The sequence below is a fragment of the Micromonospora sp. CPCC 206061 genome, assembly GCF_036906915.1.
Classification (GTDB): domain Bacteria; phylum Actinomycetota; class Actinomycetes; order Mycobacteriales; family Micromonosporaceae; genus Phytohabitans.
Window position 1 is genome coordinate 1 of the sequence record NZ_JBAKHX010000026.1, and the last position, 57486, is coordinate 57486.

The 57486-nt window shown below is 71.2% G+C and carries 49 protein-coding genes and 1 pseudogene (1 of these 50 only partly in view); 38 read left to right on the forward strand and 12 right to left on the reverse strand.

Annotation, left to right across the window (positions count from 1 at the left end; translation table 11 throughout):
• Positions 1-107: 107 nt before the first annotated feature.
• The 3 genes and pseudogenes from V6V89_RS19050 to V6V89_RS19060 all read left to right on the forward strand — a co-directional run.
• The gene (locus tag V6V89_RS19050) at positions 108-3119 is read left to right on the forward strand and encodes an FtsX-like permease family protein (RefSeq protein ID WP_334620507.1); all 3012 of its coding nucleotides are present in this window, start codon (positions 108-110) and stop codon (positions 3117-3119) included.
• Positions 3120-3125: 6 nt separating this feature from the next.
• Positions 3126-4037, forward strand: coding sequence for a tetratricopeptide repeat protein (locus V6V89_RS19055; protein WP_334620508.1), 912 nt, complete (start codon positions 3126-3128; stop codon positions 4035-4037).
• Positions 4038-4046: 9 nt separating this feature from the next.
• A pseudogene (locus V6V89_RS19060) lies at positions 4047-5059 on the forward strand (arginase family protein); the annotation flags it as partial.
• 563 nt (positions 5060-5622) lie between these two features.
• Here the strand turns inward: V6V89_RS19060 and V6V89_RS19065 are convergent.
• Complete coding sequence (locus V6V89_RS19065) at positions 5623-7530, reverse strand: penicillin-binding transpeptidase domain-containing protein (RefSeq protein WP_334620509.1); 1908 nt, start codon at positions 7528-7530, stop codon at positions 5623-5625.
• A gap of 134 nt (positions 7531-7664) precedes the next feature.
• On the opposite strand from V6V89_RS19065, the gene V6V89_RS19070 reads away from it, so the two are divergent.
• Positions 7665-12545: an NAD-glutamate dehydrogenase gene (locus tag V6V89_RS19070; RefSeq protein WP_334620510.1), complete on the forward strand. Its 4881-nt coding sequence runs from the start codon at positions 7665-7667 to the stop codon at positions 12543-12545.
• A gap of 62 nt (positions 12546-12607) precedes the next feature.
• Complete coding sequence (locus V6V89_RS19075; RefSeq protein ID WP_334620511.1) at positions 12608-13264, forward strand: GNAT family N-acetyltransferase; 657 nt, start codon at positions 12608-12610, stop codon at positions 13262-13264.
• Between the two features lie 562 nt (positions 13265-13826).
• Here V6V89_RS19075 and V6V89_RS19080 read toward each other — a convergent pair.
• Entirely contained in the window at positions 13827-15287 is a 1461-nt protein-coding gene (locus tag V6V89_RS19080; RefSeq protein WP_334620512.1) for a glycoside hydrolase family 3 N-terminal domain-containing protein, read from the reverse strand.
• 141 nt (positions 15288-15428) lie between these two features.
• On the opposite strand from V6V89_RS19080, the gene V6V89_RS19085 reads away from it, so the two are divergent.
• Positions 15429-16601: an ROK family transcriptional regulator gene (locus V6V89_RS19085; RefSeq protein ID WP_334620513.1), complete on the forward strand. Its 1173-nt coding sequence runs from the start codon at positions 15429-15431 to the stop codon at positions 16599-16601.
• Here the strand turns inward: V6V89_RS19085 and V6V89_RS19090 are convergent, their stop codons facing one another.
• A complete protein-coding gene (locus tag V6V89_RS19090; RefSeq protein WP_334620514.1) occupies positions 16602-17558 on the reverse strand; it encodes an ABC transporter permease subunit in 957 nt (318 codons plus the stop codon). It lies immediately after the preceding gene.
• Positions 17555-18556: an ABC transporter ATP-binding protein gene (locus V6V89_RS19095; protein WP_334620515.1), complete on the reverse strand. Its 1002-nt coding sequence runs from the start codon at positions 18554-18556 to the stop codon at positions 17555-17557. Before V6V89_RS19095 ends, V6V89_RS19090 begins: the two co-directional genes overlap by 4 nt.
• Before the next feature lie 107 nt (positions 18557-18663).
• Here V6V89_RS19095 and V6V89_RS19100 point away from each other — a divergent pair, with 107 nt between their 5' ends.
• The 14 genes from V6V89_RS19100 (at position 18664) to V6V89_RS19165 (ending at position 32601) form a co-directional block, all read left to right on the forward strand.
• Positions 18664-19470 (forward strand): ABC transporter ATP-binding protein, encoded by an 807-nt coding sequence (locus V6V89_RS19100; RefSeq protein ID WP_334620516.1) that lies wholly within the window; start codon positions 18664-18666, stop codon positions 19468-19470.
• A gap of 18 nt (positions 19471-19488) precedes the next feature.
• On the forward strand, positions 19489-20385 hold the full coding sequence (locus tag V6V89_RS19105) for a ribokinase (RefSeq protein ID WP_334620517.1): 897 nt from the start codon (positions 19489-19491) through the stop codon (positions 20383-20385).
• A 22-nt stretch (positions 20386-20407) separates the two neighbouring features.
• A complete protein-coding gene (locus V6V89_RS19110) occupies positions 20408-20812 on the forward strand; it encodes a YccF domain-containing protein (protein WP_334620518.1) in 405 nt (134 codons plus the stop codon).
• A gap of 16 nt (positions 20813-20828) precedes the next feature.
• A complete protein-coding gene (locus V6V89_RS19115; RefSeq protein ID WP_334620519.1) occupies positions 20829-21026 on the forward strand; it encodes a hypothetical protein in 198 nt (65 codons plus the stop codon).
• A 112-nt stretch (positions 21027-21138) separates the two neighbouring features.
• The gene (locus tag V6V89_RS19120; protein ID WP_334620520.1) at positions 21139-22164 is read left to right on the forward strand and encodes a LacI family DNA-binding transcriptional regulator; all 1026 of its coding nucleotides are present in this window, start codon (positions 21139-21141) and stop codon (positions 22162-22164) included.
• Complete coding sequence (locus V6V89_RS19125) at positions 22161-23090, forward strand: carbohydrate ABC transporter permease (protein WP_334620521.1); 930 nt, start codon at positions 22161-22163, stop codon at positions 23088-23090. The genes V6V89_RS19120 and V6V89_RS19125 overlap by 4 nt, the downstream gene beginning before the upstream one ends.
• The gene (locus V6V89_RS19130) at positions 23087-23920 is read left to right on the forward strand and encodes a carbohydrate ABC transporter permease (protein WP_334620522.1); all 834 of its coding nucleotides are present in this window, start codon (positions 23087-23089) and stop codon (positions 23918-23920) included. The genes V6V89_RS19125 and V6V89_RS19130 overlap by 4 nt, the downstream gene beginning before the upstream one ends.
• A gap of 9 nt (positions 23921-23929) precedes the next feature.
• On the forward strand, positions 23930-25204 hold the full coding sequence (locus tag V6V89_RS19135; protein ID WP_334620523.1) for an ABC transporter substrate-binding protein: 1275 nt from the start codon (positions 23930-23932) through the stop codon (positions 25202-25204).
• Positions 25205-25206: 2 nt separating this feature from the next.
• Positions 25207-26340, forward strand: a complete 1134-nt coding sequence (locus V6V89_RS19140) for an ADP-ribosylglycohydrolase family protein (RefSeq protein WP_334620524.1) — start codon at positions 25207-25209, stop codon at positions 26338-26340.
• The gene (locus tag V6V89_RS19145) at positions 26337-27650 is read left to right on the forward strand and encodes an ADP-ribosylglycohydrolase family protein (protein WP_334620525.1); all 1314 of its coding nucleotides are present in this window, start codon (positions 26337-26339) and stop codon (positions 27648-27650) included. Before V6V89_RS19140 ends, V6V89_RS19145 begins: the two co-directional genes overlap by 4 nt.
• A complete protein-coding gene (locus V6V89_RS19150) occupies positions 27647-28555 on the forward strand; it encodes a ribokinase (RefSeq protein WP_334620526.1) in 909 nt (302 codons plus the stop codon). The genes V6V89_RS19145 and V6V89_RS19150 overlap by 4 nt, the downstream gene beginning before the upstream one ends.
• Positions 28556-28673: 118 nt before the next feature.
• The gene (locus V6V89_RS41740; protein ID WP_442935174.1) at positions 28674-30608 is read left to right on the forward strand and encodes an SUMF1/EgtB/PvdO family nonheme iron enzyme; all 1935 of its coding nucleotides are present in this window, start codon (positions 28674-28676) and stop codon (positions 30606-30608) included.
• On the forward strand, positions 30605-31792 hold the full coding sequence (locus tag V6V89_RS19160) for a CaiB/BaiF CoA transferase family protein (RefSeq protein ID WP_334620527.1): 1188 nt from the start codon (positions 30605-30607) through the stop codon (positions 31790-31792). Before V6V89_RS41740 ends, V6V89_RS19160 begins: the two co-directional genes overlap by 4 nt.
• Positions 31792-32601, forward strand: coding sequence for an HpcH/HpaI aldolase/citrate lyase family protein (locus V6V89_RS19165; protein WP_334620528.1), 810 nt, complete (start codon positions 31792-31794; stop codon positions 32599-32601). The genes V6V89_RS19160 and V6V89_RS19165 overlap by 1 nt, the downstream gene beginning before the upstream one ends.
• On the opposite strand, the gene ddaH is transcribed toward V6V89_RS19165, so the two are convergent.
• From ddaH to V6V89_RS19180, 3 genes are read right to left on the reverse strand one after another with little or no spacing between them, the layout of a single operon-like run.
• A complete protein-coding gene (gene ddaH / locus V6V89_RS19170) occupies positions 32589-33356 on the reverse strand; it encodes a dimethylargininase (protein WP_334620529.1) in 768 nt (255 codons plus the stop codon). The two genes, V6V89_RS19165 and ddaH, sit on opposite strands and share 13 nt — an antisense overlap.
• A 27-nt stretch (positions 33357-33383) precedes the next feature.
• The gene (locus tag V6V89_RS19175; RefSeq protein ID WP_334620530.1) at positions 33384-33854 is read right to left on the reverse strand and encodes a DUF6232 family protein; all 471 of its coding nucleotides are present in this window, start codon (positions 33852-33854) and stop codon (positions 33384-33386) included.
• 10 nt (positions 33855-33864) lie between these two features.
• On the reverse strand, positions 33865-34326 hold the full coding sequence (locus V6V89_RS19180; protein ID WP_334620531.1) for a DUF6232 family protein: 462 nt from the start codon (positions 34324-34326) through the stop codon (positions 33865-33867).
• A gap of 20 nt (positions 34327-34346) precedes the next feature.
• Between V6V89_RS19180 and V6V89_RS19185 the strand changes: the two genes are divergently transcribed.
• From V6V89_RS19185 to V6V89_RS19195, 3 genes are read left to right on the forward strand one after another with little or no spacing between them, the layout of a single operon-like run.
• Positions 34347-35120 carry an enoyl-CoA hydratase/isomerase family protein gene (locus V6V89_RS19185; RefSeq protein ID WP_334620532.1) on the forward strand — a complete coding sequence of 258 codons (774 nt, stop codon included), beginning with the start codon at positions 34347-34349 and terminating at the stop codon, positions 35118-35120.
• A gap of 16 nt (positions 35121-35136) precedes the next feature.
• Complete coding sequence (locus V6V89_RS19190) at positions 35137-36681, forward strand: Hsp70 family protein (protein ID WP_334620533.1); 1545 nt, start codon at positions 35137-35139, stop codon at positions 36679-36681.
• Positions 36682-36695: 14 nt separating this feature from the next.
• Complete coding sequence (locus tag V6V89_RS19195; protein WP_334620534.1) at positions 36696-38324, forward strand: acetolactate synthase; 1629 nt, start codon at positions 36696-36698, stop codon at positions 38322-38324.
• A 118-nt stretch (positions 38325-38442) separates the two neighbouring features.
• On the opposite strand, the gene V6V89_RS19200 is transcribed toward V6V89_RS19195, so the two are convergent.
• The 3 genes from V6V89_RS19200 to V6V89_RS19210 are packed head-to-tail and all read right to left on the reverse strand — an operon-like array spanning position 38443 to position 39488.
• Positions 38443-38811: a PLD nuclease N-terminal domain-containing protein gene (locus V6V89_RS19200; RefSeq protein ID WP_334620535.1), complete on the reverse strand. Its 369-nt coding sequence runs from the start codon at positions 38809-38811 to the stop codon at positions 38443-38445.
• A gap of 16 nt (positions 38812-38827) precedes the next feature.
• Positions 38828-39106: a DUF202 domain-containing protein gene (locus V6V89_RS19205; RefSeq protein ID WP_334620536.1), complete on the reverse strand. Its 279-nt coding sequence runs from the start codon at positions 39104-39106 to the stop codon at positions 38828-38830.
• Positions 39096-39488 carry a YidH family protein gene (locus tag V6V89_RS19210; protein WP_334620537.1) on the reverse strand — a complete coding sequence of 131 codons (393 nt, stop codon included), beginning with the start codon at positions 39486-39488 and terminating at the stop codon, positions 39096-39098. The genes V6V89_RS19205 and V6V89_RS19210 overlap by 11 nt, the downstream gene beginning before the upstream one ends.
• A gap of 34 nt (positions 39489-39522) precedes the next feature.
• Between V6V89_RS19210 and V6V89_RS19215 the strand changes: the two genes are divergently transcribed.
• The 13 genes from V6V89_RS19215 to gatB all read left to right on the forward strand — a co-directional run bounded on the left by V6V89_RS19215 (position 39523) and on the right by gatB (position 53908).
• Entirely contained in the window at positions 39523-40344 is an 822-nt protein-coding gene (locus tag V6V89_RS19215) for a GNAT family N-acetyltransferase (protein WP_334620538.1), read from the forward strand.
• Positions 40341-40754, forward strand: a complete 414-nt coding sequence (locus tag V6V89_RS19220) for a hypothetical protein (RefSeq protein ID WP_334620539.1) — start codon at positions 40341-40343, stop codon at positions 40752-40754. The genes V6V89_RS19215 and V6V89_RS19220 overlap by 4 nt, the downstream gene beginning before the upstream one ends.
• Positions 40755-40799: 45 nt before the next feature.
• Entirely contained in the window at positions 40800-41579 is a 780-nt protein-coding gene (locus tag V6V89_RS19225) for an electron transfer flavoprotein subunit beta/FixA family protein (RefSeq protein ID WP_334620540.1), read from the forward strand.
• Positions 41580-41593: 14 nt separating this feature from the next.
• Positions 41594-42550, forward strand: a complete 957-nt coding sequence (locus tag V6V89_RS19230; protein WP_334620541.1) for an electron transfer flavoprotein subunit alpha/FixB family protein — start codon at positions 41594-41596, stop codon at positions 42548-42550.
• Positions 42551-42622: 72 nt separating this feature from the next.
• Positions 42623-43780: a cysteine desulfurase family protein gene (locus tag V6V89_RS19235; RefSeq protein ID WP_334620542.1), complete on the forward strand. Its 1158-nt coding sequence runs from the start codon at positions 42623-42625 to the stop codon at positions 43778-43780.
• A 122-nt stretch (positions 43781-43902) separates the two neighbouring features.
• Entirely contained in the window at positions 43903-44976 is a 1074-nt protein-coding gene (mnmA, locus tag V6V89_RS19240; protein ID WP_334620543.1) for a tRNA 2-thiouridine(34) synthase MnmA, read from the forward strand.
• A complete protein-coding gene (locus V6V89_RS19245) occupies positions 44973-45974 on the forward strand; it encodes a methionine synthase (RefSeq protein ID WP_334620544.1) in 1002 nt (333 codons plus the stop codon). The genes mnmA and V6V89_RS19245 overlap by 4 nt, the downstream gene beginning before the upstream one ends.
• Before the next feature lie 73 nt (positions 45975-46047).
• Positions 46048-46191, forward strand: coding sequence for a hypothetical protein (locus V6V89_RS19250; RefSeq protein WP_334620545.1), 144 nt, complete (start codon positions 46048-46050; stop codon positions 46189-46191).
• Between the two features lie 96 nt (positions 46192-46287).
• On the forward strand, positions 46288-48408 hold the full coding sequence (ligA, locus tag V6V89_RS19255) for an NAD-dependent DNA ligase LigA (RefSeq protein WP_334620579.1): 2121 nt from the start codon (positions 46288-46290) through the stop codon (positions 48406-48408).
• 87 nt (positions 48409-48495) lie between these two features.
• Positions 48496-50535, forward strand: a complete 2040-nt coding sequence (locus V6V89_RS19260; RefSeq protein WP_334620546.1) for a putative bifunctional diguanylate cyclase/phosphodiesterase — start codon at positions 48496-48498, stop codon at positions 50533-50535.
• A gap of 79 nt (positions 50536-50614) precedes the next feature.
• Entirely contained in the window at positions 50615-50911 is a 297-nt protein-coding gene (gene gatC, locus V6V89_RS19265; RefSeq protein WP_334620547.1) for an Asp-tRNA(Asn)/Glu-tRNA(Gln) amidotransferase subunit GatC, read from the forward strand.
• Positions 50912-50942: 31 nt separating this feature from the next.
• Positions 50943-52421: an Asp-tRNA(Asn)/Glu-tRNA(Gln) amidotransferase subunit GatA gene (gene gatA / locus V6V89_RS19270; protein ID WP_334620548.1), complete on the forward strand. Its 1479-nt coding sequence runs from the start codon at positions 50943-50945 to the stop codon at positions 52419-52421.
• Positions 52418-53908: an Asp-tRNA(Asn)/Glu-tRNA(Gln) amidotransferase subunit GatB gene (gatB, locus tag V6V89_RS19275; protein ID WP_334620549.1), complete on the forward strand. Its 1491-nt coding sequence runs from the start codon at positions 52418-52420 to the stop codon at positions 53906-53908. The genes gatA and gatB overlap by 4 nt, the downstream gene beginning before the upstream one ends.
• Positions 53909-54118: 210 nt before the next feature.
• On the opposite strand, the gene V6V89_RS19280 is transcribed toward gatB, so the two are convergent.
• Positions 54119-55645 (reverse strand): metallophosphoesterase family protein, encoded by a 1527-nt coding sequence (locus V6V89_RS19280; protein ID WP_334620550.1) that lies wholly within the window; start codon positions 55643-55645, stop codon positions 54119-54121.
• Positions 55646-55667: 22 nt separating this feature from the next.
• Positions 55668-55832: a helix-turn-helix domain-containing protein gene (locus tag V6V89_RS41745; RefSeq protein WP_442935175.1), complete on the reverse strand. Its 165-nt coding sequence runs from the start codon at positions 55830-55832 to the stop codon at positions 55668-55670.
• 193 nt (positions 55833-56025) lie between these two features.
• On the opposite strand from V6V89_RS41745, the gene V6V89_RS19290 reads away from it, so the two are divergent.
• Positions 56026-57315: a M16 family metallopeptidase gene (locus V6V89_RS19290; RefSeq protein WP_334620551.1), complete on the forward strand. Its 1290-nt coding sequence runs from the start codon at positions 56026-56028 to the stop codon at positions 57313-57315.
• A protein-coding gene (locus V6V89_RS19295) for a M16 family metallopeptidase (RefSeq protein WP_334620552.1) crosses the window boundary here: on the forward strand, positions 57312-57486 show its start. The gene runs 1208 nt beyond the window's last position; 175 of the gene's 1383 nt are visible here — the first part of the coding sequence; the start codon lies at positions 57312-57314; its stop codon lies beyond the right edge, outside the window. Before V6V89_RS19290 ends, V6V89_RS19295 begins: the two co-directional genes overlap by 4 nt.

Consider the following 57486-nt stretch of genomic DNA (forward strand, 5'->3'; position numbering starts at 1 on the left):
CCCGCAGACCGCACAAAGCGGAGGGAGCGCAGCGACCGGAGCGACTGCGGTCTACAGGGCGGCATCCAAGGCGCGCCGGCCCCCGAGCCGGAGGCGGGAGCACAGCCGTGATCGCGCTGCTCTTGTCGATGCTGGCCGCCCGGCGGGCGCAGGCACTGGCTGTGCTGCTGCTCAGCGTGTTCGCCACCGGTGCCGCGGTTGCCGGCCCGGTCTACCTGCGGGCCGTGGACCGGGCGGTGGTGCAGACCGAGGTGGCCGAGTCCGACCGGCGGGAGCAGACGCTGGCGTTGTCCACGTTCGTGGGGGAGGAGAGCGGGCTCGACGCGGAGCGGTTCGACTCGATCGGCCCGAACATGGTCGAGGTCGACGGGTTCGACCAGGTGTACTCGACGCAGTACGCGGTGCTGGGGCTGGAGCCGAAGGTCGGTGAGATCTCCTGGCTGGTGTTTCGCGGCGAGGTCTGCCCACACCTGCGGATGGTGGCCGGCCGGTGCGTCGCCTCGGCGGGTGAGACGGTGCTCGGCGAGCACACCGCGCGCCGCCTCGGTCTGGCCCCGGGTGCCGCGATCACCGTGCAGGCCGCGCGATACGACGAGCAGGCCAAGCGATACGTGCCGGATGGCGAGCCGGCCCGGCTGACCGTGGCGGGCGTCTACCAGCCCATCGACGTCGACGAGATCTACTGGGGACGGTCGGCGTTCTTCGCCCTTGGGGCGCCCGACGCGACGCGGGAGCCCATCTTCGTCGGCCGGCAGACCGCCGACCGGGTCGACCACCGCACCGACTACCGCACCGTCGAGGCGATCCCGCAGCCGGGCACGCTCACCGTCGACCGGGTCGACGAGGTCCGCGCCGACCTCGAGGACATGAGCGAAGACCTGGTGGGCGACGGTTCGATGTTCGCCAGCGTCAACAGCGACCTCGAAGGGTTGCTCGACCGGATCGACCAGGCACAGACGCTCGCCCGCCGGGTGGTGCCCGTCGCGGCGGTGCCGCTCGTGGCGCTGTGCTGGTTCGTCATCTTCCTCGCGGTGGCGTACGGGGCGACCGGGCGCCGGCACGAGCTGGGACTGGTGGCGCTGCGCGGGTCGAGCCGGCCGGTGCGCTGGTGGCTGACCGCAGGCGAGAGCGTGCTCGCGATCCTGCTCGGCGCGCCGATCGGCTACCTGGCCGGCACGGCGGCGGTGTGGCTGGTGACCGAGGCGCGGTTCGGCATCGGGGCCGAGCTCGACACCGTTGCCCTGCCGTACGCCGGTGTGGCCCTCGCCGGCGCGCTGGCCGCCGCCCTGCTCGCCCAGCGCCCGCAGCTCGCCAGCCCGGTCGCCGACCTGCTGCGCCGGGTGCCGGCCCGGCAGGGGGTGTGGCGGTCGATGGCGGTGGAGGCCACCGTCGTCGTGCTCGCGGCCGTGGCAGTCTTCCAGCTGCGCGGCTTCTCCGGCGAGCTGGTCGGGCTGTCGCTGCTCGTGCCATCGCTGGTGGCCGTCGCCATCGCGCTGGTGGCGGCCCGTTTGCTGATGCCGCTCGCAAGCCGGCTCGGTGCACGTGCGCTGCGGCGCGGCAGGCTCGGCCCGGCCCTCGGCGCCCTCCAACTCGCCCGGCGCCCCGGCAGTCACCGGCTCTTCGTGCTGCTGACGGTCGCGGTGGCGCTGCTCGGATTCGCCGCCGTGGCGGTCGACGTGGCGGGCACGGCGCGCTCGGAGCGGGCCGTGGTGCAGACGGGTGCGCACCGGGTGCTTACCGTGCTGCCCGTCGACGCGGGCATCCTGCTGCACGCCGTGCGCGAGGTCGACCCGGACGGCCGGTACGCGATGGCGGCGGCCGTGATCACCCTCGACGACGGCGAACCGTCGCTGATCGTCGCCGACACCAGCCGGCTTGCCCAGGTAGCGGTGTGGCGGCCCGAGTTCGGACCGACGGCCGGCGAGGCGGCCGCACTGCTGCGGCCGGACACCCCGGAGCCGTACGAGGTGCGCACCGGGAGCCTCGCGGTCGACATCGACTACACCGGTGCCAACAGCGCGGTCGGGCTCAACGCGGTGCTGCGGCCACTGTCCGGTGGAGCTTCGATCCGGGCCGGCTTCGGGATGATGACGCCGGGCGCGCGCACGTACACCGCCTCGGCGGGGGCGTGCGCCGAGGGCTGCCGGCTGCTCGCGTTGGAGTTGGCGGTGTTCGCGCGGTCCGCCTCCGAGCGGCCCGAGATCCTGGTCCGCGAGATGCGCGACGGCGCCTCCGGCCAGCCGATCCTGTCCACGGCCGACCTGACCGGCGCCGACCGGTGGCGGGGCGCCGACGATGACACCATGCGGGTCGAGCCGGGTGGTCTCGTCCTCGCCACCAGCAGCACGCCCCAGCTTTACAGTTGGGCGCTGCCCGCCGACCTGCCATACCCGCTGCCCGTGCTGCCCGCCGGTGAGCTGCCGAACTCCGGCGAACTGCCCGGCCTCGACGCCGAACGCGCCGAGGTGCGCGTGGTAGGCGAGGCGACAATCCTGCCCAAGGTGGGTGGCCACGGCGTGCTGGCCGACCTGGAGTACGCCGAACGCGCGGCGCTGGGCGGCACCCGCCTGGAGCAGCCACAGGTGTGGTTGACGGCCGAGGCGCCAGCCGACCTGGTCGACCGGCTTGCCACAAAGGGCCTGGTGGTGGCCGGTGACACCACCGCTGACGATGCCCGCGCCTCGCTCGACCGGCGGTCGCCTGCCCTCGCGATCTGGTTCCACCTGCTGGCAGCGGCGTTCGCGGTGCTGCTGGCGGTGGGCGGCCTGGCCCTGATGGCGGCGGTCGACCGGCGCCGGCGCGCCGAAGACATGCTCGTTCTGCACCGGCAGGGCATGCCGATCGGCATCGTCGGCCGCGCCGCACTCTGGAGCTACCTGCCCGTCGTCATGGTCGCGCTCGTGACCGGAGCGCTGGCCGCCGGCGTGGCCTGGTGGCTGGCCGGCGACTACCTGCCGGTGTTCGTCGACGACTCGATCCAGCTGCCGCTGCCCAGATGGCCGGCGCCGCTGGCCGTCGGTGTGCCGGCCGCACTCGCGGCTGTGGGGTTCGTCGCGGCCGCCATCGCGGTGGCCGTCGCGCTACGGCGGTCCGTCGTTACGTCCCGCGTGCGAGACTAGGGAACCATGAGCGACCCACGTACCACACCGTCGATCTTCACCCGCGGCGCGGTCGACCTGAGCGCGTTGCGCACTCCCGCGCCGGCCTCGTCCACCCCGGCCCCGGCCACATCGCCGCCCGCGTCGCCCCCCGCGGGCCCCGGCGGCACGGCTGTGATCGACGTCACCGAAGCCACGTTCCAGTCCGAAGTCCTGGAGCGGTCGCTCACCACACCGGTCGTCATCGACTTCTGGGCCGACTGGTGCCAGCCGTGCAAGCAGCTCTCGCCGATCCTGGAGCGGCTGGCTGTCGAGGGCGCCGGCTCCTGGATCCTCGCCAAGATCGACGTAGACGCCAACCCGCGGCTCGCGCAGGCGTTCCGCATCCAGAGCATCCCGCACGTGTTCGCGGTCATCGGCGGGCAGCCGGCCGAGCTGTTCGCCGGGGTGCTGCCCGAGGCGCACATCCGCCAGGCCATCGACGCGGTCCTCAAGGCCGCTGGGGTGCAGGGGACGGCCGCGCCGGAAGACCCGCGCCTCACCGAGGCCGACGACGCCCTGATGGCCGGCGACCTCGACCGGGCCGAGCAGGCGTACAGGAAGATCCTCGCCGAGTCGCCCGCCGACCAGTCGGCCGAGGCCGGTCTCGCCCAGGTCGGGCTCGCCCGCCGGATCGAAGGCATCAACCCGACCGAGGTGCTGGCGACGGCGCAGGCCAACCCCGACGACGTGCGGGCACAGCTGCTCGCCGCCGACGTCGAGGTGCTCAGCGGGCAGGCCGACCGCGCATACACCCGCCTGGTCGACCTCGTAAAGCGCACCGCCGGTGATGAGCGGGAGGAGATCCGCAAGCACCTGCTGTCGCTCTTCGCCGTGGCCGGTCCCGACGACCCAGCGGTGGCGAGCGCCCGGCGGGCGCTCGCGAGCGCACTATTTTAGGCGCCGCCCATGCGCCGAATCGCTGTCCTCGACGCACCGTCGAACCTCGGTCTGCGCCCGCCGACCGAGACGTCGGTGCCGGGCTGCGCCAAGGCGCCAGGCGCGCTCCGCGACCACGACCTCATCCAGCGACTCGACGCGCGCGACGCGGGCTGCCTCACCCCGCCCCGGTACGACCCGGGCGACTGGCGGCCGGGCGACGGCGTATGCCACGCCCGTGAGATCGCGAACTACTCGGCGCAGCTCGCCGGCCGCATCGGTGCCATCATCGAGGCCGGCGAGTTCCCGCTGATCCTCGGCGGCGACTGCTCGATACTGCTCGGCTCAGCCCTGGCGATGAACCGGCTCGGCGACACCCTCGGCGGTCGCGTCGGGCTGGTCTTCGTCGACGGTCACTCCGACTTCCGGCACCCCGGCAACGCCTCGTACGTCGGGGCGGCAGCCGGCGAAGACCTCGCCTTGGCCACCGGCCGGGGCCAGGCCGACCTCGCCGCCATCGAGGGCCGCCGGCCGTACTTCCGCGACATCGACGTGGTGGTGCTCGGCATCCGGGCGCAGGATGAGTACCGCCTAGACCTGCAAGCCGCCGGCATCATCACCCGGCCCGTGCCGGCCCTGCGCGCCGAAGGGGCCGCGCGCACCGCCCAATGGGCCCGCGAGCAGCTCACCGACTGCGTCGGATACTGGGTGCACATCGACGTCGACGTGCTCGACCCATCCGTCATGCCCGCCGTCGACGCACCGGATCCGGGCGGGATCGCGTTTCCGGAGCTGGAGTTGCTGCTGGGCGGGCTGGTATCGACACCCGACTGCCTGGGAGTCGAGATCACCGTCTTCGACCCCGACTACGACCCCGACGGCGAGTACGCCTCCGACATCACGGCAACCCTGGTGGCCGGCTTGGCCCGAGTAACCACACCCGAACCAATAGCCGAAATCGCCTAACCCGCCCACGTCCCGCAGGCCCGCGCCCCGCGCGCTCCCGCGTGCTCCGGGCCGCGCGTGCCGCGCGTGCTCCGGGCCGCGCGTGCCGCGCGCTCTCTCCTCGTCGATCAAGGACAAACGCACGTGGTTCGATCTCCAAACCACGTGCATTCGCCCTTGATCGATGCGAATGGCCTTGATCGGCGCACCGTGCGGTGCGAGGCCTGCGCGGGGCTGCCGCTCGATCCGATCATGGCGGGTGATCTTGCCGCTTGCGTGCCGGGACGGGTTGGCGACCCGCCTTTGGCTGGTGTCGGGGGGCCGAGGCGCGGGTGGTGAGCAGGCGGCATGAGGCCGCGATCAAGGGAATTTCGGTCGATCAAGGGCGAATGCACGCGGTTTTGAGATCGAACCGCGTGCATTCGCCCTTGATCGACGAAGGGGGCGCGCGGGCGCGGCGCGGCGCGCGGCGCGCTTGGGGGAGCTTGGCCGCGATCAAGGAGATGTCCGTCGATCAAGGGCGAATGCACGTGGTTTGGAGATCGAAGCACGTGCGTTTGCCCTTGATCGACGGGGAGAGGCGGGCGCGCGGCGCGCGCCCGGGGCGCGGGGCGGGGTGCGCCCGGGGCGGCGCGAGGCGGGATCGGCGGGGTGGGCGGGGTTAGAGGGCGCGGAGGAACTTTTCGGCTAGGGGGACGCTGCTGGCTGTACTGTCGCCGCCGTTTTCGACGAAGACGGCGAACGCCATGTCGCCCTGCCAGCCCACGAACCACGCATGCGTGTGTGCGGGGTTGTTGTCGAACTCGGCGGTGCCGGTCTTGCCGTGCACCGCGCCGCCGGGCACGTCCTTGAGCGCGGAGGCCGTGCCCGCGGTGACCACCTCGCGCATCATCTGGCGCAGCGGATCGACGGAGGATGCCTTGAGCTGCGGGCCGGCGGGTGCGGTCGACGCGGGTGCCGGGTCGAGGAGCAGTTTGGGCTGCTGCCACTGACCGCGGGCGACGGCCGCGGTGGCGGAGGCCATGGCGAGTGGGCTGACCACGGTGGTGCCTTGCCCGAAGGCGGCCGCCGCGCGCTCGCCGGCGGAGCCGCCGGTGGAGACCTTGCCGGTGAAGGCGTCGATGCCCAGGTCCCACTTTCCTTCGAGGCCGAGTGACCGGCCGGCGTTGCCGAGCCCGTCATCGCCGAGCTTCGGGGCCAGCGACGCGAACGCCGTGTTGCACGATTTGGCGAAGTCGACCCGGAACGGCACCTTGCCGAGGGCCATGTCGTGGGAGTTCTTGATCGCCGGCCGGCCGGGCACGTTGAGGGTCTTGGGGCAGTCGACGGCGCCGTTCAGGCTGACCGCTCCGGCGTCGAGCAGGCCGAGGGCGGACACCATCTTGAACGTCGAGCCGGGCGGCACGGAGGCGTTGAAGGCGAGGTTGTTGCCGCTGGCGCCGGGGCCGTTGGCGACCGCGAGGATCGAGCCGTCGCTGATCTTCAGCGCCACGATGGCGGTGTTGCGCGGGTTGCCCTTCAGCGCGGTGTCGGCGGCGTTCTGTACCTTGCGGTCGAGGGTGACCTTGAGTGGCGTGCCGGCTTTGGGTTCGCTGCGGAACACCTCGGCCACGGTCTCCGCCGGGGCGTCGGCAGACGGGCCCTTGCGGGTGATCACGACGGCCTGCCCGGTGGTGCCGCGCAGCTTCTCGTCGTACCTGCCCTGGAGCCCACCGTGACCGATGAGGTCGCCGATGACGAATTTGCCGGGGTTCTTGTCCATGTCCTCTTTGAGCACCGGGTCGACGGTGCCGAGCAGAGCGCGTGCGAATTCGCGGCTGGGCGCCAGATAACGCTGCTCCTGCCGGAACACAGTGCCGGGCAGATCTCGCAGCGACTGCTCGATTTGTGCGAATACCTCCTGGCGCAGCGACACCACGTCGACGAAGGCGTTTGGTTGAGCCTTGGCCACGGTGTCGGGGAGGTCCGCCATGCCGACCTCGGTGTTCACCGACTTGAACAGCCGGTCGAGGTCCTTGATCAGCACGTCGATCTGCGTGATGCGCTGCGGCTCGACGCCGACGACCATGACGGGTTTCTTCTGGACGATCGGCTGCCCGGCGGCATCGACGATCGCGCCCCGGTCAGCGGCGAGGCGGCGGGTCGTGAGCACGTCGCCGGCGCTGAGCTTCTCCTGGATGATCTTTGGTTCCCAGATCACCTGCCAGGCGTCGTCTTTGGCCTGGCGCAGCCGGACGGTCGTCGGGTACGTCCAGTGGGCGCCGCCGGGAAGCGTCCAGTCGACGGTGACCGCGCTGGTGGCGATGTCTTTGGTGACCTTTGGATCACCCTCACGCTTGAGCGCCGGAGGGGTCTTGCCCAACTCGCCGGTGAGTGACTTGACCTGGTCGGCGACGTCGGTGGCGGGCACTTTCTGGCCGGTCGGGTCGACGAAGCCGACCTCGTTGAGCTGGCCGCTTTTCCATCCGGCCAGAAAGGCATCGACCGTCTTGTCGGGTCCGTCCCCGCCTGAGCAGGCGGTCAGTGTGCCGGCCGCCAGCAGTACGCACGCAATCCCCGTGACACGCATGTCCTCGACCGTAATACGTGTGACGCGATCGCCGATGCCCCGGTGATGCCTACTACTTCTGGGCCCGGGTACTCAGACTAGGCTGACAGAAGAACCGGCCCACAACGGTGTGGGCGAGGGGGGAGTGTGCACCCATGGTCGGGCGTCCGGTCAAGGCCGCGAGTCTTCTCGAAGACGCGTTGCCACCTGACGAGGTCGAGGACGCTGAGATCGAGGAGCCGGTACCCAGTACCGAGCGACTGGTCGAGCAAGCCGTCGCGCTCGCCGGTGACGACCTTGAGTCGGCCGCTCTCGTCGACCGGTTCTGGCGGTTCGCGCCCGATGAGGAGCTGGTCGGCTACACCGCCGAGGAGATGCTGGCCGCCGCGCGCAGCCATCGCGAGCTGGCTGAGCAGCGGGTGCCCGGCGAGCTGAAGCTGCGGATCAGCGAGCCCCGCCCAGACGATCATCACACTGTCGTCAAGACCATCACCGATGACATGCCATTCCTGGTCGACTCGGTGACCGCCCTGCTCAGCGCCCACCACCTCGACCTGCACCTGCTCGTGCACCCGCTGATCGTGGTGCGCCGCGAGCCGCTCGGCAAGCTCGCCGAGGTGGCCGCCGACGTCGAGGCCGACGATGCGATCGCCGGCGACCTGGTCGAGAGCTGGATGCACATCGAGATCGACCCGGTGCGTGACCCGGTCGCTCGAGAGCAGTTGCGCCGCGAGTTGCAGCGGGTGCTCACCGACGTGCGCGAGGCCGTCGAAGACTGGCCGAAGATGCGCCGCCGGGCGCTCAGCATCGCCGACGAGCTCGCCGCCGCGCGCAACACCCCGGACCGCCCGCCGGTGCCGGACAAGGACATCACCGACTCGGTCGACCTGCTGCGCTGGCTCGCCGACGACCACTTCACTTTCCTGGGGTACCGGGAGTACCGGCTGATCGACGGCGGCGTCGAGGGCGAGAAGGTGCTCCAGGCCGTGATGGGCACCGGGCTCGGCATCCTCCGTCAGGACCAGACGGCGCCCCGCGTGCTGTCGTCGATGACGCCGGAGGCGTACGAGAAGGTGCTGGAGAAGCGCCTGCTGATCATCACGAAGGCCAACTCCAGGGCGACAGTGCACCGGTCGGCATACCTGGACTACGTCGGCATCAAGCTATTCGACGCCGCCGGTGACGTGATCGGCGAGCGGCGGTTCCTCGGCCTGTTCTCCGGTGCGGCGTACCGGACGAGCGTGCGCGAGCTGCCGGTGGTCCGGCGTAAGGTCGCCGAGATACTCGACCGCTCCGGCCTGTCGCAGCGCAGCCACTCCGGCAAGGACCTGCTCAAGATTCTGGAGACGTACCCGCGCGACGAGCTCTTCCAGATCAAAACCGACGACCTGTACCACGCGGTGATCGGCGTCTTGCGCATGGCGGGCCGCCGCCAGCTCCGCCTCTTCCTGCGGCGCGACGGGTACGGCCGGTTCATCTCCTGCTTGATCTACCTGCCTCGCGACCGTTTCACGACGCAGAACAGGCTGCGCATGCAGGAGATCCTGCTGCGCGAGCTGAATGGCGTCGGCGTCGACTACACCACCCGGGTGACCGAGTCGACGCTGGCGCGGGTGCACTTCATCGTCCGCACCGATCCGGCCAGCCCGCCGGGCGCGGTCGACGCCGACGCGCTGGCCGAGCAGCTCGCCGACGCGACTCGGCTGTGGGAGGACGACTTCCGCCTGGTGCTGGAGCGCAAGCTCGGCGACGAGCAGGCGAAGACCCTCTTCCTCCGGTACGCGGACGCGTATCCCGAGGGGTACAAGGACGAGCACGTGCCGCACGAGGCGGTCAAGGACCTCGCGAAGCTGGAGCTTCTCGACGAGCGCGGCCAGCTGGAGATGCACCTGTTCCGTAAGCGGGAGGACGAGGCCGACGTCCGGTTCAAGATCTACCGGTACGGCGAGCCGATGATGCTGTCGGCTGTACTGCCGGTGCTGCACTCGCTCGGCGTGGAGGCGACTGACGAGCGGCCGTACGAGATGCACCGCGCCGACGGCACGATCTACCTGTACGACTTCGGGTTGCGGCTGCCCGAGGCGCACCGCGCCCTGGCCGAGGTGCGCCCGCACGTGGAGAACGCGTTCGCGGCGGCGTGGCGGCGCGAGGCGGAGGTCGACCGGTTCAACGAGCTGGTGCTGCGCGCTGGGCTGACCTGGCGGCAGGTGGTCGTCCTCCGCGCCTACGCCAAGTACCTGCGCCAGGCCGGCACGGTCTACTCGCAGGACTACATGGAGTCGACGTTCATCGCGTACCCGGCGATCGCAGCGCTGCTGGTGCGGCTCTTCGAGACGCGCTTCTCGCCCGGCCAGCCGCCGGCCGACCGGGAGCGGCTCAGCCAGGAGCTGATCGACGAGATCCGGGTGCGCCTCGACGACGTGGCCAGCCTCGACCAGGACCGCATCCTGCGGGCGTATCTGACGCTCATCCAGGCGACCCTGCGCACCAGCTTCTTCCAGCGCGGCAGTGACGGCCGCCCGAAGTCGTACATCGCGTTCAAGCTCGACCCGCAGGCGATTCCGGACCTGCCCGCGCCACGCCCAAAGTACGAGATCTACGTGTACTCGCCGCGCTTCGAGGGCGTGCACCTGCGCTTCGGCGCGGTGGCGCGCGGCGGCCTGCGCTGGTCCGACCGGCGGGAAGACTTCCGCACCGAGGTGCTTGGCCTGGTCAAGGCACAGATGGTGAAGAACGCCGTGATCGTGCCGGTGGGTGCCAAGGGCGGCTTCGTCCTGAAGCAGAAGCCGGGCGACCGCGACGAGGCGGTCGCGTGTTACCGCAGGTTTATCGGGGCATTGCTCGACGTCACCGACAACATCGTCGGCGGCAAGGTCGCGCCGCCGCGTGACGTGGTGCGGCACGACGGCGACGACACGTACCTCGTGGTGGCCGCAGACAAGGGCACCGCCACGTTCTCCGACTACGCCAACGAGATCTCGGTGGCGCGGGGCTTCTGGATGGGCGACGCCTTCGCCTCTGGCGGCTCGGCGGGGTACGACCACAAGAAGATGGGCATCACCGCGCGCGGCGCGTGGGAGTCCGTCAAGCGCCACTTCCGTGACCTCGGTGTCGACACGCAGTCCGAGGACTTCACGGTGGTCGGTGTCGGTGACATGTCCGGCGACGTGTTCGGCAACGGGATGCTGCTGTCGGAGCACATCCGGCTGGTGGCCGCGTTCGACCACCGGCACATCTTCGTCGACCCGACGCCCGACGCGGCGACGTCCTATGTGGAGCGGCGGCGCATCTTCGACCTGCCGCGCTCGTCGTGGGCGGACTACGATGCCACGCTCATCTCCGAGGGCGGCGGCGTGTTTCCGCGTACCGCCAAATCCATCGCGATAACGCCGCAGATGCGCGCCGCGCTCGGCCTCGACGGCGATGTCACCGCGTTGTCGCCGGCCGAGCTGATGCGGGCGATCCTGATGGCGCCGGTAGATCTACTGTGGAACGGCGGCATCGGTACCTACGTCAGGGCGAGCGACGAGTCCAATGCGGAGGTCGGCGACAAGGCGAACGACGCGATCCGGGTCACCGGCGCATACCTGCGCTGCAAGGTGGTGGGCGAGGGCGGCAACCTGGGTCTGACCCAGCGCGGGCGGACCGAGTTCGCGGCAAAGGGTGGCCGCATCTACACCGACTTCATCGACAACTCGGCCGGTGTCGACTGCTCCGACCATGAGGTCAACATCAAGATCCTGCTTGGTGGGACGGTGGCCGACGGCGAGCTGACCACGCCCGAGCGCGACGCCCTGCTGGTCGAGATGACCGACGAGGTCGCCGATCTGGTGCTGCGCGACAATTACCAGCAGGCGCTGGCGCTCGCCAACGCCCGTGCGCAGGCGGCGTCGCTGCTACCGGTGCACCGCAGGATGCTGGCCGAGCTGGAGCGCTCCGGTGGGCTGCACCGTGGGCTCGAAGCGCTGCCCAGCGACGAGGAGCTGGAGGCGCGGGGCAGCGGGCTCACCACGCCGGAGTTCGCGGTGCTGCTGGCATACGTGAAGATCGTGCTGGAGCGCGAGATCCTCGCGGATGTCCTGCCGGACGAAGACTGGACGACCGAGGTCCTGGTGGACTACTTCCCAACCCCGCTGCGCGACCAGTACGCCGACCGCATGACCGGCCACCGTCTGCGTCGCGAGATCGTGACCACCCAACTCGTCAACGAGGTGGTCAACCGCGGCGGCACGTCGTTCGTCTTCCGGGCGATGGAGGAGACCGGCGCGTCACCCGCCGACGTGCTGCGCGCGTACGTGGTGGTGCGCGAGATCTTCGGCCTGCGAGACATCTGGGCCGCCGTGGAGACGCTCGACAACAAGGTGCCGACGGCGGTGCAGACGATCGTCCACCTGGAGAGCCGGCGGCTGCTCGACCGGGCGGTGCGGTGGCTTGTGACCTCGCGCCGTTCGCCACTCGACGTGCCGGGCGAGATCCGGCGCCTGCGGCCCGGGGTGTCGGAGCTGTTGCCGCGCCTGGAGGTGCTTTTCCGCGGCGCGGAGCAGGAGACGCTGCGGGCGCACGCCGAAGGCCTTGTCTCGCAGGGGCTGCCGGAGGAGCTCGCCGTCCACACGACCCGCATGGTGTACGGCTTCGGGCTGCTCGACGTCGTCGAGACGGCGACGACGATCAGCCGCGACGTCTCCGAGGTGGCGTCGGTCTACTTCGTACTGTCCGAAGAGTTCCGTGTGGACGAGCTGCTGTCGAAGATCTCGCTGCTGCCCCGTGAAGACCGGTGGCAGACGCTGGCCCGGATGGCGTTGCGCTACGACCTGTACGCCGCGCTGGCCGCGCTCACCGCCGAGGTGCTGACATCGACGCCGTCCGAGCTGCCGGCCGATGAGCGTGTGCGGGTATGGGAACGGGCCAATGTCGCCACCATCAACCGGACCCGCAACGCGATCGGGGAGTTCGGTGACTCCCGGGCCGACCTGGCCGCGCTGTCCGTGCTGCTGCGCCAGATCCGCACGCTGGTCCGTACCTCTGCCGCGGCATGAGGCGCCCCCGCGATCACGGTCACTGCCGACCCGGGTCCAGGCGACAGGTAGGGTTCTGATCGATGCTCGACAAGCGCCTGTACCACCACCTGGTGACGTGGCTCGGCCAGTGGCCGCCCGGCCGGGAGGTCACCGTGGTCGGCTCCGAGCGGCGCACGTTGCCGGGCTGGGACGGCACGGTGTATCCGTTGGTTGGCGTCGGCACGCCCACGGGCACGGTGCTGTCCGTGCCTCCGTCCCGCGCGGCGGCCGCTCGGGCGTTGGCCGACCTTCCGATCGACGACCTGCTGGCGAAGCTGCCGGAGGCGGTGGGGCTGGACGCAGACCGCCGCGTGTATCGGGGCGTGTTCCGATACAGCCTGGGGCCGGAAAACCTGCCCGACGCCGGGGAGTGGCTGCCGGTCGACGACCCGGTGGTGCCGGAGTGGTTGCGCCCGTTCGGCGGGGAGGTGCTGGTCGCTCGTTCTCCGTCGGGCGGCTACCTGGCGGGGGTCGGCATCAAGCGGCACGACCAGTACGGCAACGAGATCGCGGTCGGCACCGAGAAGGAGGCCCGGGGGCAGGGCCTGGCCCGGCGGCTGGTCACGCAGGCGGCTCGCCGCATCCTCGACGAGGGCGCGGTGCCGACATACCTGCACGCCCCCGACAACACCGCCTCCGCCCGCGTGGCCGAGGCGGCCGGCTTTGCCGACCGAGGCTGGTCCGTCTACGGGGCGTAGGGCCCGCCTTGCCGGACGCCGCCTGGGCCTCGCCTCGCTCCGGCCGTCACCTCGACACAGGGCCTAGCTGCGTGCTGTCCAAGGCGGACAGTCCAGGTAGGAACCGCCCAGCGAGCAGAATCAGGGCGGTGAGCGAGATGAGCGCGCCGGCGGGCAGTTTCAGCAGCGCGAGCGCGACGGGTACCCGTACGGCGTGGACGTGCCTCGCATCCCGCGGATCGACGCCATGGCGCTGAGCACACCACCCACCAGGCCGAGGAACTCCACGAGCGCGATGTCGCCGCCGCTTGGCTGGCCGTCGCGACCGGTGGGGCACCGGGCGCCGTCGAAGCACAGGTTGATGGTGGAGGGCTGCCAGAAGCCGAGCGCGGCCAGCCCGGCGGCCAGGATTACGAGGCGAGTCCCTGAGCGCAGAACCGCGGGCCCGGTCGGGGGGTGTCCGGGCCCGCGGCCCGCTGGTTTCCCCAGGCCGTGGCTTACTGAGTCGTAACGCTACGTGGTGCTAAATCGCGTTTCAAGAGGAGAAAGGGCGAAATGATCCGTTCGGCGGAGTACGACTCAACTACTCTGCGTGACTGTTGGTCAATCCGAGCGCTTCCGCGGCGGCGCGACCGTTGGCGTGGCTCGCGCCGAACGTGGTGACGAACGCCCGTGTTCCCGCCGGTCGCCAGCTCGACGGCCAGCCCATCTCGACGACCGCGACGGGGTGCCTGGCGGCCAGCGCCTCGATCAGCGCGCGGGCGGCCGGCGCTCGGTGGACGTGCCGGGCGACGACCACGATCGGGCGGTCGCCGGCCTGGGCCAGCAGGGCGGCCGCGTCGGTTTCGACGGCTACCACGCGGACGTGCTCGGTGCCGTCGAGGTGCGGGCCGAGCCCCCACGGCACCCGTCCTTCGGCGATGGTGGAGTCCGATACCAGTTGCGCCACGAGCGGTGTACGAAGGTCGTCCAAGGAGCCCTCGACCCGGACCGCCAGACGGGCGGCCCGGTATCCGAGACCCGGCGCGGCGAGCGCCGGCGCGGGCCGTGAGGCCCACGCGGCGAGCGCGGCCACCCGCTGCGCGGCCTCCTCGACCCGCGCCGCCGGCAGGCGGTCGTCGGCGATGGCCGCCGCGATCTGCGCGGCGACATCCTCCACGAGCGCCGCGTCGACCTTCGCGCCGATGCAGAGCAGGTCGGCACCGGCAAGCAGAGCGGGTACCGCGGCCCGCGCGGTACCGCCGGCGGCCAGCGCGGCGCCCCTCATCTCCAGCGCGTCGGTAACCACCGCCCCCGTGAAGCCCAACTCGCCGCGGAGCAGATCGACCAGCGCCGCCCGGCTGAACGTCGCCGGAGCGCTGCCGGTCAGCTCCGGCACCCGGATGTGCGCGCTCATGACCGCGCGCGTGCCGGCTTCGACGACCGCCCGGAACGGCGGCAGGTCGCGAGCGCACAGGAGGTCGAGCGGTGCGTCCACGGTGGGCAGTTCGAGATGCGAGTCGGCGACGGTCGCGCCGTGGCCCGGGAAGTGCTTGGCGCACGCGGCCACGCCCGCCTCCTGAAGCCCTGCGACGGCGGCTGCGGCGTGCGCGGCCACCCGTTCTGGTGTGGCGCCGAACGACCGGGTGCCGATGATCGGGTTGTCGTCGGCCGTGTTGACGTCGACGGTTGGCGCGAGGTTCAGGTTGACTCCGGTGGCGGCCAGATCGCCTCCGATCGCCTGGTAGATCCGCCGGGTCAGCTCCGGATCGTCGACCACGCCCAGTGCGGCGTTGCCGGGGTACGGGCTGCCGGTCGCGTGCGCGAGCCGGGTGACGTCGCCGCCCTCCTCGTCGATCGCGACCAGGACGTCGGATCGCACGCCGCGCAGGGCACCCGCGAGCGCCGCAACTTGCGTAGCCTTGTTGATGTTGAATCCGAAGAGCGTGTATCCCGCCAGTCCTTCACCGACAAGGTCGAGGGCCCATGGCGGCGCGGTCGTGCCGGGAAAGGCGGCCAGCAGTGTGCGTAGCGCGAGCCGGCGTAGCCCTGGATCGGTCGACACCTGTGTGCTCCCCTTTCGAGCGAGTAGCCCCCCGGCCGGCCGGATGACCGCACCCATGCTTCCGCACGATTACGCTACGGCTTACTCGGTTAAGTCGTTAAGGTCAAAATGTAAGGTTTCTTTAGTACTAGAGGACGGTACATGGCCTCCCCGCGCCTGCCCGGCACACCGCGTCTGCTCCGCGCGCTCAACGACCGCGCCGCGCTGGAGCTGTTGCTTTCTCGCGGCCCCCTCACCCGGGCACAGCTCGGTGAACTGACCGGTCTCAGCAAGGTAACCGCATCGCAGCTCGTCGAGCGACTGGAAGAGCGCGGGCTCGTGACGCGCGTGGGCGAGCAGGCCGGCGGTCGCGGCCCCAACGCCCAGCTGTACGCCGTGACGCCGAGCAGCGCCCACGTCATCGGCGTCGTCGTCGACGCCGACAGCGTCGTGGCCGCCTGCGCCGACATCACCGGCGCCGTGGTCGGCCGGGTCGAGCAGTCCACTAAGGACAACGACGACCCGGTGGGCGTGGTGCACAACGCGGTCGTACGCGCGGCCAGTAGCGCCAAGGCAGACCTCGGCACCGTCAAGCGGGTCGTGCTCGGCACGCCCGGCCTCGTCGACCCGGGCACCGGCGACATCACCTTCGCGTGGAACCTGCCGCGCTGGCACCGCGGCCTGCTCGCCGCGCTGCGCGAAGACCTGCACACGCCCGTCGTGTTCGGCAATGACGTCAACCTCGCCGCCGTCGCCGAGGCGCACGACGGGGCGGCAAAGGGCGTCGAAGACTTCGTGCTCATCTGGATCGGCGGCGGCGTCGGCCTCGCGATCATGCTGGGCGGTCGGCTGCACCAGGGCAGCACCGGCGCCGCCGGCGAGATCGGATACCTGCCGGTGCCGGGCGCGCCCATCCCGCGCGACGCGTACCGCCGCTCCAAGGGCGCCTTCCAGCAGGTGGCCGCCGCCGACGCGGTGCGTGCGGTCGCTCGCGAGCACGGCTTCCGGGGCGGAAGCGCGGGCGAGGCGGTACGCGCCGCCATCGCCGCCGGCACCAAGGGCGGCCCGATGCTCGACGAGGTGGCCCGGCGACTGGCGCTCGGCGTCGCCAGCACGTGCGTGGTGCTCGACCCGCCGCTCGTCGTGCTCTCCGGCGAGGTCGGCCAGGCGGGCGGCAGCGCGCTGGCGGAGCGGGTACAGCACGAGGTGGCCGCGATCACGCTGGTGGCGCCGCGGGTCGTCGTCAGCGAGGTGGCCGAAGAGCCGGTGCTCAAGGGCGCCTTGCTCACCGGGCTCCACGCGGCGCGCGACGAAGTCTTCGGCTCTACCGTCTGACTACGCGAGGTCGCGCTGGCGGAAGGACGCGAACGCGCCGACCGCAACGACGGCCACCAGCGCGCTCAGCACGATCATGCCGTGTGCCCAGGTCAACGAGTAGGAGCACTCTGCGAAGGAACCCATGCAGGGCCCGTCGTAGAACGTGACGCGGCCATCCATCCACGCACCCAGGTAGGTGGACAGCATGAACGTCTCGGCGCGGTCGGTCTCCACGACCTCCATCACGATGCGCGCGCCGACCTCCCAGACGATCGCGTACCCCGCCACGACACCCATCGCCGCGGCAGTGTGCCGGCCCAGCGTCGCCAGGCAGAAGCCGAGCGCTGCGGCACCCAGCACCAGCAGCAGGCCGCGCACCACGACCATCGTCAGATCGCCCCAGAACTCCGCGTCGACGTCACCCGGCAGGCCGTTGGCCTGGGCGATCACCCAGAAGGACGCGATGTAGCCGATCGTGGCGACCAAGGCGACCGCGAGTACTCCGCCCAGCATCGTGCCGAGCTTGGTCCCCAGCACGGTCAGCCGCTGCGGTCGCCACAGCAACAGGTTCGTCATGCCGCCTGAGTTCAGCTCCGCGCCGATGAACGAGGCCGCCACCAGAAAGCCGAAGAGCGCGAGGAAGGCCGCCATGAAGTAGACGAGGGCGCGGATCTCGCGCTCGAATACGAAGACGCCGAACAGGTAGTCCTCCAGGCGGGGCTTCCGCTCGCTCAGGGCCTGGCAGAAATCCGTGGTCCCTCGGCCCGACTCGCAGTGCTCCCGCATCTCCTCGTGGCGCGACTCTTCCTGCACGACCTGGAACTCGGCCCGCTCCCACTCGGCGGCGGTGGGCCGGTGCGAACTCGCCAAGGTGGTCGCGATCGTGACCACGAAGGCACCGACCAGCAAAACCAGCATCAGCTGCGTGAACCGGCGGGCCAGTAGCCGGCTCACCTCGGCGCGTACCAGGTTCATTTCGGGTCCTCCGCGGCCACCGACACGGTCAGTTCAGTCTCGGAGCCGGGCCGCACCGCGTCGTCGACCTGCTTGTGCGCGCCCGGCTCGGGCTCGGTGCCGGTGAGCTGGAGGAAGACGCTCTCCAGGTCGGGAGTGAGGGGGGTCAGCTCGCGCACCCACAAGCCCTGCCCGCCCAGCGTCTGGCTGACCCACGCCGGATCGGCCAGGTCACCCACCACGAAGTGGTCATCGTGGACGGTCACCGGCAGCCCAGCGGCACGGACCACCTCGGCCGCCCGCTCGTGGTCGGCGACGCGCACCCGGTACTCGCCCTTGTCGAACCCCGACACCACGTCGGCGACCGGACCGCTCGCCACACGCCGGCCGCGCGAGATGATCGTCACGTGATCGCAGATCAGCTGGATCTCGGCCAGGATGTGGCTGGACACCAGCACGGTCACGCCGGCGGCAGCCAGGTCGCGCATCAGGTCGCGCATCTCCCGGATACCGGCCGGGTCCAGCCCGTTGGCCGGCTCGTCGAGTATCAGCAACTCCGGCTGCTTCAGCAGAGCCGACGCGACCGCGAGCCGCTGCTTCATGCCCAGCGAGTACCCCTTGACCCGCTCGTCGCCACGGTCACGCAGCCCGACCTGGTCGAGCACCTCCTCGACCCGCTCGTGCGGCACACCGCCGGCCGTGGCGAGCAGGCGTAGCGTGCGGCGGCCGGTGAAGTTGCCGAAGAACTGGGGGCTTTCCACGATCGCCCCGACCCTGCCCGCGACGGCCGGCAGTTCGACTGGCGTCTGGTGACCCAGCACCGCCATCCGGCCGTCGTCGGCATGTACCAGGCCGAGCAGCGCGCGCAGTGTCGTGGTCTTGCCCGAACCGTTCGGGCCGAGGAACCCGTGCACCTGTCCGGCCTCGACGGTCATGTCGAAGCCGTCCAGCGCGACCCGGGCGCCGCCTCGCAGGGTGCGGAAGGTCTTGCGCAGCCCCTCGATCTGGATGACGGTCATGCGCCGCATGGCCCGCGTGAGCGGAGGCGAACGCCAGCTAGCTCGGTCATGCGGATGAACCTTACGGTGAGCGTCACATCCGTGGGGGGTAGGCCGGTCGGCCGTGGTTGGATGGTCCAGTGCCCGCGGCGAACGACGATCTGGTGATTGACCTCGACGGAGTCGGTGTAACGCGCTCCGGCGCGCATCTGTTGCGCGACCTCACGTGGCGGGTCGAGTTGGACGAACGGTGGGTGGTGCTCGGCCCTAATGGCGCCGGCAAGACCACGCTGCTCAACATCGCCGGTGCCCGGCTCTATCCCAGTACGGGCACCGCGCGCGTACTCGGCGAACGGCTCGGTCGCACCGACGTCAACGAGCTGCGCACCAGGATCGGCCTGTCCAGCGCCGCGCTCGCCGAGCGGATCCCCGGCGAGGAGCTCGTGCACAACGTCGTGGTGACCGCCTCATGGGGCGTCGTGGGTCGCTGGCGCGAGCGGTACGAGTCGATCGACGAGGTGCGCGCGAGGGCGCTGCTCGACCAGTTCGGCGTGGCTGGGATGGCCGATCGCGCGTACGGGACCCTGTCGGAGGGGGAGCGCAAGCGCGTGCAGATCGCCCGCGCCCTCATGACCGATCCCGAGCTGCTGATGCTCGACGAGCCCGCCGCCGGCCTCGACCTTGGTGCCCGCGAAGACCTGGTGAACCGGCTGGCCGAGCTGGCGTACGACCCGGACGCCCCGGCGATGGTGCTGGTCACTCACCACGTCGAGGAGATACCGCCAGGCTTCACCCACGCGCTGTTGCTGCGCGAGGGCGGCGTGGTCGCGCAAGGACTGATCGGCACGGTACTGACCAGCGACAACCTGTCGAAGACGTTCGGGGTACCGCTGAAGCTGGAACGGTCGGGAGAACGATTCACCGCGTTCTCCTGAGCGGTCTAGACTCCGTTGATGCGTCAGCCCCGTGTCGTTGTGGCCGGCAGCGCCAACATGGACCTGGTCGCGACCGCTCCGGCGCTGCCCCGGCCGGGTGAGACCGTGCTCGGTAACGACTTCACGATGGTGCCCGGTGGCAAGGGCGCCAACCAGGCGATCGCCGCGTCCCGGGCCGGCGCCTCCTGCTCGTTCCTCGGTGCGATCGGTTCTGACGCGTTCGGTGTGACCCTCAAGGCCCGGCTCGCCGCGTCCGGGGTCGACAGCGCGCATGCCCGAGTCGTTTACGGCTCGTCGGGCGTGGCCCTCGTCGTGGTGAACGCCAAAGGTGAGAACACCATCGTGGTCACCCCGGGAGCCAACCGCGCGTTCGGTGCGCTGACCGAGGCCGAGCTCGCCACCATCAAGGGCGCCGACGTTCTGGTGTGCCAGCTCGAAATCCCGGTCGAGACGGTGACGCAGGCGGCCGTCGCCGCCCGCGCAGCCGGTGTTCGGGTACTGCTGAACGCCGCCCCCGCGCGCGACCTGCCCGACGAGTTGCTGGCGGCCGTCGACCTGCTCGTCGTCAACGAAGGCGAGGCCCAGGCCATCCTCGGTAGCGGCAGCGAGGACCCGGCGGCGCTGCTCTCGGTCGTGCCGCGCGCGGTCGTCACCCTCGGCGACGAGGGCGCCTGGTACGTCTCCCGCGACGGCGAGGGTACCCGCGTGCCGGCCTTCAAGGTCGACACGGTCGACTCGACGGCGGCGGGCGACGCCTTTACCGGCGCGCTGGCCGTGGCGTGGGGCGAGGGACGCGATCTGGTCGACGCCGTGCGCTGGGCGTGCGCGGCCGGCGCCGTCTGCGCTCGCCGCCTCGGCGCGTCCGTGTCCCTGCCCACACGCGACGAGATCGACACGCTGTACGCCTCGGCTTGATTCTGGGAGTCATGCTGGAAGCATGATCCGGACCCTTCTCAACCTGCTCTGGCTTATCTTCGGCGGCGGGATCGTACTGGCCATCGGGTACGGCATCGCGGCCCTCATCTGCTTCGTACTGGTGATCACGATCCCGTTCGGGGTGGCGTCGCTGCGGCTCGCGTACTACTCCTTGTGGCCCTTCGGCCGGACGCTGGTGCCCAAGCCGGGCGCCGGGGTCGGCTCGGGCCTCGCCAACGTGCTCTGGGTGGTGCTGGCCGGCTGGTGGCTGGCGCTCGCCCACATCCTCGCCGGCATCGGGCTGTGCCTGACGATCATCGGCATACCGTTCGGCATCGCGAACTTCAAGCTCGTGCCGGCCGCGTTCTGGCCGTTGGGCCGCGAGGTCGTCGAGGTGGATGACCTGCGGGTTTCCGCCTCAGCGTGACGGGTACTCCGTCCGCATGGACGCGATTCTCGTGGGCGGCCCGCGCGACGGCACCTTCTTCGACCCCGAGGACGCTTCGCTGGTCGAACTCGACATCAACGGCGTCCGCCACAGGTACGTGGTGACGACAGAGCAACGCCACGGCCACCAGCTCTACACGTATGCCGGCACCACCCCCACCCACCGCATCCCTTCGGTTCCTCCCGTCCCTTGATCGGCGGAAAGGGCGCGGCGGGGAAACGAAGTTGTAACAAGGGTTGACCTTCGGGGCGGTGGGGCGCAGACTTCCGGAAACGTTTACAAAGGGAGCTGCGGAGGTCAGGCGCGTGGGGCGTAAACGTTTACACGACGCGACGGACGGGCGGCCGACAGTGCATACCGTCGCGGCTCGGGCCGGGGTGTCGATCGCCTCCGCATCCCGGGTGCTCAACGGGGTGGGCGGGAGCGCGGAGACCGTCCGCCGGGTGCGTGAGGCGGCCGCCGAGGTCGGGTACGTGCCCAACGCGATCGCACGCTCGCTCCAGTCGCAGCGCACGGGTCTGATCGCGTTCGCCGTCGAAGACATCGGCAACCCGGTGTACGTCGCCATGATGCGAGCCATCGAGGCGGTGGTCGCCGAGTCCGGGCGGCAGTTGCTGGTGCACGCCACCAGCGGCCAGGTGGCCAGCGAGACCGCGTTACTGCGCCGCCTCGCCCACCGTTACGTCGATGGCATGATCATTTCTCCGATCCGGGTCACCGACTCGCACGTCGAGGCCATGACGGCCAGTCCGGTGCCGGTGGTGGTGATCGGCCAACTCCCGGACGACGTCCCAGTAGACAACGTCCGCACCGACTCGCGTACCGGTGTCGCGCTCGCCGTCGATCACCTGGCCGCCGCTGGGCGTACCAGGATCGCTTTTCTCAATGGCCCCCTGGACACGGTGCCGGGCGTCGCCCGCGATGCCGGCTATCGCGCGGCCATGGCGCGTCACGGAATGAGCGCCGACATGATCGAGGTGGGTGACTTCCAGTACGCGGCCGGCCGCGCCGCCGCCGAGCGGCTGCTCGCCCGCGCGCGTCCGGACGCGATCGTCTGCGCCAACGATCTGATCGCGGTCGGGGCGCTGCACGCGCTGCTGGTCTCCGGCCTTCGGGTACCACAGGACGTGGCCCTGGTCGGCATGGACGACACCGAGCTGGCCCAGATGTCGTACCCGCAGATCTCCAGCGTGTCGCTGGGCTCCGAGATCCGTGGCCGGCTGGCCGCCCAGCTGCTGCTGGACCGGATCGCGGACGCCGACCTGCCGCCCCGCCGCGAGCAGGTCCCGCCCAGCCTGGTGATCCGCGCGTCAAGCGGAGGTGCCTCATGACGACTGTGGTGGAGGCGCCTCCGACGCGGAAGCCGGACTACAAGGCGAGGGCGCGGTCCGACCGCACCACGATCTACCTGCTGCTCCTGCCGGCGCTGCTGCCGGTCGTGGTGCTGTCGGTGATCCCGCTGCTGCGCGGCATCTACCTGGGTTTCACCGACGCCCGCGCGGGTCGCAACGTCGACACCAACTTCACGGGCGTCGAGAACTACCGCGAGCTGATGAACGACGACCTTTTCTGGAGCGCCTTCCGGATCGGGTTGGTGTGGGCCTTCGCGGTGACGATCCTGCAGTTCGTGCTGGCCTTCGGGCTGGCGCTGCTGCTGAACCAGCCGCTGAAGTTTCGCGGGTTCGGGCGGGTGATGGCGCTGGTGCCGTGGGCGATGCCGCCGGTCATCGTCGGCATCATGTGGCGGCTGGTCTACCACCCGGACGCCGGCCTGCTCAACGAGGTGCTGTACCGCGGCGGTGCCGAGGGGCTTCAGCACAACTGGCTCGGCGACTTCGGCACCGCCCTGCCCGCCGTGATCATGGTGGGCGTCTGGTCGGGGATGCCGCAGACCACGATCGTGCTGCTGGCAGGGTTGTCAGGGGTGCCGCGCGAGCTGCACGAGGCGGCGGCGGTGGATGGCGCGACGGCGTGGCAGCGCTTTCGCAGCGTCACCGTGCCATCCCTGATGCCGGTGATCGTGGCGATCACCTCCCTTGACTTCATCTGGAACTTCAACTCGTTCGGCCTGGTGTATGTGCTGACCGCGGGCGGGCCGGGCGGCCGCACGATGCTGCCGATGCTCTTCGCGTACGAGGAGGCGTTCCGGTACGGCAACTACGGGTACGCGGCGGCGCTCGGCAACGTGATGGTCGTGATCATCGTGGCGCTGCTGGCGGTGTACCTGCGCCGCAGGCTGAGGGAGGCGAACGCATGAAAGCGAGCCGGACCACGCGCGCCTTCCAGTACGTCGCGCTGCTGGGGTACATGGTCTTTCTGGGCTTCCCGCTCGTGTGGATGCTTTCCACGTCGTTCAAGCCGCCGCGCGAGATGGTGGAGATCCACCCCACCCTGATCCCGCACAACCCGACGCTCGACAACTACGTGCAGGCGTTCACGGAGCAGGAGCTGGGGCGGGCGGCGCTCAACAGCCTCCAGGTGTCGCTCGCGTCGGCGGTGCTGACGGTCCTCGTCGCGCTGCCGGCGGCCTACGCACTCGCGCGCTTCAAGACCAAGCTGGGCACGGCGGCGCTGGGCTGGGTGCTGCTCTCCCAGCTCTTCCCGTTCGTGCTGCTGGTGATCCCGCTGTTTCTCATCCTCCGGCAGGTCGACCTCGTCAACACTCATGCCGGCCTGATCCTGGTCTACGTCGTGTGGGCACTCCCGTTCGCGCTGTGGATGCTGCAGGGCTTCGTCCGCAACATTCCGCGCGAGCTGGAGGAGGCCGCCGCCGTCGACGGCGCCACCCGGTTGCAGGTACTGCGCCGGGTTGTCGCCCCGCTGCTCGCGCCCGGCGTGGTGGCCACCTCGCTGTTCGCGTTCATCTCCGCCTGGAACGAGTTCTTCTTCGCACTGGTGCTGCTCAAGAGCCCCGACCTCGCGACCCTGCCGGTGACGCTGGCGCGGTTCGTGGGCGTCGAAGGCATCGCAAGGCTCGGACCCCTCGCCGCCGGCTCACTCATGGCGACGATCCCGAGCCTGATCTTCTTCGCATTCCTGCAACGCCGGTTGACCTCCGGGTCGCTCGCGGGTGCTGTCAAGGGTTAAGGAGGCCCCATGCTTCGTAAACTGGTCGCCGTCTCCGCGGCGCTCCTCATAGGACTGTCCGGGTGCGGCAGTGGCGACGATGACTCGTCCTCCTCCGAAGGCCCTGTCAAGCTGCGGTTCCTCAGCCTGGCGTGGCAGAAGGACTCGCTGGCCGCGAACAGGGAACTGGTCGACAAGTGGAACGCCGAGCACCCCGACATCCAGGTCGAGTACGTGCAGGGCGACTGGAACTCGGTGCACGACCAGCTGCTGACCTCGTTCGAGGGCGGCGACGCGCCGGACATCTTCCAGTACGAGAGCGCGGCGATCGGCGAGTTCGCCAAGCAGGGCTACCTGGCCGACCTGTCCAGCCTGGTTTCCAGTGACCTGAAGGGCGAGATCAGCGACGGCATCTGGGAGACCGTCACATTCGACGGCAAGGTCGCGGGCGTGCCGTTCCTGCTGGAGTCGCAGGTGGTGCTGGCCAACAAGAAGCTGCTCGACGCCGCGGCCATCACGGTGCCGGCGGCCGGCCAGTCGTGGACGTGGGACGAGTTCCAGACCAACGCGCAGGCGCTCACCAAGAGCGGCACGTACGGCGTGGCGTGGGCGCTGAAGTCGCCGACGAACCGGGTGATGAACCTGTCGCTCAACTTCGACGGCAAGTTCTTCTACACCGACGGCGGCAAGACCGAGGTGAAGGTGGGCGATCCGGAGAAGGAGATCCCGCGCCGCATCCACGACATGATTTACGTGGCCAAGTCGGCCTCGCCGGACGCGGTCGGCATGGGCGGCACCGACCCGCTGCCCGGATTCTTCGCCGGCAAGTACGCGATGCTGCCGGGTGGCGTGTTCCTGCGGCAGCAGATGGTCGAGCAGGCGCCGGCCGGGTTCGAGTGGGTGACGCTGCCGCCCATCAAGGGCCCGAGCGCCAGTCAGGCGGCCAACCCGCAAACACTGTCCATTTCGGAGGACTCGAAGGGCAAGAAGCAGGCGATGCAGTTCGTCGAGTACTTCCTGAACCCGGCGAACATGGCCCGCCTCGCGCAGGGCGACTGGCTCGTGCCCACCGGCAAGAAGGCCGGCGAGGAGCTGGTCACCTCGACGGGCGGCAAGCAGGGCTGGGACGTCGCGGTGGCCAGCGCCGGCAACCTGACGATCGCTCCATTCCAGACGGTCGACGGGTACCCGGAGTGGAAGACCAAGTACGCCACACCGGCGCTTCAGCAGTACTTCGCAAACAAGATCACGTTGGACCAGCTCGGCACGCAGCTGGTCGATGGTGGAAAGCAGGTCCTGAGGTAACCATGCGCCTTCTGCTCGACAAATCGGTCGGCTGCCTCGTGGGCGCCGCCGTCGGTGACGCCCTCGGCGGGGCCACCGAGACGGCGCTCCCCGAGGAGATCCGGAACCGGTACGGCGGCTGGGTCGACGGCATCGTGCCCCCGTTCCACGAGAACTGGGCCACGAACCGTCCACTCGCCCCGTACCACAAGGGCGACGGGCACATCACCGATGACACGTTGATGACCCACGCACTGGTCCGGGCGTACGCGAAGAAGCGCGACCACCTCGACGCGTACGACGTCATCGAGTTGCTCGTGCCCGACCTGATCGAGCGGGAGGTCTACATCCCCGACCTGGAGCGCGAGGCGGTGGCCTTCCACCGCCTCGCGGCCGCCGAGCGCTGGCTCGTGACGCGCCTGCACCACGCGCACGCCGATCCCCGCGAGGCCGGCGTGGGAAACATCGTCAACTGTGGAGCGGCGATGTACATGGCCCCGGTCGGGGTCGTCAACGCGGGCGACCCGGCCGGCGCGTACGCGGAGGCCATCGAGGTGGCGGGCGCGCACCAGTACAGCTACGGCCGCGAGGCCGCCGCCGTTTTCGCCGCGGCGGTCGCGGCGGCGATGGCACCCGGCGCCGTCGTGGGCGAGGTCGTGGAAGCGGCGTTGGACGTGGCCCGGGACGGCACCGGGGAGGCCATCTCCGCCGTCGTCCACGTCGCCAATGGGTACACGGATTGGCGTGACGCCATCGCGCCACTGCGGGCCGCGGTGGCGGCATACGACACCGTGGGCGAGGACTACCGCAACCCGGGGCTCGGGGCCCGGCGGCCCAGCCGGCTGCACTCCATCGAGGAGCTGCCGGTCGCGCTGGGCATGCTCGTCGTGGCGAACGGAGGGTATCGGGAAGCGGTGCTGGGGGCGGTCAACTACGGTCGGGACTCCGATTCGACCGCCACCATGGCGGGGGCGATCGCCGGCGCGCTCGGGGGCTCACCGGCGGTTCCCGCCGAGTGGGCGTCCACAGTGGCGTCCGCCTCTCGCACCGACCTGGCCGAGCCGGGGCGGGTACTCGCCGACGTGGCCGCCGAGGTGTACGCGGCCGACAAGGCGCGCTTCGCTCGCCGGGCCGAGCGGTACGAGGGGCTGCGATGAGACTCACGTGGGTGCAGCCGGAGGACCTGCTGCCACACGAGCTGGCCGCGAGCCGCGACGAGGGCCGCGACGTGTCCGCCGTGGAGGCTCGATGGGTCGCCGCCGGCGGCTCGCTCGACGCCCCGGTGGGCGGGGCGTCACCGGTGCCGGCCAGCCCCGAACTGCGCGCCCTCGCAATGGAGCTGCTGGACGAGTGCGGTCGGCTGCCAGCACCGTCCAGCGACGCGGAAGGACCCCCGGTCATCGGGAGCAACATCGTCGGGGGTCCTTCCGCGAACCCTGATCGGGTACGCGGCGCGTGGCTGGGGCGGGCGGTCGGCTGCGTGCTCGGCAAGCCGGTCGAGAAGATCCCGCGCCGGGGGATCCGGGAGATCCTGGAGGCGACCGGCCGGTGGCCGCTGTCGGGATACTTCACCGCTTCTGGTTTGCCTGAGGATGTCGCCGCACGCTGGCCGTGGAACCGCCGCAGCGCGGTCAACAGCCTGGCCGAGAACATCGACGGCACGCCCGAAGACGACGACCTGAACTTCGCGCTGCTCGCCCTGCGGGTACTGGAGACGCACGGCCGCGATTTCACAAGTGGTGACGTGGCGCAGGCGTGGCTCGACTGGCTCCCCGGTAGGCGCGTCTTCACCGCCGAGCGGGTGGCGTACCGGAACCTGCTGCTCGGCCTGACCCCGCCGGATACCGCACGCCGGCACAACCCGTTCCGGGAGTGGATCGGCGCGCAGATCCGCACGGACGTGTACGGCTGGGCGTCGCCGGGCCGGCCGGACGTGGCCGCCGCACTGGCATACCGTGACGCGGTGGTCAGCCACGTCCGCGACGGCGTTTCCGGTGCGAGGTGGGTGGCGGCTATGGCCGCGACCGCCGTGGTGGCCTCCAGCGTGGACGAGGTGCTGGACGCCGGCGAGTCCGTGCTGCCACCGGGCTCCTTCGCCAGCGCGGTACGCGAGGCGCGTTCGCTCGGTGCGGACGGTGAATGGGAATCCGTCGTCGACGCGTTGGAGAAGCGCCACGGGCACCTGCACTGGGTACACGTGCGCAACAACGCGGCCCTCGTGGCCGCCGCGCTCGCCTTCAGCGGCGGAGACTTCGACCGGGGGGTCTGCGCCGCCGTCAGCGGCGGCTGGGACACCGACTCGAACGGCGCCACGGTCGGCGGTGTGCTGGGCGCGCTGACCGGCGCCGCCGGCATCCGTCTAGAGTGGACCGGCCCGCTCCGTGGCCGGCTGTCGAGCAGCATCGGAGGTTTCGACGGGGTGACGTTCGACGAGCTGACCCGGCGCACGATGGAGGTTTCCCCATGACAGCGCGCGTCGTGGTCGTGGGCAGCGCCAACATGGACCTGGTGGTCACCGCGCCCACGCTGCCCGCCCCCGGTGAGACGGTGCTGGGTGACGCGTTCACCACCGTGGCCGGCGGCAAGGGCGCCAACCAGGCGGTCGCCGTCGCTCGCGCGGGCGGCCGGTGCTCCTTCATCGGTGCCGTGGGCGACGACGGCTTCGCGACCGCCCTGCGCGACAACATGGTGGCGGCGGGCGTCGACGTGAGTCGCCTTCGTTCGGTGCCCGGGCCGTCGGGCGTCGCGCTCATCGCCGTCGACCGGGCCGCGGAGAACCTCATCGTCGTGGCGCCCGGCGCCAACGCCGCGCTGACCACACTGGACAAGGCCGACCGCACCGCGATCGGGGCGGCCAGTGTGCTCCTGTGCCAGCTGGAGATCCCGGTCGGCACGGTGATCCAGGCCGCCGCCGCGGCGCGTGCGGCCGGCACCACGGTGATGCTCAACGCCGCGCCGGCCCGACCGCTGCCGGCCGAACTGCTCCAGGTGCTCGACGTGCTCGTGGTCAACCAGGGTGAGGCCGAGGTGCTCGCCGGGCGGCCGGCGTCGCCGCACGACCTGCTCGACCTGGTGCCGCGGGTGGTGATGACGCTCGGCGCCCGTGGCGTCGCGTACGCCGACCGCGACGGCACCCGGTTGCACATCGACGCGCCGCGCGTCACGGCGGTCGACACCACGGCGGCCGGTGACGCGTTCACCGGCGCGCTCGCGGTCGGCTGGGCCGAGGGGCGGCCGGTCGATGAGGCGCTGGCCTGGGCGTGCGCCGCCGGTGCCGTCTGCGCCCAGCGCTTCGGTGCGTCCAGCTCGCTCCCCACCCGCGCCGAGATCGACCAGCTCCTGGCCGCCGCCGCGCACGGGGGGCCGGCATGAGTGCGTGGCGACTTTGCTCTGCTTCCATAGAGGAAACACCTCGCGTCCGCTATGCGGACGGCGGCCGTTGCCTATGGGGAAGCAGAGCAAAGCAGCGCGGTGCGCAGGGGTGGGCCCGGTGAGCGCGCCCGGTTTCAACCCATACATACCCCGCCCCATCGACCTCCCGACCGAGGTGCCGCTGGATCCGGGGAGGGATCTGTCGCTCCTGGACGAGGCGAAGATCTTCGCGGCGCCGGCCGACCCGGCGTTGTGGCCGGCGTGGCGCAGCAGGCTCGGGCAGTGGCGGGTGGACGCGCGGCGGCGGCTGGCGTACGACGGCTCGCACTACGACGAGATCCGGCGGGACTGCTTCAGCGTCTGCCTCGCCTGGCTGTGGGACGAGGCCCTGTACGACCACGAGCGCGGCGAGTTCACGGTCGACGCCTTCCTCGACACCGCCGAGCGGGACTTCGGCGGCTACGACGGTGTGGTGCTGTGGCACGCGTACCCGGTCATCGGGCTGGACGAGCGCAACCAGTTCGACTTCTACCGCGACGTGCCCGAGCTCCCGCGCGTCGTGCGTGCCTTCCAGGCCCGGGGAGTGCGGGTCTTCGTCGACTACAACCCGTGGGACACCGGCACGCGGCGTGAGCCGGTCACCGACGAGGAAGCCGTGGCCGACATCGTGTCGTGGCTGGGCGCCGACGGCGTCTTCCTCGACACCCTCAAGGAGGGCGCCGGCAAGCTGCGGGCCGCGCTGCCGCCGAGTGTGGTGCTCGAAGGGGAGTCCCGGGTGCCGTTGGCCCGGATCGAAGACCACGCGATGTCGTGGGCGCAGTGGTTCGCCGACTCGGAGGTGCCGGGCGTGCTGCGCGCCAAGTGGTTCGAGCGGCGGCACATGCTGCACCACACGAGGCGCTGGCACCGCAGCCACCTCGACGAGCTGCACTCGGCCTGGCTCAACGGGGTGGGCGTGCTCGTGTGGGAGAACGTCTTCGGCGTGTGGGTGGGCTGGAGCGAGCGCGATCGGGCGGTGCTGCGCGCCATGCGGCGGGTGCAGAGCAGCCACGCGGCGTGGCTGCGCTCCGAAGACTGGACACCGCTCGCCGACCACGCCGGCTGGCAGGTGTACGCCTCCCGTTGGGTGCACGACGGCACGCCACTGTGGACGGTGGTGAACCGCGGTGCGGACCACGACGGCCCGTGGCTGATCGCCGACTCGGTGGAGAGCTACGTCGACCTGGTGACGGGCCGCGCCTTGGAGGTGACCCCCCTGCCGGACGGCCGCGTTGCGGTCGGCGGCGCGCTACCCGGCGGGGCGATCGCGGCGGTGACGCCGGGGACTGCCGCCGAGCCAGGTGAGCCAGCAGCCGGTGACCCGTCCTTCCCGCAGCGGTCGGCGGTGCGGCTGCGGACCCCTGGCAGCGTGGCCGGTAGCCCGCCGCCAGGCATGGCCACCATGCCCCGAGGGCGGCACGAGCTCACCGTCCGGTACCGGGTGCGGGAGACCGGACTGTACGGGGAGGCGCCGTACGTCGACGAGTGGAAGCCGCTGCCGCCCCGGCTGCATCACACGGGCACCCTGCACCGCACCGTCCACCTGGGACGCTTCGCGATCGCCGTACGCGAGGTGACGAACAGTGAGTACGCGGAGTTCCGCCGCATCACCGGATACCGGCCGGTGCGCTCCGAGCGCTTTCTGGCTGGCGAAGGGCCCGCCGGTGCGCCCGTCACGCACGTCGAACTGGCGGACGCGCGGGCCTATGCGGCATGGGCAGGCCTGCGGCTGCCGACCGAGGACGAGTGGCAGGTGGCCGCCGAGGCGGGCCTGCTCGACCTCGGCGGCCCCCGGGTCTGGAACCTCACCGAGAGCGAGCACACCGACGGTCGCACCCGGTTCTGCGTGCTCAAGGGCGGCACCGACCATCGCGCCGAAGGCTCCGACTGGTACTTCGACGGCGGCCCGCAACCGCCCGAGGCGTCCGTCAAACTGCTGCTGATGGGTGCCGGCCTCACCCGCTCGCCGTCGATCGGCTTTCGCTGCGCCGTGGACCTGGAGGCCCCCGCATGAGTGCGCCGCTGGATGGGGTACGGGTAGTCGAGTTGGCGACCCTCTTCGCCGGGCCGCTCGCCACCGCGTTCCTCGGTGACTTCGGCGCCGACGTGGTCAAGGTCGAACACCCCGCCAAGCCCGACCCGGCGCGCGGGCACGGTCCCGCGAAGGACGGCATCGGCCTGTGGTGGAAGGTGCTGGGGCGTAACAAGAAGACGGTGACCCTTAACCTGTCCACACACGAGGGCGCCGATGTGCTCGCCGCCCTCGTCAAGAGCGCGGACGTTCTCGTGGAGAACTTCCGCCCGGGAACCCTGGAGCGCTGGGGGATCGGGCCGGACGTGCTCCACGCCGCCAACCCGGGCCTCGTCATCGCGCGGATCTCCGGCTTCGGCCAGATCGGCCCGTACGCCAGGCGCCCCGGCTTCGGCACCCTCGCCGAGGCGATGAGCGGCTTCGCCGCCGCCACCGGCGAACCCGACGGCCCGCCCACCCTGCCGCCGTTCGGGCTGGCCGACTCGATCACGGCGCTCGCCACCGCGTACGCGGTCATGCTCGCCCTGCGCACCCGCGAGCACACCGGCACCGGGCAGGTGGTCGACCTCGCCATCATCGAGCCCATCATGGCGATGCTCGGACCGCAGATCACCTGGTACGACCAGATCGGGTACGTGCAGCCGCGGCTCGGAAACCGGACGAGCAACAACGCCCCCCGCAACACCTACCGGTGCGCGGACGGCCGGTGGGTGGCCGTGTCGACGAGCGCGCAGAGCATCGCCGATCGGGTCATGCGGCTGGTCGGTCGGGACGATCTCGTCGACGAGCCGTGGTTCGCGACCGGCACCGGCCGGGCCGCGCATGCCGAGGAGCTGGACGGTGCCGTGACCGCGTGGGTGGCCGCGCGGGGCCGCGACGAGGTGGTGGCCGCGTTCGAGGCGGCACAGGCCGCCGCGGCCCCGGTGTACGACGTTCGGGACATCCTGGCCGATCCGCAGTACAAGGCGCTCGGCACCGCGGTCACCGTGCCCGACGAGGAGTTGGGCGAGGTGCGGATGCAGAACGTGCCGTTCCGGATGTCGGAGACGCCGGGAGCGATCAGGCACGCCGGGCGCCGCCACGGGCAGGACACCGACGAGGTGCTCGGCGAGTTGGGGTATTCGGCGGCCGAGTTGGGCGGGCTCCGGGAGCGCGGGGTGATCTGATGCTGCTGACCTGGCTGTACGTGCCCGGTGACCGGCCCGACCGGTTCGACAAGGCGGTGGGCTCGGAGGCCGACGCGGTGATCGTCGACCTGGAGGACGCGGTCGTGGCCGGGCGCAAGGAGTACGCCCGGTCGGCGGTGGCCGAGTTTCTGGCTGAGCGGCACCCGGTGCCGGTGTACGTGCGGGTGGGCCCGGACCTCGACGCGGATCTCGCGGCGGTCGACGGCCGTCCGGGACTGGCCGGGCTGCGACTGCCCAAAGTGGAGTCCGCGGAGCGGGTTCGGGCGGTGGCGGCGCGGACCGAGGCCGAACTCCATCCGATCATCGAGTCGGCGGTCGGTGTGGAATTCGCGTACCAGATAGCGAGCGCACACCCGGCGGTGGCCAGCGTCGCGCTCGGAGAGGCCGACCTGAGGTCCGATCTGGGTATCGACGACGAGGCCGCGCTGGCGTGGCCGCGCGGCCGCATCGTGGTGGCGGCCCGCGCGGCCGGCCTGCCGCCGCCGGCCATGTCCGTGCATGCCAACGTGTCCGATATGGACGGCCTGGCGGCGTCGTGTCGTGCCGGCCGCCGCATGGGCTTCGTCGGTCGTGCGGCGATCCATCCTCGGCAGCTTCCGGTGATCGTGGCGGCGTTCCGGCCGGCTCCCGAGGAGGTGGCGCGAGCCCTGGCGTTGCTGGCCGGAGTGGACGCCGCGGCGGCGCTGGAGTCCGGGACGGTGGTCCTGCCGGACGGCCGTTTCGCCGACGCGGCGATGATCGGCGCCGCGCGCCGCACCCTGGAGCTGTCCGCCCGCTACGACGCCTGACCGGGGATCAGCACGCTCAGGCACGTGACGCAGCCTTCGAGCTTTTCGAACTCGCTGACGTCGACCACCACCGGCGTGAAGCCGAGGTCGTCGAGCATGTGCGCGGTCTTCGGCGCTGAGGCGGCGATCAGCACGCGCTCGCCGCCGAGCGGCACCACGTGGCACCCGGACTCCTCGTCGGGCGTGCGTACGGCCGGGAACACGGCGGTGTCGACCAGGTCACGGCGTGCCAGGACCGTGCCGTCGGGCAGGGCGGTGGCCGCCGACTTGAGGTGCAGCACGGCCCCCAGCGGCACGGCGACGACGTTGCGGTCGGGCAGCAGCCGGCGCAGCTGCCGGACGGCGTCTACGTTGGTGCGACCGCCACGTCCAACGTAGACGGTGTCGCCGACCTGGAGCACGTCGCCGCCGTCGAGCGTGCCGGGCGACTCGATGCGCGTCACGTCTAGCCCGAGCGCCCGTACCGCCGACTCGGTGCCCGCCACCTCCAAGCGGCGCTGCGGTGCGCCGGGCCGGGTGAGGATCGCGCGCGAACCGCACACCACGACGGTGTCCTCGACGAACACCGAGTCCGGGGAGCCGTCGGCCGGCACCACGTCACGGACGGACCAGCCGGCCTCGTCGAGCGCGGCACAGTACGCGTCGTGCTGCCGCCGGGCCAGGTCTGCGTCGACCTGCGTGCGGGGGATGTGCGTGACGATGCCCTGCGCGAGCCGGCTGCTCGGCGTGCGGACAAGTGCGATTCCACGGCCCATTGATCAATAACCTCCTGGGCGAGGAGATTACTCGTTCTGCTCCACCGCGCGCTGCACGGCGCGATAGATCTGTCCAAATCGGAGCGCGTCGGAAGTCCGCACCAGGACGCGTTCCTCGCCACGGCACTGCACCCACAGTTCGTGGACGTGGGTGCCTCGGTCGTACGAGCGCTCCAGCGCCATCAACGGGATCTCCAGCAACGGCGCGAGAGCGATCGCCAGCACGACGGCGAGCGCGAGGCCGATGATCGCCGCGCCGGCTCGTTGACCCCAGTCGGCGAAGAGCGCCGACACCGCGCACAGCGCGCCGAAGCCGAGTGGCGCGGTCAGCAGCGTGACCAGCATCCACCGGCTGAGCATGCGGGCACCGACGCGCAGCGAACGCTTGGTGCGGCGGTGCCAGACATACGTCAGTTCGGAGATCCGGTACGCGTCGCCGCCCACCCGGATCGACTCCGACGTCACCAGCACCGAGTCATCCTGGTAGTAGCGGGTCACTCACCAAGTGTCACCCGACGGGGCTGCTTTCCAATGCACGCTGGAGGGCGCGGTAAATCTTGCCGAACCGGAGCGCGTCGCCGGTCTGGAGCAGCAGCACCGGCCGTCCCTGCCAGGTCGCCCAGATCTCGAGCGTCCGGTCGCCCCGCGCGTACGAACGGTCCATGTGCTCCAGCACGAAGTCGGCCATCGGGCCGGCTGCGAGGCCGACGAGGCAGGAACCGCCGACGATCGCGATGGTGACGGTGACCGAGGCGTCGACCTGGAAGGCGATCACGACGCCGATGGCGGCGGCCACGAGCGGGCCGATGATCGCGGCACCGAGCGCGCCGCGCCCGGCCAGCGCACGCCAGGACCGCGCGCCGCGCTGGTGCCACACCCTGGCCAGATCCTTCAGCGGGTACGCACGCTCGCCTACCCGGATGGCATCCGAGGTGACCTGCACGGACCGGTCGCTGTAGTAGGTGACCATGGCCCCTCTAGCCTACTGGTATGGCTGAGTTCGTGCGCGTGGAGACGAAGGACGGCATCGGCACCATCCGGCTCGACCGTCCACCGATGAATGCCCTGAACATGCAGGTGCAGGAGGAGTTGCGCGCCGCCGCCGCGGCGGTCACCGCCGACGCCGAGGTTCGCGCCGTCGTCGTGTACGGGGGTGAGAAGGTCTTCGCGGCGGGCGCCGACATCAAGGAAATGGCCGACATGTCGTACGTGGACATGGCGGCCCGCGCACGGGAGCTGTCCAGCGCGTTCGACGCCATCGCCCGCATCCCCAAGCCGGTGGTCGCGGCGATCACCGGGTACGCCCTCGGGGGTGGCTGCGAGCTGGCCCTGGCGTGCGACTGGCGGGTGGTGGCCGACGACGCGAAGCTCGGGCAGCCGGAGATCAAGTTGGGCATCATTCCGGGCGCCGGCGGCACGCAGCGGCTGGCTCGGCTGGTCGGCCCGGCCCGCGCCAAGGATCTGGTCATGTCCGGCCGGATGGTCGACGCGAAAGAGGCGCTCCAGATCGGGCTCGCCGACCGTGTGGTGCCAGCCGCGGAAGCCTACGAGGCGGCAGTCGCTCTCGTGCGCCAGTACACGAACGGCCCCGCGCAGGCCCTTCGCGCCGCGAAGCTCGCGATCGACGGCGGTCTCGACATGGACCTCGCATCGGGTCTGGCCTGGGAGAGTCAGCTCTTCGCGGCGCTTTTCGCCACCGAGGACAAGCGCGAGGGCATGTCGGCCTTCGTAGAGAAGCGCAAGCCCAACTTCCTGGGACGGTAGTCGTAAGGTGAGCGGCATGCCAGCAGACCGGACGCCGACCTCGGGCCATGCCCTCGGGATCGACTTCGGCACCTCGCACACCGTCGCGGTTGTGCGCTGGCCGGACGGGCGCGCCCGGCCACTGCTGGTCGACGGGTCGCCGCTGCTGCCGTCAGCGGTGTACGCGGAGCCCGGCGGAGCGTTCGCGGTCGGTCGGGACGCGCTGCACAGCGCCCGGCTCGATCCCGCCCGCTTCGAACCCAACCCCAAGCGCCGCATCGACGAGGGGACACTGCTGCTGGGCGACCGCGAGGTGCCGGTGGCCGACCTGGTCGGCGCCGTCCTTGGCCGGGTCGCCGAGGAGTGGACCCGCACGGTCGGCCGGGCCCGACCCGAGGTCACCCTGACCTGCCCGGCCACGTGGGGGGCCACCCGCCGCCGGCTGCTGGCCGACGCCGCCGCGCGTGCCGGCTTCGACGAGGTACGCCTGGTGGCCGAACCGGTCGCGGCGGCGACCTACTTCGCCAAGGTGCTCGGGCGGGACGTGCCGATCGGCTCGGTGGTGGTCGTGCACGACTTCGGTGCGGGCACGTTCGACGCGAGCGTGGTGGCCCGCACGTCCAGCGGCTTCGAGGTGCTGGCGGTCGACGGGCGCGACGACATCGGCGGGCTCGACGTCGACGCCGCGATCATCGAGCACCTCCAGAAGGCGTACGCCGACCGCGACCCGGACGCGTGGGCGCGGCTGGCCACGCCGACCACCGTGGAGGAGCGGCGCGCCAAGCGGCAGCTCTGGGACGACGTCCGGGTCGCCAAGGAACGGCTGTCCCGCAGCACGGCCGCCGACCTGGTGGTGCCGCTGCTCGACCTCGAAGTGCACCTCACCCGGCAGGAGCTGGAAGCGCTGGCCGGCCCGATCCTGGAGCAGACCGTCCGGGTGACCCAGGGCGTGATGCGCTGGGCCAACCTGCCCACCGGGCGGGTCGCCGGCGTCTTCCTCGTGGGCGGTTCCAGCCGGATACCGCTGATGGCGACGCTGTTGCACAGGGCGCTGGGTGAGGCGCCCGAGGCCATCGAGCAGCCTGAGCTCGTCGTGGCCGAGGGGAGCATTCTGGCAGGTGAGGCGCTGCTGGCGAGCGCACCGCCGGCCCCTGGCCCGACCATGCAGATGCGCCCGGTCTCGCCGGCGCCCGTGTCCCCGGCACCCGTCTCTGCCAAGAATGTCGGGCGCGTGGCGGTGCCAGGGGCGCAGCCACCCGGGCGCCCGCGCCAGCAGCCGCCGCCACCCGTCGCACCGACCCGGCCGATGCCGCGCTTCGACGAGCCGACGCCGCCGCGCTACGCACCGGCTTCGGTGGCCCCTCGCGTGGCGGCCCCCGCGCCCACAGACGCACCCAGGCTCGCCGCCTATGCGCCGCCGCGCCGCCCCGGCCTCCTCCTCCGCCTGTTTCGCGCGCTGATCATCACGTCGCTGCTGATCGTGGTGCCGGTCGCCGCCGGTGTCATCGCGTTCAGCCTGGCGCGCGACACGTCGCCGGCGAACGTCATCCAGGGTGTGTTGGACTGGATCAACAGTCGCTGAATACCCTTCCGCCCATGACTTCAACGGAGCGGATCGAAGGACACGGCGGCGAGCTGGCCCTCGCGGCGCTGCGGGCGTACGGGGTCACCGAGATGTTCACCCTCTCCGGTGGTCACGTGTTCCCGCTCTACGACGCGGCGCACAAGAGCGGATTCCCCATCTACGACGTCCGGCACGAGCAGTCGGCGGTCTTCGCGGCTGAGGCCGTCGCCAAGCTCCAGCGCCGGCCCGGTCTCGCGGTACTGACCGCCGGTCCCGGCGTCACCAACGGCATCTCGGGGCTGACCAGCGCGTACTTCAACGGCGCTCCGGTGCTCGTCATCGGTGGCCGGGCGCCCGCGTTCCGGTGGGGCGCGGGCAGCCTCCAGGAAATCGACCACGTGCCATTGGTCGCCCCGGTCACCAAGCACGCGGCGACCGTGCTCGCAAACGACGAGATCCCCGCCGCCATCGCGGGCGCGTTGACGGCCGCGCTCACCCCGCACCGCGGCCCGGCCTTCCTCGACATGCCGCTCGAAGTGATCTTCTCGGCGGGCGACGCGCCCGCGGTCGCCGACCCGGCGATACCGGTGATCGAACCGGACCCCGACGAGGTGGCCAGGGCCGCGCGGCTCATCGCCGCCGCGGAGCGCCCGGTGATCATCGCCGGCTCCGACGTGTACGCGGGCGACGCGGTGGCCGCCCTGCGGGAAGCCGCCGAGGCGCTCCACGTGCCGGTGTTCACCAACGGCATGGGGCGCGGTGCCCTGCCGCCCGAGCACCCGCTGGCGTTCGCCAAGTCCCGGCGCACCGCGCTCAAGGGCGCCGACGTCGTCGTAGTGATCGGCACGCCGCTCGACTTCCGGCTGGGCTTCGGCGACTTCGGCGCCGCCCAGGTGGTACACGTCGTGGACGCCCCCTCCCAGCGGGCCGCGCACACCACGCCTACTGCCGCGCCCGCCGGTGACCTTCGGCTCATCCTGTCCGCGTTCGCCGACCACGACGGCACCCGGGCCGACCACACCGGCTGGGTCGCCGACCTGCGCCAGGCCGAAGACGCCGCCAAGGCCCGCGACGCCGAGGAGATGACCGCCGAGACCGACCCGATCCGCCCCGCCCGCGTGTACGGGGAGCTGCGGCGGGTGCTGGCCCGCGACGCGGTGACCATCGGCGACGGCGGCGACTTCGTCTCGTACGCCGGCAGGTACCTGGAACCCGCCCAGCCCGGCACGTGGCTCGATCCCGGCCCGTACGGCTGCCTCGGCACCGGCATGGGCTACGCGATGGGCGCCCGGGTCACGTACCCGGACAGGCAGGTTTGTGTGCTGATGGGCGATGGGGCGGCCGGGTTCTCACTGATGGACGTGGAGTCGCTGGCGCGGCAGCAGCTGCCCGTGGTGATCGTGGTGGGCAACAACGGCATCTGGGGCCTGGAGAAGCACCCGATGCGCGCCATGTACGGGTACGACGTGGCAGCCGACCTCCAGCCCGAGCTGCGGTACGACGACGTGGTCAAGGCGCTCGGCGGTGCCGGCGAGACGGTGGCGAAAGCGGCCGACCTGGGGCCGGCGCTGGTTCGCGCCTTCGACTCGGGCGTCCCATACCTGGTCAACGTCCTGACCGACCCGGCCGACGCCTACCCCCGCTCCGCGAACCTGGCCTAGCGAGGGCGGGCGCGGCTCCCGGCCAGCGGGTGCCCCTCCACCCGCTGATATGGGCCTGCGCGCGGCGTCATGGGATGCGCAGCCGCGCGCCACCTAGCTTCGATCTGCCCTGACCGGATCAGGGGGTGTCGGGGTCGGAGTCCTTGCGGCGCAGCTCATCTTCGCGGCGCTGCAGGTCCTCCTCCCATTTGTCGAAGAGTTCGCGGTCGCGGCGGGACTGATCGGTGTTCAGCTTGCGAAGGAAGTCAGGGTCGTCGTCGGGCGCGGTGGGGCGGGGCGGCTCGGCTGAGGCGCCACCTTTGCTCGCCGGCCTGCCGGCAAGGAACCACGCGATCGACCCGACCAGCGGGAAGAACAGGATTATCAGCAACCAGGCGAGCCGCGGCAGCGCGCGGATCTCCTCTTCCTCGGCGGAGAGGCAGCTGATGAGCGCGATCACCGCTAGTGCGATTTGCACCACGAAGATCAGCAGGTAGAGGCGGACCATCCCTCAATGATGCGCGCTAATCGACAATCAGGAGCAGACCGAGGCCCGCGTATCCCGCCGTCGCCAGCGCCAGCAGGGCCAAGGCGCGCCGCCCGCGGACGCCTGGCCTGCGGATGCGCCGCCGGCCGACGGCGAATACGGCGACCCAGCCGGCCAGTGCCGCGGCCACTACCAAGGGGAAGCCGTCGACGGCGGCCATCCGGGCCGCGAGGACCGCCACCGCGCCCGCGGCGAGGAGCGTGCGGCGCCACGCGAGCTGCGTGCGCTCGAACGGCACGCCCGGCTCACGCTCCATCGAACGCCTGCACCACCACGGCGACGACCAGAACCAGCGCCCCGACGCCGACCAGGATGGCCAGTACCGCCGGGAACCGCGACGCTGGGAGGTCACGCCCGAGCCGCATGGCCCGCTCGGTGCGCGCCCAGTGGTCGACGGCTCGCACGGCTACCGCGCCGCCCAGCAGCAGGAGCGCGATCGCGATCCCCTCGCGCAGGTGCCCGATCGGCAGTGGCGGCAGGAACTGCGCGGCGGCGAGCCCGCCGGCCACGAGCGCCAGGCCGGTGCGGATCCAGGCGAGGAAGGTGCGCTCGTTGGCGAGGGAGAACCGGTAGTCGGGTGTGCTGCCCACCTCCCGTACGTCGTCTGTGTCGAACCACCGCCTGATCGCGCCCAGCACACCAGTGATTATCTGCCCCCGTAATGTGTGACGCGTGACCGACCTGGACGAGCGGGCGTTGTTGGCGGCGTACGACCGGCAGTTGCGACCCGAGGTGCCCGATCCGGTGCCGGCGGGCGTAACCGTGGAGCGAGACGGTCCGCTGGCGCGTATCCGGGGGCTCGACAAGGGCGGCTTCCTGACGTACGCGAATCTCGGTGGGCTGACCGGCGCGGCCCTGGACGCCCTGATCCGGCGCCAGGTGGAGTTCTTCGCCGCCCTGGGCGAGCCGGTGGAGTGGAAGACCTACGGGCACGACGAGCCTGCTGACCTGCCCGACCGGCTGCGCGCCGCGGGCTTCGTGCCGGAGGATCGCGAGACCGTCATGATCGGTCCGGTCGCGCCCCTGGCCGCCACCCTGCCCGTCCCGCCCGACGGCGTGACCCTGCGGGAAGTCACCGACCGCGCTGACCTCGACCGGATCGTCGCCATGGAGTCCGAGGTGTGGGGCATCGACCGCACCTGGCAGGCGGCGGCTCTGGAAAAGGAGATCGCCGCCGATTCGACCGCGATCACGATCGTGGTCGCCGAGGCCGGCGGCCAGATGGGCGGCCAGGTGGTGAGCGCCGCCTGGGTCCGGTACATCCGCGGCACAAGCTTCGCGACGCTGTGGGGCGGCGCCACCCTGCCCGCGTGGCGTGGCCGGGGCATCTACCGGGCGCTCGTCACCCACCGGGCGCGCCTCGCCGGCGCGCGGGGGTACACGCTGCTCCAGGTGGACGCGTCCGACGACAGCCGGCCGATCCTGCAGCGGCTGGGTCTGGTCGCCGTAACCACCACGACCCCGTATGTCTTTACGCCAGAGGGGGCCGCGTGAATGCGCTGACGTCCGAGGAGCGGGTGACGTTGAAGACCGCCGCGTTCGGCGCGGTGTTTCTGGTGTCCAATGCCGACCCCGGCTTCTTCGCGATGTTCAAGGAGAGTTTCGCGGCGTCGGGCGCGTTGGCGGGCGCCACCGGTCTGGTCAAAGAGGTACTGACCACGGGCACGCTGCCGCAGCTGCCGCGCCGGTCGCCGGGCGATGTAGAGGCGATCGTGCTGCCGGCCCTGGAGCGTTCCGTGGCGATCCTGCGCGAGAAGGCGCCCGACGAGGTCGACAACTACCGGACCACCGTGATCGCCGCCGTCGAGCAGACCGCTGAGGCCACGCACGGCGTCAACGAGCGTGAGAGACAAGTCATACACAAGGTTCGGGGGGCTTTGGGTCTCCCTCTTACTCATGAGTAACATGCGGGTAGTGGGTCTACTGGAGCAGGAGGTCGTCGAGGCGCGATGAATATCGTCGTACTTGTCAAGCAGGTGCCGGACTCCGGCGCGGAGCGCAACCTGCGCACTGACGACAACACGGTCGACCGCGGGTCGGCGAGCAACGTCATAAACGAGATGGACGAGTACGCCATCGAGGAGGCGCTGCGCATCCAGGAGGCGCACGGCGGTGAGGTGACGATTCTCACCATGGGGCCCGACAAGGCCACCGAGTCGATCCGCAAGGCGCTCTCCATGGGTCCGGACAAGGCGGTACACGTCGTCGACGACGCCCTGCACGGCTCCTGCGCGGTGGCGACGTCCAAGGTGCTGGCCGCGGCCCTCGGCACGCTCAACGCCGACCTGGTGCTGTGTGGTGCCGAGTCGACCGACGGCCGCGTACAGGTGCTGCCGCACATGCTCGCCGAGCGTCTCGGCGTCGCGGCGCTGACCGGCGCCCGCAAGCTCACCATCGACGGCTCGTCGCTCACCATCGAGCGTCAGACCGACGAGGGCTATGAGGTTGTCACCGCGCAGTCTCCGGCGGTGGTGTCGGTGTGGGACACCATCAACGAGCCGCGGTATCCGTCCTTCAAGGGCATCATGGCCGCGAAGAAGAAGCCGGTGCAGACGCTCTCGCTCGGTGACCTTGGCGTGGCGCCGTCCGAGGTTGGCCTCGACGGCGCGACCTCGGCGGTCGTCGAGCACAGCAAGCGTCCGCCGCGCTCGGGCGGGCAGAAGATCACTGACGAGGGCGAGGGCGGCGTCAAGCTGGTCGAGTACCTCGCGACCGAGAAGTTCGTCTGAGGAGGGGCTGACCAATGGCTGAGGTTCTGGTCGTCGTCGAGCACTCCGGCGGCGAGGTCAAGAAGGTAACGCTCGAAATGCTCACGCTGGCGCGTGAGCTCGGCACCCCGGCCGCTGTCGTGCTCGGGGGCCCGGGGGCGGCGGCGCCGCTTCACGACAAGCTGTCCGAGTACGGGGCGGCGAAGGTGTACGCCGGCGAGAGCGACGATCTCGACGGGTACCTGGTGGCGCCGAAGGCGTCCGTGCTGGCTGCGCTGGTCCGGTCCGCGTCGCCCGCGGCGGTGCTGCTCGGCTCCACCCAGGAGGGCAAGGAGATCGCCGGCCGCCTCGCGGTGAAGCTCGACAACGGGCTGCTCACCGACGTGGTGGCGCTCGACGCGGACGGAACGGCGACGCAGGTCGTTTTCGCCGGTTCGACGATCGTCAAGTCCCGGGTGACGCGTGGCCTGCCGCTGGTCACCGTCCGGCCGAACTCGCTCACGCCCGCGCCCGCGCCCGGCACCGCCGAGGTCTCCGCGCTCGACGTCACCGTCGACGAGTCGGCCAAGCTCGCCCGCGTGGTCGAGCGCAAGGTGGAGGCCAAGGGTGCTCGGCCCGAGCTGACCGAGGCGTCGGTCGTGGTCTCCGGCGGTCGCGGCGTCGGCAGCGCCGACAACTTCAAGCTCGTCGAGGAGCTGGCCGATCTGCTCGGCGGCGCGGTCGGCGCGTCCCGGGCGGCCACCGACTCCGGCTTCTACCCGCACCAGTTCCAGGTGGGTCAGACCGGCAAGACGGTGTCGCCGCAGCTGTACGTGGCGCTCGGCATCTCCGGCGCCATCCAGCACCGGGCCGGCATGCAGACGTCCAAGACGATCGTGGCGGTCAACAAGGACGCCGAGGCGCCGATCTTCGAGCTGGCCGACTTCGGCGTGGTCGGCGACCTGTTCAAGATCGTCCCCCAGGCCGCGGAGGAGATCCGCAAACGTAAGTAGCTGTGGCGCGGTGAGGGCTCCCCTTCGGGGGAGCCCTTTCGTGTACCGGGACTCGCACTACGCTTGAGGGCGATGGCCTATCTCGATCATGCCGCGACCACCCCGATGCTCGACGAGGCGGTGGAGGCGTACGCCGCTGCCGCCCGCGAGGTGGGTAACGCGTCTTCACTGCACGCGCCCGGCCGGTGCGCCCGCCGGAAGGTGGAGGAGTCCCGCGAGCGGATCGCCGCGGTCCTGGGCGCCCGCCCGTCCGAGGTGATCTTCACGGGCAGCGGCACCGAGGCCGACAACCTGGCGGTCAAGGGCATCTTCTGGGCGCGCCGCGACGCCGGACTCCGCCGGGTGGTTGCCAGCGCCGTCGAGCACCACGCCGTGCTCGACTCCGTGCACTGGCTGGCCGCCCACGAGGGCGCCGACGTGACCTGGCTGCCGGTCGACGAGCTGGGCCGGGTGCCGGTCGACGCGATGCGCGCGGTGCTCGACGAGCACGGCGACGAGATCGCGCTCGCCACTGTCATGTGGGCCAACAACGAGGTCGGCACGCTGCAACGCGTCGCGTCGTTCGCCGGGCTCGCCGCGGGAGCCGGCATCCCGTTCCACACCGACGCGGTCCAGGCCGTCGGCCAGGTGCCGGTCGACTTCGCCGCGAGCGGCGCGGCGGCACTCACCGTCAGTGGGCACAAGCTCGGCGGCCCAGCTGGTGTGGGCGCGCTGCTGCTCGGCCGCGACATCGCCTGCACGCCGCTGCTGCACGGCGGCGGCCAGGAGCGCGACGTCCGGTCCGGCACGCTCGACGCGCCGGGCATCGTGGCCTTCGCCGTCGCGGTCGAGGCCGCGGTCAAGAGCCAGCAGGAGTACGCGGCCAGGGTCTCCGCCCTCCGTGACGAGCTGGTGGCACGGGTACGCGAAGCCGCGCCCGACGCGATCTACAACGGCGACCCGGACGACCGGCTGCCCGGCAACGCGCACTTCTCGTTTCCCGGGTGCGAGGGCGACGCCCTGCTCCTGCTGCTGGACGCCCAGGGCATCGCCTGCTCGACCGGTTCGGCCTGCTCGGCTGGGGTGGCCCAGCCCAGCCACGTCCTGTTGGCAATGGGCGCGGATGACGACCGCGCCCGCTCGTCTCTGCGCTTCACCCTGGGCCACACGTCGACCAAGGACGACGTGGCGGCTCTGGCGTCAGCCCTGCCGGCTGCCGTCGAGCGCGCCCGCCGGGCGGGCCGCCGCTGACTCCTCACGACCGGTCCGACCCGCGTGGTGCGAATCGGGCACGAGGTCGGAGGGCGCCCACACACGCTCGCGAAGGTCTTCCTCGACTTCGTCGAAGAAGAGGGGCCGGTTACCGTTGTCGGGTGAGGGTGCTAGCTGCGATGTCCGGTGGGGTCGACTCGGCGGTGGCCGCCGCGCGGGCGGTCGATGCTGGGCACGACGTCACCGGCGTACACCTGGCCCTGGCGCGTAACCCGCAGACCTACCGGTCCGGTGCGCGGGGCTGCTGCACGCTCGAAGACTCCCGCGACGCCCGCCGCGCCGCCGACGTGATCGGCATCCCGTTCTACGTGTGGGACATGGCCGACCGCTTTCACGAGGACGTCGTCGACGACTTCGTGTCCGAGTACGCCGCCGGCCGCACGCCGAATCCGTGCCTTCGCTGCAATGAAAAGATCAAGTTCGCCGCGGTGCTCGACCGCGCGGTGGCGCTGGGGTTCGACGCGGTCGTGACCGGCCACCACGCCCGGCTCGGCCCCGACGGGCTGCTGCGGCGCAGCGTCGACCTCGGCAAGGACCAGTCGTACGTGCTCGCGGTGCTGCGCCGCGACCAGCTCGACCGGTCGATCTTCCCCCTCGGCGACTCGACCAAATCGCAGGTGCGCACCGAGGCGGCCGAGCGCGGGCTGGCCGTGGCCGACAAGCCGGACTCCCACGACATTTGCTTCATCGCCGACGGCGACACCCGGCGGTTCCTCGCCGACCGCCTCGGTGAGACCCCCGGCGACATCGTCGACGCTCAGACCGGTGCGGTGCTCGGCACCCACCAGGGCGCGTACGCGTACACCGTCGGGCAGCGCCGCGGGCTGGCCCTGCAGACCCCGGCGCCGGACGGGCGGCCCCGATACGTGCTGTCGATCACGCCGGTGACCAACACCGTCACGGTGGGCCCCGCCGCCGCGCTCGACGTGTCCGAGGTGGCCGGTGACCGTCCGGTGTGGACAGGTGGGCCGGAGCCGGCGGGCCCGGTCGAGTGCGAGGTGCAGCTGCGCGCACACGGCGACGTCGTGCCCGCCACCGTGACCCTCGCCGGCGGGCAGCTGCACGCCGCGCTGCACCGCCCGGCGCGCGGCATCGCCGCCGGCCAGGCGGTCGTCGCGTATCGGCCGGACCCGGCGGGCGACGTGGTGCTCGGCTCGGCGACGATTAGCTCGTGACCACTTACCCCTGGCCCGCCGGCGCTGCCACCGGCATCGGTTCGCTGCCCGGCACCGACATCGCCGAATCCCAGCGAATCGTGCTCGGCGAGCTGCCTGACCTGCCGCACCTGCCCGAGCTTCCGGCGCGCGGCCCGGGCGCCGAAATCATCGGCAGGGGCGCGGCCTTCCTCGTCGAACTGCCCGTCGAGCTGTACGCGGGGCGGTGGCGGGTCGCCGCGCGCCCCGGGCATGACCTGCGACGCGCGCTCGACCTGGTGGAGCGCGACCTCGACGAGATGACCGAGCAGGCCGGCGACTTCACGGGCACCTTCAAGATCCAGGCGGCCGGCCCGTACACCCTCGCCGCCGGTGTCGACCTGGCCATCGGTGGCCGCATCATGCGTGACCACGGCGCGGTACGCGACCTTACCGAGTCGCTCGCCGAGGGGCTCCGCGCCCACGTCGCCGACGTACGCCGCCGGTTGCCCCGCGCCACCGTCGTGCTCCAGGTCGACGAACCGTCCCTGCCGGCCGCGCTCGCCGGGCACATACCGACCGAGAGCGGCCTGTACACCTACCGCCGGGTCGAGACGTCCACTGCGGCGACCGCCCTGCGCACCGTGATCGAGGCGGTCGGGGCACCCGTCGTGATCCATTGCTGCGCGCCCGACGTACCCCTCGATGTGGTCCGGTCGAGCGGCGCCGCCGCCGTGGCACTCGACCTCGACCTGCTCGAAAAGCTCGATCCCCTGGGCGAGGCGCTCGACGCCGGCCTCGGCCTCTTCGCCGGCGTCGCCTCGCGTGCGGCGTCCGCCGGCGCCTCGCCGTCCGCGGCGGTGGCTGACCGGGTACGCGAGCTGTGGCAACGCCTGGGCTTCCCCCTGGCGGGGCTCCCCGCCCAGGTGGTCGTCACCCCGACCTGCGGCCTGGCCAACGCCTCCCCGGCAGCGGCGCGCGCAACGCTGAAGGCAGTCCGCGAGGCCACTCTCCGCCTAGCCGACGCCGCCGCTTCCTAGCCCCGCTTTCTGGTCGATCAAGGGCGAACGCACGTGGTCCGATCTCTTTTCCACGTGCGTTCGCCCTTGATCCATGCGAATGACCGCGCCGTGCGGGCACGGGCATCTGGACCTGGCCGCCTATGGCGCGTACCTGGCCGGAGAGCTGGTCGACCACGAGCTGCCCGAGGCCCAGGTGGCTGCGGCGGTGGCGTCCCTGCCGCCGGTGCCAGCCTGATCACGGAGAGGGCGCGGCGGGGAGCGGAAGGTCGTACCTGCTGGTTACGGTGCTTGTGTGTCTGAGGAAGCCATCCAGCAGGTGACCGCCGAGCAGGTGACCCCCGAGCAGGTGACCCCCGAGCAGGTCGCGGCGGCGGGGGCCGAGCCGCCGTCCGACGCGCGTGAGCGGCATGCCGCGCTCAGCGCCGAGGTGTCCGACCATCAGTACCGCTACTACGTGCTCGACGCGCCCACGGTGTCCGACGCGGATTTCGACCGGCTGCTGCGCGAGCTGGAGGCCCTCGAAGAGGAGTATCCGGCGCTTCGCACGCCCGATTCGCCCACCCAGCGGGTCGGTGGCACGTTCTCCACGCTGTTCACGCCGGTCGAGCACGCCGAGCGGATGATGTCGCTCGACAACGTGTTCGACGACGAGGAGCTGGCGGCCTGGGCCGAGCGGGTCGAGCGCGACGCGGGTGAGCAGGTGCCCTACCTGTGCGAGCTCAAGGTCGACGGCCTGGCGATCAACCTGACCTACGAGGGCGGGCGGCTGGTGCGGGGGGCCACCCGGGGCGACGGCCGCACCGGCGAAGACGTCACCAACAATGTGCGCACGATCCGCGAGGTGCCCGAGCAGTTGACCGGCGACCACGTGCCCGACCTCGTCGAGGTGCGCGGCGAGGTGTATTTCCCGGTGTCCGCGTTCGCCGATCTCAACGCGGGCCTGGTCGAGCAGGGCAAGCCGCCGTTCGCCAACCCGCGCAACGCGGCGGCGGGGAGCCTGCGGCAGAAGGATCCGCGCATCACCGCGTCCCGCGGGCTGCGCATGGTCGTGCACGGCATCGGCGCCCGGCGCGGCTTCCAGCCGTCGGCGCAGCACGAGGCGTACGAGGTGATGCGCGCCTGGGGCCTGCCAGTGAGCGACCGCTGGCAGCTCAAGTCCGACCTGGCCGGGGTCCGGGACTACATCGCCTACTACGCCGAGCACCGGCACGACGTCGAGCACGAGATCGACGGCGTGGTGGTCAAGGTCGATCCGGTGGCGATCCAGGGCCGGCTCGGCTCGACCAGCCGGGCGCCGCGCTGGGCGATCGCCTTCAAGTACCCGCCGGAGGAGGTCAACACCAAGCTGCTCGGCATCGAGGTCAACGTGGGGCGCACCGGCCGGGTGACCCCGTTCGCGGTGCTGGAGCCGGTGCGGGTGGCCGGCTCGACGGTGGCGCAGGCGACGCTGCACAACGCGCGCGAGGTCGAGCGTAAGGGCGTGCTCATCGGCGACACGGTGGTGATCCGCAAGGCCGGTGACGTGATCCCCGAGGTGCTCGGGCCGGTGGTCGAGCTGCGCCCGCCCGACGCGAAGGCGTTCGTGATGCCGGAGAACTGCCCGACGTGCGGCACCCCGCTGGCGCCGGCGAAGGAGAGCGACGTCGACATCCGCTGCCCCAACACCAGGTCCTGCCCCGCCCAGTTGCGCGAGCGGGTGTTTCACCTGGCGGGGCGCGGCGCGTTCGACATCGAGGTGCTGGGCTTCAAGGCGGCGAGCGCGCTGCTGGAGTCCGGTGTGATCAAGGACGAGGGCGACCTCTTCGCGCTCGACGCCGAAAAGCTGGGCAAGGCCGACTTCTTCCGTAAGAAGGACGGCACGCTCACCACCAACTCGGAAAAGCTGCTCGCGCAGCTTGAAAAGGCCAAGCGGCAGCCGCTGTGGCGGGTGCTGGTGGCGCTGTCGATCCGGCACGTCGGCCCCACCGCCGCACAGGATCTCGCTAGGCACTTCCTCTCGCTCGACGCCATCAAAGAGGCCAGCCAGGAGGAGCTGGCTGCCGTCGACGGGGTCGGCCCGACGATCGCCGAGAGCCTCAAGGAGTGGTTCACGGTCGAGTGGCACAACGAGGTGGTCGAAAAGTGGCGGGACGCTGGTGTGCGTCTTGCCGAGGAGCGCACAGACGAGGGGCCGCGTCCACTCGAAGGGGTGACCGTCGTGGTCACCGGCACCCTATCGACGTACTCGCGTGATCAGGCCACTGAGGAGATCACGACGCGCGGTGGCAAGGTGAGCGGCTCGGTGTCGAAGAAGACCGGTTTCGTCGTGGTCGGCGACAACCCAGGATCCAAATACGACAAGGCCGTCTCACTCAAGGTGCCGGTGCTCGACGATGCGGGGTTCCAGGTGTTGCTTGATCAGGGGCCCGATGCCGCCCGCGAGGTGGCGCAAGTGGGTGAGGTCTCAAGTTAGTCACGACTCCGGCTGAAGGACCCCATGCCGCGACGGCGCCGCTCGTAGGGTGGTTGCGGTTCAGTACAAATACGGCGGGAGGGTCGCATGGAGGCCGCGGCGCTGCGGAACTCCGTTCCCCCCGATCGACGTGTGCCGTTTTTCGGCTTTGTGTGGGCGGTCACCGTGGTGGCCGCCCTCGTATGTGCCCCCGTCCTGGCCCGCATCCCGGCGGAGCTGTCAGACCTGCCGGCCGCGTTCTGGCTGATGGCAGGCCTTGCGGTGCTCGTCGACGCGCGCCCGTTCACGCCACCCGGGCGCAGGCAGAGTTCAGCGGTTTTCCCGTCGATCTGCTTCACCTTCGCCATCATGCTGGGCTGGGGGCTGGGCGAGGCGATCGCCGTACAGGCCGCCGCCGTCACCGTGTCGGCCTGGCGGATGCGGCACCGGCCATGGCGTGCGATCTTCAACACCAGCCAGTACGCCCTGGCGCTCACCGCGGCGTACGCGGTCACCCGGCTGGCCGACGGCGGCCGTCCAGCGTGGAGAGACGTGGCGGTCTTCGCCCTCGCCGGTGTGGCCTGGTTCCTGGTGAAGTACGGCTCGGTCACGGTCGCCGTGCGGCTCCGGTTCGGCGGCCGGTGGTGGCCGACCTTCGTGCTCGGGCTCGCGTTCGAGTCGCTTTCGACCGGATCGTTGCTGCTGCTCAGCCCGGTGCTGCTCGCCGCGGCGCAGACCAGCGCGGCCCTGATCCCGCTCGTCGTGGTGCCGCTCTACGCGGTGTACCGGATGGCGCGGCTCTCGGCCGAGCAGGACCAGATCGGGCGGCTCGACCCGCTCACCGGTCTCGCCAACCGCAAGGCGCTGCTGGCCGAGGTGGCCGACCAGGTGCCCGCACACGCCGAGCGGGCCGCCCGTGGCGACGCCGACCGGCACCTCGCGCTGCTCGTGCTCGACCTCGACCACTTCAAGCGGGTCAACGACGCGCTCGGGCACGCGGTCGGCGACCGGCTGCTCGTGCAGGTGGGCAGCCGGCTGGAGGCGGCGGTGCGCCCCGGTGACGTGGTGGCGCGGCTGGGCGGCGACGAGTTCGCCATCCTCGCGACCCGGCTCGAAAGCGTCGACGCCGCCCGCGTGCTCGCCAGCACCGTCGTCGCAGCGCTCGCCGAGCCGGTATCGCTCGACGGCCTGCCCCTCGACGTGGCCGGCTCGATGGGCATCGCCCTGTACCCGGACCACGGCGAAGACTTCGCGACCCTGCTGCGCCACGCCGACGTGGCGATGTACGACGCCAAGCACCGCGGGGACGAGGTGGCCGTCTACTCACCCGACTCCGACCACAACTCGCCGGAGCGGCTGAGCCTGCTCGCCGACCTGCGCCGGACGCTGGAGTCGCCCGACGGCGACCAGATCGCCATGTACTACCAGCCACAGATCGCCATCGAGACCGGCGAGGTGGTCGGCGTCGAGGCGCTGCTGCGCTGGCGGCACCCGGCGCGGGGCATGGTCGACCCGGAGGAGCTGATCCGGGTGGCCGAGCAGAGCGCGGTGATGCGCCTGCTCACCCGCCGGGTGGTCGACGACGTAGTCGAGCAGATCGCCAAGTGGTCGGCTGCGGGGCTGCACCTGCGGGCGGCCCTCAACGTCAGCGTCCGTGACCTGCACACCGGCGAGATCGCCGACCAGATCGCAGACCGGCTCGCTCGCTACGGGCTGTCACCCGAACGGCTGCAACTGGAGATCACCGAGGGTGCGCTGATGGCCGACCCGCGGCGGGTGCTGGCCACGATCGCCCGGCTCGACCAGATCGGGGTCGCGATCGCGCTCGACGACTTCGGCACCGGGTACTCCTCGATGCAGCACCTGCGCCGGCTGCCGCTCGCCGAGGTCAAGGTCGACCGGTCGTTCGTGCTCGGCATGGCGACCGACGCCGACGACGCGGCGATCGTGCGCTCGGTGATCGAGCTAGCCGGGGCGCTGGGCCTGCGGGTGGTCGCCGAGGGTGTCGAGGACGAGCGCACCTGGCGGCTGCTGCACGCGGCCGGCTGCCACGTGGCGCAGGGCTGGTTCTACGCCCGCCCGATGCCGGCCGACGAGTTGGTCGACTGGCTCTCCCGCTATCGCGCGGTCCGCCCAGTCGGAAGGTAGGGAGCCGGGCGCGGGGCTGCGGAGCGTGACAAATAGACTCGCTGCGCGATACCCATCACGCACCGAAGGGGGCATTTTCATGGCCGCCATCTCCCGCGAGGAGGTCGCGCACCTCGCGCGCCTGTCGCGGCTCGCCGTCACGGATCAGGAAATCGACCTGTTCGCGGGCCAGCTCGACGTCATCCTCCAGGCGGTCGCCCGGGTCGGTGAGGTGGTCGCCGAGGACATCCCGCCGACGTCCCACTCCGTCCCGCTGACCAACGTGCTGCGGGACGACGTCGTGCAGCCCTGCCTCACGCCGGAGGAGGCCCTGGCCGGCGCGCCAGACGCCGAGGAGGGGCGGTTCCGGGTGCCGCGAATTCTGGAGGAAGCGTGAGCGAGCGAGCGAACCTAAAGGAGAGCGCAGCGTGAGCGACCTCATTCACTTGACCGCGACGGAGATCGCGGCGCTCGTCGCCAGCGGCGACGCCTCCGCCACCGAGATCACCCAGGCCCACCTCGACCGGATCGCGGCGGTCGACGACCGGGTGCACGCGTTCCTGCACGTCGACGCGGAGGGCGCGCTGGCCGCGGCGACCGCGGTCGACGAGCGCCGCGCCGCTGGCGAGGCGCTGGGGCCGCTGGCCGGCGTGCCGGTCGCGGTGAAGGACATCATCGCCACGAAGGGCGTGCCGAGCACCGCCGCCTCCAAGATCCTTGAGGGCTGGCGCCCGCCGTACGACGCCACGATCGTGTCGCGCATGCGTGACGCCGGGCTGGTCATGCTCGGCAAGACGAACCTCGACGAATTCGCCATGGGCTCGTCGACCGAGTATTCGGCCTACGGCCCCACGTACAACCCGTGGGACCTGCGCCGCATCCCGGGCGGTTCCGGTGGGGGAAGCGCGGCGGCTCTCGCCGCCTACGAGGCGCCGCTCGCCGTCGGCACCGACACCGGCGGCTCCATCCGCCAGCCAGCAGCCGTCACGGGTACCGTCGGCGCGAAGCCCACGTACGGTGGCACCTCCCGCTACGGCCTCATCGCGTTCTCGTCCTCTCTGGACACTCCGGGCCCCTGTGCGCGTACCGTCGAAGACGCCGCCCTGCTGCACGCGGTGCTCGCCGGGCACGATCCGCGCGACTCCACGTCGATCCCGCAGCCCGTCCCCGACGTGGTCGGCGCCGCCCGGCGCGGGGCGAGCGGCGACCTGACCGGCGTCAGGCTGGGTCTGGTGCGCGAGTTCGCCGGTGAGGGCGCCGAGCCGGGTGTGATGGCGGCGTTCCGCGACGCGGTCGACGCGCTCACCAAGCTGGGTGCCGAGGTCGTCGAGATCTCCTGCCCGAACTTCCAGTACGCGCTACCGGCCTACTACTTGATCGCGCCGAGTGAGTGCTCGTCCAACCTGGCCCGATTCGATGGTGTCCGATATGGACTCCGGGTTGGCGACGACGGTGCCAAGGCGCTCGAAGAGGTCATGTCGCTGACCCGCGAGTCAGGATTCGGTCCCGAGGTCAAGCGGCGCATCATGATCGGCACGTACGCGCTCTCCAGTGGGTACTACGACGCCTACTACGGGCAGGCGCAGAAGGTCCGCACCCTGATCACGCGCGACTTCACGAGTGCGTTCGAGCAGGTCGACGTGCTGATCTCGCCGACGACGCCGTTCGTGGCGTTCCCGCTCGGCGCCCGCACCGCCGACCCGTACCAGATGTACCTCGCCGACCTCTACACGATCCCGGCCAACCTGTACGGCGGCCCGGGCATCTCCGTCCCGTGTGGACTGTCCGAGGGTCTGCCGGTCGGCCTGCAGATCGCGGCACCGACGCTGGCTGACGACCGCATGTACCGCGTGGCCGCCGCGCTGGAGTCCGCCATCGGCACGCTGACCCCTGGGGAGCTGTCATGACCGTCACTCTTCCGCCCTACGACGACGTGGTCACGCGCTACGAGCCGGTGATCGGCCTGGAGACGCACGTCGAGCTGGGCACGAACACGAAGATGTTCTGCGGCTGCCCGACCGACTTCGGCGGTCAGCCCAACACGCGCATCTGCCCGGTGTGCCTTGGCCTGCCCGGTTCGCTGCCGGTGGCCAACAAGGCTGCCATCGAGGCGACCATCCGCATCGGACTGGCGCTCAACTGCACGATCGCGACCTGGTGCCGCTTCGCGCGGAAGAACTACTTCTACCCGGACATGCCGAAGAACTACCAGATCAGCCAGTACGACGAGCCGCTGTGCACCGACGGGTGGCTCGACGTCGAGGTCGACGGCGAGCTGGTGCGGATCGGCATCGAGCGGGTGCACCTGGAGGAAGACACCGGCAAGACGCTCCACGTGGGCGGCGCGACGGGTCGCATCCACGGCGCGACGGAGTCCCTTGTGGACTACAACCGTGCCGGCATCCCGCTGGTCGAGATCGTCACGAAGCCGATTCCCGGCACGGGCGCTCTTGCCCCCATCGTGGCCCGGGCCTACGTCACCGAGCTGCGTGACGTCATCCGTTCGCTCGACGTGTCGGACGTCCGGATGGAGCAGGGGTCGCTGCGGTGTGACGTCAACACGTCCCTGAACCTTCCCGGGAACGACTGGGGCACTCGCACCGAGACCAAAAACGTCAACTCACTGCGCTCGGTCGAGCGGGCGGTACGGTCCGAGATCATCCGTCAGGCGTCGGTGCTCGACGCGGGCGGCCGGATCATCCAGGAGACCCGGCACTTCCACGAGGACACCGGCGACACCACGTCCGGCCGTTCCAAAGAGACAGCCACCGACTACCGGTACTTCCCAGAGCCCGACCTGGTGCCGCTCGCGCCGGACGCGGCATGGGTCGACACCCTGCGTGCGACCCTGCCCGAGCTGCCGCGCCTGCACCGCAAGCGGCTGCAGACCGAGTGGGGCCTGTCCGACCTCGACATGCAGTCCGTCGTCAACGCTGGCGCGGTCGAGCTGATCGAGCTGACGATCGCCGCCGGCACGACGCCGGAGGGCGCCCGCAAGTGGTGGCTCGGCGAGCTGGCCCGGCGCGCCAACGAGGCCGGCATCGAGCTGGCCGCCGTCGGTGCGACGCCCGCGCACGTGGCCGAGCTCCAGCGGCTGGTCGACGAGGGCAAGCTCAACGACAAGCTGGCGCGTACGGTGCTGGAGGGCGTGATCGCCGGCGAGGGCACCCCGACGGAGATCATGACCGCGCGGGGGCTGGGTGTCGTGTCGGACACGGGCGCGCTCACCGCCGCCGTCGACGAGGCCATCGCCGCCAACCCGGACGTCGCCGAGAAGATCCGCGAGGGCAAGGTGGCCGCGGCTGGCGTCCTGGTGGGCGCGGTCATGAAGGCCACTCGCGGCCAGGCCGACGCCAAGACGGTACGCGACCTGATCATCTCCCGCCTGTCATAGCGGCCGCCCGCCGCCTCCGCGCCTCGGCGTGCCGCCCGCCGCCCGCCGCCCGCCGCCCCTCCTCGTCGATCAAGGGCAAACGCACGTGGTTCGATCTCAGATCCGCGTGCGTTTGCCCATGATCGGTGGGGTCTCCCTTGATCGGCGCGGGTCGCGCACGCGGTCGTTGGGTCGCGCGCGGTCGTTGGGTCGCGCACGCGGCGGCGGCCGTCAGGCCAGGGGGAACTCGTCGAACAGCACGACCTGCGCGTCGGGGTCGCTGGTGTCGTAGCGGTACGAGCGGACCACGCCGGCCGCCGAGTCCAGCACCGAGAAGACCGTGACCTCGTTACTCGCCACGAACGGCAGCGGCGTGCCGTCGGGACCGGTCAGCGGCGCCACGGTCGGCACGATCGGTGCCAGTCCACCCGGGTCGCCCTGCCGCACGTACCCCTCCGGGTAGCGCCGCGCCAACCCGGAGGTCACGTCGTACGCGCCGTAGCTGTTGCCCACGTTCGACGTCTCCAGCCAGTGCACGCCCGCCGCGTTCCGGAACCGGTTCCACACGTGCGAGTGTCCATTCAGGACCAGGTGGACCCCGGCGTCCGAAAGTAGCGGCTCGATGTCGCGCAGGATGTAGTCGCCGGCGAGCGGGTACTCGTATCGGATCTCCTTGCCGTCGCGCACCTGCACCGGGTCGGTGAACGGCGGCACCGAGTGCTGCCCCAACCCGTGACTGGGATGGTGAAACATCACGACCCGGTACCGGGCGGACCGGAACTGCGGCGCCGCCAGCTCGGCGACCAGCCACTCGTACTGCGGAGAACCCCGCCCGATCGGCTCGAAGATGAACTGCCCGTATCCCCACCGGTCGGGATCGTCGACGTCTTCCAGCGCCTCCTGGAACTTGCCCCGGCCCACCAACTCGGGCGAGCGCCACACGTGCGTGGCGAACAGGCAGATCACGTGCACGTCGCCGATCGTCCGCGACCACCACCGGGGCCCGCCGGCCGCGCTGGCCGGTACAGGAAACAGCTCTTCGTAGGTGGTGACGTCCCAGGCGCCCGGCTGCGGGTCGTTGAACTGATCGTCCAGGGTTGCCGTCTCCGACCAGCGCCCCATCACCTCGTGGTTGCCGATTGTCGGGTAGATGGGGGAGTGCTGCAGGATGCCCGCGAAGCTGGCGAAGAACGGCGTCTCGGCCGTGCTGTCGAACCATTCGGTCGCCCGGTCCGGAACGTTCACCATGTCGCCGGCCATGAGGACGCCGTCGAGCGCGACGCCGGCCGTCTCGGCCGCCCTCGCGAGGTTGGCCGGCACCATCGGCTTGAGCTGGTGGTCACTGGTCAGGAGCAGCCGCACGGGCTGGTCGGCCGGCGCAGCGGGCGCGAGGCTGTACGCCGCCGTGACGATCCCATCGGACACCACTCGGTACGGCGTCCGTCCGGGCGCGAGGCCTTCGACGACCGCGAGCTGCCGGTACACGGGCCGCCGCGTCGGCGCGGTGTAGGTGCGGCCGGGCACGGACGACTCGCTGTCTTCCCGGGTACGCGACAGCGGAGCGGTCGTGGCGGTGAACCGCCGCCAGCCGTCGCCCTCGCCAGCCGCACCGGTGGCGGCACGGACCGCCTCGTCGTCGCTCAGCGCCGGAACGCCCGGGCCCACCAGGACCACGTGGCTGGAGCCGGGCCGCTCTGTGTGCCAGACCACGTGTATCCCGTCCGGCTGCGGATCAAGCAGATATGGCTCACACAGCATGTTTCGCAGTATCCCACCATGATCAAGCCGTTTGCCGGTTCAGGCAGGGCCGAACGACGGGTGGGCGCGCAGCCAGGTGGCGTAGTGGGCGGTCGAAGAGGGCGCCGCCGAGGCTGCGTTCGATGCGGCTGAGCTGTGTGGTGACCGCCGTCTGGGCGAGGTCGAGGGTGGCGGTGGCCTTGGTCACGCCGCCGGGTGTCCGCGATGGCGCAGATCAACCGGAGGTGGCGCAACTCAAGATCCGTACAATGACGGTAGAAGCGGTGCTGATCGGGGCGTAACACCTATTCGGGCGGAATATTCGGACGCGCCGATGTGTCCGAAGTGCGGCCAGCGAGGCCGCAGGCCGGTGGCCAGCGAGATCCGATACCGTCGTGCCCATGTCGCCGACCGGTTTCCCGTGGCCCATCGAGACCGCCCGCCTCGACAACGGCATGCGCGTCGTCGTCAGCGAAGACCGCACCGCCCCCGTCGTGGCCGTCAACCTCTGGTACGACGTCGGCTCGCGCCACGAGCCCGAGGGCCAGACCGGTTTCGCGCACCTCTTCGAGCACCTGATGTTCGAGGGCTCGGTGCACGTGCCGAAGACCGAGCACATGCGACTGATCCAAGGCTCAGGCGGCTCGCTCAACGCCACCACGAATCCGGATCGCACCAACTACTTCGAGACCGTGCCGGCCGAGCACCTCGAGCTGGCGCTGTGGCTCGAAGCCGACCGGATGGGCGGCCTGGTGCCGGCGCTCACCCAGGAGACGCTCGACAACCAGCGCGAGGTGGTCAAGAACGAGCGCCGCCAGCGGTACGAGAACGTGCCCTACGGCGACGCCTGGCTGCGCCTGCTGCCGCTGCTGTATCCACCCGGCCACCCGTACCACCACGCCACCATCGGGTCGATGGCCGACCTGAACGCCGCCGACCTGGCGACGTTCCAGGCGTTCCACACCACCTACTACGCGCCGAACAACGCGGTGCTGTCGGTGGTCGGCGACGCCCCGGCGGCGGAGGTGTTCGCGCTGGCCGACAAGTACTTCGGTGGGCTGCCGCCGCGCGACGACATCCCGGCCGCGCCGGACGGCACACGGCCGCCGTCCGTGACCGCCCCGGTGCGCGAGACCGTGACCGCCGACGTGCCCGCCCCGCGTATCTATCTGGCGCACCGGACGTACCCGTTCGGCAGCCGCGAGTACGACGCGGTGACGGTGCTCGCCACCGCGTTGGGCAACGGTCGGGGCAGCCGGCTGTACCAGCGCCTCGCCGACGGGGCGCGCCTCGCGCAGCCCGACTACGTCTCGGCGTACGGCGTCGATCTGGCCCACGCGCCCGCGCCGCTGATCGTCACGGCGACCGCGCGCGACGGTGTCGACGCGGCGGCGCTGGAGGCCGGGCTGGTCGAGGTCGTCGACGAGCTGGCCGCCGGCATCACCGCCGAGGAGTTGGACCGCGCCAAGGCGTTGCTCGCCACCGCGTGGTGGCGGCAGGTGTCCACTGTGGCTGGACGAGCCGACGCGCTGAGCCGGTACGCGACCCAGTTCGGCGATCCGGCCCGCGCTGGGGAGCGGCTGCCGGCGTGGCAGGCCGTCACGCTCGACGAGGTGGCGGCCGTCGCCTCGGAAGCGCTCCACCCCGAGACCCGCGTCACCCTTTCCTACCTGCCCGAGGAGCCGGCATGAACGCACCTCACGAAGACGCTCCGCTGCGCTCCACCTCTCCGCGGGGACCTCACACCTTGATCAGCGAGCGTCCGGGGCCGGGTGCGGCCCGGCCGTACCGGTTTCCCGAGGTCATCCGCCGCGACGGCGTCGTCGCGGCGCACCTCCCCGGCCAGGCACTCGCCGTCGCCG

What these genes read in the sequence shown, in the direction of transcription:
- V6V89_RS19055 (WP_334620508.1), top strand. Translation starts at nt 3,126, where the DNA reads ATGAGCGACCCACGTACCACACCGTCGATCTTCACCCGCGGCGCGGTC.
- V6V89_RS19065 (WP_334620509.1), bottom strand. Translation starts at nt 7,530, where the DNA reads ATGCGTGTCACGGGGATTGCGTGCGTACTGCTGGCGGCCGGCACACTG.
- V6V89_RS19070 (WP_334620510.1), top strand. Translation starts at nt 7,665, where the DNA reads ATGGTCGGGCGTCCGGTCAAGGCCGCGAGTCTTCTCGAAGACGCGTTG.
- V6V89_RS19075 (WP_334620511.1), top strand. Translation starts at nt 12,608, where the DNA reads ATGCTCGACAAGCGCCTGTACCACCACCTGGTGACGTGGCTCGGCCAG.
- V6V89_RS19085 (WP_334620513.1), top strand. Translation starts at nt 15,429, where the DNA reads ATGGCCTCCCCGCGCCTGCCCGGCACACCGCGTCTGCTCCGCGCGCTC.
- V6V89_RS19090 (WP_334620514.1), bottom strand. Translation starts at nt 17,558, where the DNA reads ATGAACCTGGTACGCGCCGAGGTGAGCCGGCTACTGGCCCGCCGGTTC.
- V6V89_RS19095 (WP_334620515.1), bottom strand. Translation starts at nt 18,556, where the DNA reads ATGACCGTCATCCAGATCGAGGGGCTGCGCAAGACCTTCCGCACCCTG.
- V6V89_RS19105 (WP_334620517.1), top strand. Translation starts at nt 19,489, where the DNA reads ATGCGTCAGCCCCGTGTCGTTGTGGCCGGCAGCGCCAACATGGACCTG.
- V6V89_RS19110 (WP_334620518.1), top strand. Translation starts at nt 20,408, where the DNA reads ATGATCCGGACCCTTCTCAACCTGCTCTGGCTTATCTTCGGCGGCGGG.
- V6V89_RS19115 (WP_334620519.1), top strand. Translation starts at nt 20,829, where the DNA reads ATGGACGCGATTCTCGTGGGCGGCCCGCGCGACGGCACCTTCTTCGAC.
- V6V89_RS19125 (WP_334620521.1), top strand. Translation starts at nt 22,161, where the DNA reads ATGACGACTGTGGTGGAGGCGCCTCCGACGCGGAAGCCGGACTACAAG.
- V6V89_RS19130 (WP_334620522.1), top strand. Translation starts at nt 23,087, where the DNA reads ATGAAAGCGAGCCGGACCACGCGCGCCTTCCAGTACGTCGCGCTGCTG.
- V6V89_RS19135 (WP_334620523.1), top strand. Translation starts at nt 23,930, where the DNA reads ATGCTTCGTAAACTGGTCGCCGTCTCCGCGGCGCTCCTCATAGGACTG.
- V6V89_RS19140 (WP_334620524.1), top strand. Translation starts at nt 25,207, where the DNA reads ATGCGCCTTCTGCTCGACAAATCGGTCGGCTGCCTCGTGGGCGCCGCC.
- V6V89_RS19145 (WP_334620525.1), top strand. Translation starts at nt 26,337, where the DNA reads ATGAGACTCACGTGGGTGCAGCCGGAGGACCTGCTGCCACACGAGCTG.
- V6V89_RS19150 (WP_334620526.1), top strand. Translation starts at nt 27,647, where the DNA reads ATGACAGCGCGCGTCGTGGTCGTGGGCAGCGCCAACATGGACCTGGTG.
- V6V89_RS19160 (WP_334620527.1), top strand. Translation starts at nt 30,605, where the DNA reads ATGAGTGCGCCGCTGGATGGGGTACGGGTAGTCGAGTTGGCGACCCTC.
- V6V89_RS19165 (WP_334620528.1), top strand. Translation starts at nt 31,792, where the DNA reads ATGCTGCTGACCTGGCTGTACGTGCCCGGTGACCGGCCCGACCGGTTC.
- ddaH (WP_334620529.1), bottom strand. Translation starts at nt 33,356, where the DNA reads ATGGGCCGTGGAATCGCACTTGTCCGCACGCCGAGCAGCCGGCTCGCG.
- V6V89_RS19180 (WP_334620531.1), bottom strand. Translation starts at nt 34,326, where the DNA reads ATGGTCACCTACTACAGCGACCGGTCCGTGCAGGTCACCTCGGATGCC.
- V6V89_RS19185 (WP_334620532.1), top strand. Translation starts at nt 34,347, where the DNA reads ATGGCTGAGTTCGTGCGCGTGGAGACGAAGGACGGCATCGGCACCATC.
- V6V89_RS19190 (WP_334620533.1), top strand. Translation starts at nt 35,137, where the DNA reads ATGCCAGCAGACCGGACGCCGACCTCGGGCCATGCCCTCGGGATCGAC.
- V6V89_RS19195 (WP_334620534.1), top strand. Translation starts at nt 36,696, where the DNA reads ATGACTTCAACGGAGCGGATCGAAGGACACGGCGGCGAGCTGGCCCTC.
- V6V89_RS19200 (WP_334620535.1), bottom strand. Translation starts at nt 38,811, where the DNA reads ATGGTCCGCCTCTACCTGCTGATCTTCGTGGTGCAAATCGCACTAGCG.
- V6V89_RS19205 (WP_334620536.1), bottom strand. Translation starts at nt 39,106, where the DNA reads ATGGAGCGTGAGCCGGGCGTGCCGTTCGAGCGCACGCAGCTCGCGTGG.
- V6V89_RS19225 (WP_334620540.1), top strand. Translation starts at nt 40,800, where the DNA reads ATGAATATCGTCGTACTTGTCAAGCAGGTGCCGGACTCCGGCGCGGAG.
- V6V89_RS19230 (WP_334620541.1), top strand. Translation starts at nt 41,594, where the DNA reads ATGGCTGAGGTTCTGGTCGTCGTCGAGCACTCCGGCGGCGAGGTCAAG.
- V6V89_RS19235 (WP_334620542.1), top strand. Translation starts at nt 42,623, where the DNA reads ATGGCCTATCTCGATCATGCCGCGACCACCCCGATGCTCGACGAGGCG.
- V6V89_RS19250 (WP_334620545.1), top strand. Translation starts at nt 46,048, where the DNA reads ATGCGAATGACCGCGCCGTGCGGGCACGGGCATCTGGACCTGGCCGCC.
- V6V89_RS19260 (WP_334620546.1), top strand. Translation starts at nt 48,496, where the DNA reads ATGGAGGCCGCGGCGCTGCGGAACTCCGTTCCCCCCGATCGACGTGTG.
- gatC (WP_334620547.1), top strand. Translation starts at nt 50,615, where the DNA reads ATGGCCGCCATCTCCCGCGAGGAGGTCGCGCACCTCGCGCGCCTGTCG.
- gatB (WP_334620549.1), top strand. Translation starts at nt 52,418, where the DNA reads ATGACCGTCACTCTTCCGCCCTACGACGACGTGGTCACGCGCTACGAG.
- V6V89_RS19280 (WP_334620550.1), bottom strand. Translation starts at nt 55,645, where the DNA reads ATGCTGTGTGAGCCATATCTGCTTGATCCGCAGCCGGACGGGATACAC.
- V6V89_RS19290 (WP_334620551.1), top strand. Translation starts at nt 56,026, where the DNA reads ATGTCGCCGACCGGTTTCCCGTGGCCCATCGAGACCGCCCGCCTCGAC.